Below are 57671 nucleotides of genomic sequence, written 5' to 3'. Positions count from 1 at the left end.
AGCTTGATCACGTTTCGTGAGCAAGCTTTTTTGTTTATCTGTTTTGATGCTCCTGTTCGTTATTCCCGGAAGCGTTGTTTTGAACCATGTAGGTCACAGGGCAGAAGCGCAAAATTCCCGAACCTGCTTTCAAGGCCCCCATAAAGATGTAAAAGAGGTGCATTCTGCACCAAGGCTTTTTTGTAAACTTTGCGCTGGCGGCTGACATAATCGTCAGTCCGCAGGCGATTCTGAAGACGGCATTAACGAGACTGATGTTTGGCTTCATGGAAATCCGCTCCTTTTCACTTAAAAAAATTTTTAAATTGAACCTTCAAAAATTTGTAACGTTTTAACCGTGCGTGATGAGGAAGGATGTGATAACATGAGTCTAATACATGTAAAGGAGAGTATGTGAATGTCCGAACGCACCTTTAACTGGAAAAACAAAGACATCAGGGCACAGGTTGATGTTGTAGACTCAAAGCTGCTTCCAACGCTCCTTTTACGGAATGCTCTCGTCTTAAATCCATATGTAAAACAATGGCTGAAAAAAAACATTTGGATTTATCAGGACCGCATTGTTTATGTGGGTCATGAACTTCCGAATAGAGCCGAAGAAATTCATACGATTGATTGTGAAGGAAAATACATTGTGCCAGGGTATATCGAACCGCACGCACATCCTTTTCAAATATATAATCCCCAAACGCTGGCGGAATATGTGTCTCAATACGGAACAACGACATTTGTGAATGATAACTTATTTTTGCTTTTACAAAGCGGAAAAAAGAAAGCGCTTACCATTTTAAATGAACTCAAAAAGCAGCCTGTTCAATATTTTTGGTGGTCACGCTATGACCTCCAGACCGAGGTTCTGAATGAGGATCACGTTCTTCCGTTTGATGTCAGAAAGCAGTGGATTGAACATCCGGATGTGATTCAAGGCGGAGAAATGACCGGATGGCCTCGTTTGGTAGATGGTGATGATTTAATGCTTCACTGCATGCAAGCTACAAAGAAGCAGAGGAAACGCATTGAAGGGCATTTTCCCGGCGCTTCAGATAAAACGCTTACAAAAATGAAGCTGTTCGGAGCGGATTGTGATCATGAAGCGATGACAGGTGATGAAGTGATGAGAAGGCTGGAACTAGGCTACTATGTTTCTCTTCGGAACTCTTCCATTCGCCCTGATGTAAGAAAAATCTTGCAGGAGCTGCATGAGAAGGGTTTCCGCTATTATGACCATTTCTTTTACACGACAGACGGCGCGACGCCGAATTTCTATAAAGGCGGCATGACAAACGAGCTGATCCGCATCGCGTTAGAAGAAGGAGTTCCGGCAATCGATGCCTACAATATGGCATCATTTAATATCGCAAAGTATTACCAAATGGATGATTATTTAGGAGTGGTCGGACCGGGAAGGCTGGCATCGCTAAATATACTTGAAGATCCGTTAAACCCGAATCCCGTGACCGTTCTGTCAAAAGGGACCATACTTCGTGAAGACGGCTGTGATTTGAAGGCGTTTACAAAGACGGGTTGGAGCAAAGGCGGTCTTGTCCCGCTTGAGCTTTCATATGATATGACGATGGATGATTTGCAGTTTTCCATGCCGATGGGCGTGAAAATGCGGAATGCGGTCATTATGGAGCCGTATATGATTGAGATCGACAATTCAATGGAACAGCTCTCATTTGACCATGATGAAAGTTATTTGACGATGCTTGACAGACATGGGAAATGGCGCGTCAATACGATGATAAAAGGCTTTGCCTCAAGCGTGCAGGGATTTGTGAGCTCCTTTACGACGACAGGCGATATTGTCGCGATCGGAAAAAATAAAGCGGATATGCTGCTCGCTTTCGCCCGCATGAAAGAGATCGGGGGAGGAATCGTACTTGCGGAAAACGGGAACATTCTGCATGAAATTCCGCTTGCGCTGTGCGGCTGCGCCTCTTCGGAAACGTTTGAAGATGTGCTTGAGAAGGAACAAAAGCTGAGAGATCTTTTGACTGAAAGAGGCTACGAGTATTGTGATCCCGTCTATACGCTGCTCTTTTTGCAAAGTACGCACCTTCCGTATATACGCATTACGCCGAGAGGAATCTTCGACGTCATGAAAAAAACTGTACTCTTTCCATCGATAATGCGTTAAAATATAAAAGAGCGGGGAGCCGACATATGAAAAAATGGATGACAGGTTGCGTGCTGTGTTTCGTGTTTTTTCTGCTGGTATCCTGCCAGCAGAAGGATGCTGTCCCGGATGCTGAAAAGAAGCTGAAAGCTCCTTTGACGGGACTGGAGACTGAACAGAAGGTGACTGAACGCCGGCCTGTTGCAGTTGTGGTGAACAATCACCCGAAGGCGAGGCCGCAATCAGGACTGTCTAAAGCCGACATTGTCATAGAAGCACTGGCCGAAGGGCAAATTACAAGATTTCTGGCCATTTTCCAAAGCCAGATGCCTGAAACTGTCGGACCTGTGCGAAGCGCGCGGGAATATTTCGTCACTCTCAGCAATGGCTTTGACAGCATATTTGTTCATCACGGCTGGAGTCCCGGCGCCAAAGAGCAGCTGGAATCCGGAGCTGCCGATTATATTAACGGATTGGATTTTGACGGAAGCTTATTTTGGAGAGCTGATTTTAGCAAACCGCCCCACAATTCCTACACGTCTTATGATTACATAAAAAAGGCGGCGGAACAAAAGGGATATGAGCTGAAGCGGGAAACAGATCCGCTGCTGTTTCAAACATCAGAAGCAAAACCTGCAAATGAATCTTACAATGTTCGGGTAGATTATGGAACAAAGAACGTTACAAATCTTGTCGAATACAAATATGATAAAAAAGCTGAAGCTTATACAAGAAGCTCTGATGGTGTCATAACGACAGACCGGGAAACCGGAAAGCCGGTTGCAATGCAAAATATTTTCATTGTTGAAGCCAGCCATCATACTATTGATCAAGATGGAAGGCGGGACATCGACCTGGAATCAGGGGGCAAAGGTCTGTTGTTTCAGCACGGAAACGTTATTGAAACAGACTGGAAACAAGTAAACGGTAGAATTGTGCCGGTAAAAGACGGCAAATGGCTGCCGTTTGTGCCAGGAAAGACTTGGATTAATATCGTGCCTGATCTCGATGCGGCTTCCATTAGTAAAGGAGAAGGTGTGTAACGATGCAAATCGATAAATTACGCGGCAAAGAGCTGGACCAGTTATTCAACTCGATCTTATCGCTGAAAGACCTGGAGGAATGTTACCGGTTCTTCGATGATCTTTGCACAATTAACGAAATTCAATCGCTGGCTCAGCGTCTTGAAGTGGCGCGCATGCTTCGCGAAGGAAACACGTATCATAAGATTGAAACAGAAACAGGTGCTTCCACGGCTACGATTTCCCGTGTGAAACGCTGTTTAAATTACGGAAATGACGCTTATGAAATGGCGCTTGACCGTGTGAAGGAAACTGAAACTGAGTCTTCTTCTAAATGACAGAGAACCGCCCTGCCGTTCGGCATGGGCGGTTTCTTTATGAAACAAATTGGTGGATCAGTTTGTCGATGTCGACGATGCTGCCATCCTCTTTTCGATAGACAACATGCTCCTTGGAAAAGCGGACCGGCGAATTGATGCCCGCTGCGGCTGCAAGGTTAAACAGCCCCTCGCGCAGCGAAATGACGTAATTGCAGACACGATGCTGTTTTTCCTCAACGCTCAGTGCTTTTTGCAGTTTTGGATCTGTTGTCGCCACACCTGCCGGACAAGTGTTGGTGTGGCAGACGAGAGCGCGGATGCAGCCGACTGAAAACATCATGCCCCGTGCAATGTTGACAAAGTCAGCGCCGAGGGCTAAAGCGACCGCGATTTTGTCAGGAGTCAGGAGTTTCCCGGAAGCAAAGATTTTCAGCTGGCCGCGCAAGCCATATTGTCTAAGGAGCGTATCAACAATAGGCAGCGCTGTCATAATCGGTAGGCCGACTGTGTCAGCGAGCTCATAAAAGGAAGCGCCGGTACCGCCTTCGCTCCCGTCGATCGTGATAAAGTCTGGATGCTGTCCGCTTTTCTGCATATGGGAGAAAAGCTCGTGCAATTCGTCAGGATGGCCTGCAACAATTTTGATTCCGACTGGCTTTTGCCCGACATCTCTAAGTTTCTCAATAAAGTCGAGCATTTCGGGAGCGCTTGAAAATTCATAAAAGCGGTTCGGGCTGTCAATCGATTTCCCCGGTTCGACATTCCGAATGTCTGCCACTTCTTCTGATACCTTGGCGCCATCCACATGGCCACCGCGGGTTTTCGCTCCTTGCGCCAGCTTCAGTTCAAAGGCTTTAATTTGGTCAAGCCTGCTTTTTCTTTTAAACTCCTCCCATGAAAATTCTCCGTTTCTTTTGCGCACGCCAAAAAGCCCCGGTCCGATTTGGCAAATGATATCGGCATTGCCCTTTAAGTGATACTCAGATAATCCTCCTTCACCGGTATTCATCCATGTGCCGCCTGCCTGATGAAGCCCTTTCGAGAGCGCCGTAATCGCCCGTTCTCCAAGGGAACCGTAGCTCATGGCAGACTGGCCGACTAATCCCTTCATATAAAAAGGCTTCTCGCATGTATGCTCACCGATCACCTGCACATCATCAGGGTGGAGAAAATACGGATCAGCCTTAATATGTTCGGGGTGTTCCTTGCGTTTGAATAGATTGTCAGCATCGATTTTATAGATTTGGGTTTCGATTTTAGGCGTTTGGTTTACATGCATTTCTTCTTTTTGTTTCGGAAAAAGAGCGTTACGGATATAAAAACCCGGTTTATCAAAATCTCTTACAGATCCAAAGCCCATCATTCTGCTTTTGTATTTGCCCGAGATGACGGTTTGTTCATATTCCTTTCGGGAAAAGGGCTGCTCCTCATTGTCATTGCTGTATAAATACTGCCTGAGCTCCGGACCGATTTTTTCAAAGATATATCGAAACCTTCCGATGACGGGATAGTTGCGGAGAATCGAATGCTCCTCCTGTTTTTCATCCTTTATGTAGATCCATACAAACAAAACGATGGGGATGGCAATAATCCCGATAATAAATGCGATGAGTGCAATAATGATGGATTCCATCTGTCACCCTCCCTTTTTATGTATCCATTTCCACAGTTGAACACTTTCCAAACAATAACAAAAGGGAATCTTTTGCCCAGACCTTGAAGCTATTGAAGGCTTTCTGGAGCTCTCTTTTTTATGGAAAAAGAATCAAAATACCTTTTTCAGTGAATAACGAGATTAACGGCTTTTTCCGTTTTTCCGCGCTAGGTGAATTTGTTATAATGTTTAAATGGTAACAAACGAATGGAGGAACGTATGACGTGTACGATGTAACGGAGTGGAAGCATGTCTTTAAACTCGATCCAAATAAAGATTTGCCTGATGAACAGCTGGAGATTCTTTGTGAATCAGGAACGGATGCGGTCATTATCGGAGGAAGCGATGGTGTGACAGAGGACAATGTCCTGCGGATGATGTCTAAGGTGAGACGGTTTTTGGTGCCGTGTGTCCTTGAGGTGTCAGCGATAGAAGCAATCGTTCCCGGCTTTGACTTATATTTTATTCCGAGCGTATTAAACAGCAAAAACACAGACTGGATTGTCGGAATGCACCAGAAAGCCATGAAGGAATACGGAGAACTGATGTCTATGGAAGAAATCGTGGCGGAAGGCTACTGCATCGCTAATCCTGATTGCAAAGCGGCGGCACTGACTGAAGCGGATGCTGATCTCAGTATTGACGATATTGTCGCCTATGCGCGTGTGTCTGAACTGTTGCGTCTTCCAATTTTTTATTTGGAATACAGCGGCGTGCTTGGAGACATAGAAGCAGTGAAGAAAACGAAGGCTGTATTGGAAACGTCCACCTTGTTTTACGGCGGCGGCATCAAGGATGCGGAAACGGCAAAGCAGTATGCTGAGCATGCTGACGTGATTGTAGTGGGCAATGCGGTGTATGAAGATTTTGACCGGGCTTTGAAAACAGTAGCGGCAGTGAAAGGCGAGTAGTAAATTGTACGGATTTGGTTTATGATAGAACATATGTTTTGTATAGGCGGGTGAACAAATTTTGAATTATATTAGCAATCAATTATTAAGCGGATTAAACCCCGTTCAGCAGGAAGCTGTCAAAACAACGGACGGGCCTCTCTTGCTGATGGCGGGAGCGGGAAGCGGAAAGACGCGTGTCCTGACACACAGAATCGCTTATTTAATGGCGGAAAAGCATGTGGCGCCGTGGAACATTCTGGCGATCACATTTACAAATAAAGCAGCACGCGAAATGAAAGAACGTGTGGAAAGCATTCTCGGACCGGGCGCGGACGATATCTGGATTTCCACATTCCACAGCATGTGCGTGCGGATCTTGCGCAGAGATATCGACCGGATCGGGATCAACCGCAATTTCTCCATCCTCGATACGGCAGACCAGCTTTCAGTCATCAAGGGGATTTTGAAGGAGCGCAATCTTGATCCGAAGAAGTTTGACCCAAGAAGCATTCTCGGCACAATCAGCAGTGCGAAAAACGAATTGACCGAACCGGAAGAATTCTCTAAAGTTGCAGGCGGCTACTATGATCAGGTCGTCAGCGATGTATACACTGATTATCAGAAGAAACTGCTGAAAAATCAATCGCTAGATTTCGACGACTTGATTATGACGACCATTAAATTGTTTGACCGTGTGCCGGAAGTGCTTGAATTTTATCAGCGCAAATTCCAGTACATCCACGTCGATGAGTATCAAGATACGAACAGAGCCCAATACATGCTTGTTAAGCAGCTTGCAGAGCGTTTCCAGAACCTTTGCGTTGTCGGGGACTCTGATCAGTCGATCTACAGATGGCGCGGCGCGGATATCGCCAACATCCTTTCTTTTGAAAAGGATTACCCGAACGCCAGCGTGATTTTGCTTGAACAAAATTACCGTTCAACGAAACGGATCTTGCGTGCGGCTAACGAGGTCATCAAAAACAACTCAAACCGCAAACCGAAAAATTTGTGGACGGAAAACGATGAAGGCATCAAAATTTCTTATTACCGCGGAGATAATGAGTTCGGCGAAGGACAGTTTGTGGCCGGTAAGATTCATCAGCTTCACAGCTCAGGCAAGCGGAAGCTGTCGGATATCGCCATTTTGTACCGGACAAACGCGCAGTCCCGTGTGATTGAGGAAACGCTTCTCAAAGCAGGCTTGAACTATAACATTGTCGGCGGCACAAAGTTCTATGACAGAAAAGAAATTAAAGACATTCTCGCGTACCTGCGCCTCGTATCCAATCCAGATGACGATATCAGTTTCACGCGCATTGTCAATGTGCCGAAACGCGGAGTCGGTGCGACATCACTTGAAAAAATCGCTTCGTATGCGGCGATGAACGGCTTATCATTCTTCCAAGCCATTCAGCAGGTTGATTTTATCGGCGTCAGCGCCAAGGCAGCCAACGCGCTTGACAGCTTCAGGCAGATGATTGAAAACCTGACCAATATGCAGGATTACTTATCCATTACAGAGCTGACAGAAGAAATTCTTGATAAGACGGAATACAGAGAAATGCTGAAGGCTGAGAAATCAATCGAAGCCCAAAGCCGTTTAGAAAACATCGACGAGTTCCTGTCTGTTACGAAAAACTTTGAACAGAAAAGTGAAGATAAGACACTTGTTGCGTTTCTGACAGACTTGGCGCTGATTGCAGATATTGATCAGCTCGACCAGAAAGAGGAAGAGTCAGGCGGCAAGGATGCAATCACCCTGATGACACTGCACGCCGCAAAAGGATTGGAGTTTCCGGTTGTTTTCTTGATGGGGCTTGAAGAAGGCGTCTTCCCGCATAGCCGTTCATTAATGGAGGAAGCGGAAATGGAAGAAGAACGCCGCCTTGCTTACGTTGGGATTACAAGGGCGGAGCAGGAGCTTTATCTGACCAATGCCAAAATGCGCACCTTGTTTGGCCGAACAAATATGAACCCGGAATCTCGCTTTATTGCTGAAATACCGGATGATTTATTGGAAAACCTAAATGAGAAAAAAGAAACGAGAGCGCCGTCTGCGAGAAAAATGCAGCCGAGACGCGGCCCTGTTTCACGTCCGGTATCCTACGCCAGCAAAACAGGCGGCGACACCTTAAACTGGGCAGTGGGAGATAAGGCCGGCCATAAAAAATGGGGAACAGGAACTGTCGTCAGCGTGAAAGGCGAAGGAGAAGGGACGGAGCTCGATATTGCCTTCCCAAGCCCAGTCGGCGTGAAACGCCTGTTAGCAGCATTTGCTCCTATTGAAAAGCAGTAATTGAAGAGGAAAGGAAGAAGCAGATGGACAAAGAAACAGCGAAGCAGCGGGCAGACGAACTGCGCCGCACCATCAACAAGTATAGCTATGAATATTACACCTTAGATGAACCGAGCGTCCCTGATGCTGAATACGACAGATTGATGCAGGAGCTGATTGCGATCGAGGAGGAGCATCCAGACCTCAGAACACCTGACTCTCCTACGCAGCGTGTCGGCGGAGCCGTGCTTGAAGCGTTTCAGAAAGTCACACACGGCACGCCGATGCTCAGTCTGGGCAACGCCTTTAATGCCGATGATCTTCGTGATTTCGACCGCCGGGTGCGCCAGGCCGTCGGCGACGATGTGGCGTATAATGTGGAGCTGAAAATAGACGGTCTTGCTGTTTCTCTCCGTTATGAAGACGGCTATTTTGTCAGAGGAGCCACAAGAGGTGACGGAACGACGGGAGAGGATATTACGGAGAATCTGAAGACGATCCGCAATATTCCGCTCAAAATGAAACGTGATCTGTCGATCGAAGTGCGCGGCGAGGCGTATATGCCGAAGCGTTCGTTTGAAGCGCTCAATGAGGAACGGATCAAAAACGAAGAAGAACCGTTCGCCAATCCGCGAAATGCCGCCGCGGGATCACTCAGACAGCTCGATCCGAAAATTGCAGCGAAACGAAACCTCGATATCTTCGTCTACAGTATAGCGGAGCTTGACGAGATGGGTGTGGAGACGCAAAGCCAGGGGCTTGATTTTCTCGACGAAATCGGATTTAAAACAAACCAGGAACGAAAAAAATGCGACAGCATAGAAGAAGTTATTGCACTGATCGATGAGTTTCAGGCTAAGCGCGCTGACCTCCCGTATGAAATTGACGGCATCGTGATTAAAGTTGATTCTCTTGATCAGCAGGAGGAGCTCGGTTTTACGGCGAAAAGCCCGCGCTGGGCCATCGCCTATAAATTCCCTGCTGAAGAGGTCGTGACAAAGCTTCTCGACATCGAATTAAATGTCGGCAGAACGGGTGTAATTACGCCGACCGCCATTCTTGAGCCGGTAAAAGTTGCCGGCACAACGGTCTCAAGAGCATCCCTTCATAACGAAGATTTAATTAAAGAGAAGGATATTCGGATATTAGATAAGGTCGTCATTAAAAAAGCGGGCGATATCATTCCGGAAGTCGTGAACGTCCTTGTTGAACAGCGCACAGGAGAAGAAAAGGAATTCAGCATGCCGACGGAATGTCCTGAATGCGGGAGCGAACTCGTCCGCATCGAAGGAGAAGTGGCGCTTCGCTGCATTAATCCTGAATGCCCAGCGCAAATCCGGGAAGGGCTGATCCATTTCGTTTCCCGCAATGCCATGAACATTGACGGGCTTGGCGAACGAGTTATCACACAGCTGTTTGATGAGAACCTTGTCCATAATGTGGCGGATTTGTATAAGCTGACGAAGGAACAGGTCATCCAGCTCGAACGCATGGGCGAAAAATCCACTGAAAACCTGATTAGCTCCATCCAAAAATCAAAAGAGAACTCGTTAGAGCGCTTGCTATTCGGACTCGGCATCCGCTTTATCGGTTCAAAGGCCGCAAAGACGCTTGCCATGCATTTTGAAAGCTTGGAGAACCTGAAAAAAGCTTCAAAAGAGGAGCTTCTCGCAATCGATGAAATCGGTGAAAAAATGGCTGATGCGGTCATCACTTATTTTCATAAAGAAGAAATGCTTGATCTCTTGAATGAACTTCAGGAGCTGGGCGTAAACACACTTTACAAAGGCCCGAAAAAAGTAAAAGCAGAGGACAGCGATTCTTACTTTGCCGGTAAAACAATTGTTCTGACAGGAAAGCTGGAAGAACTGTCAAGAAACGATGCCAAAGCGCAAATCGAAGCGCTAGGAGGCAAGCTGACTGGAAGCGTCAGCAAAAACACAGACTTGGTCATCGCCGGAGAAGCGGCGGGAAGCAAGCTCACAAAAGCACAAGAGCTGAACATTGAAGTGTGGAATGAAGAACAGTTAATGGGAGAGCTAAAGAAATAAGAGGAGTGTTTTCTATTGAAAAAGACGTTGGCAATGGCGGCAACGGCGGCAGTGTTAATGCTGTCTGCCTGTTCGTCAGGTTTTGGGGGGGATAAGGAGGAAGAGATCACGCAAAAGACGGCGAAATCGTCAGAAAAAGCGATTGTCCCGAAATATAATATCTCTGACTCCTATTACAAAATGGTGCTGCCGTTTAAGGCAGGAAAAGCGCGCGGCTTAACAACGGAACAGCTGAATACAAGACTGGACATTGATGAGTTTGAAACAGGGCTGATGCGTCTTGCCCAAGATTCTTTCTCGACTGACGATTATCTGTTCCAAGAAGGACAATATTTAGATGAAGATACAGTATTAAGCTGGCTGGCACGGAAAAAAACAGGCTCTGATCTGAAAAAAGCCCAAAAAGAAGATAAAAACTTCAAAAATGAAGGCTTGAACCCAGCGCTTCCGAACTCCGGTTCAACAGAAGAAAAGAACGAAAACAGCCCGGTTTATTTAGCGTCCATGCTGGAGCACGATTATTTAGTCAGAAAAGACAAGAATTCCATCCAGCTTGGCGGCGTGATGATCGGGCTGGCATTAAACTCCGTGTATTACTATCGTGAAAAAACAGGCGACCCTCAAAAAGAAGTGGAGATTAAGGACAGCACGCTTCGCGAGCAGGGAGAAAAAATCGCACAAGAGGTCATTAACCGCCTCCGTAAAAAAGATAACCTGAAGAATGTGCCGATCACAGTCGCGCTCTATAAGCAGGCTTCAAAAACATCGATTGTGCCGGGGAACTTCATCGCCAAAACAGAAGTCAAAGCTGGCTCCACGGATATCTCAAACTGGGATGACATAAACGAAAAATATGTATTTTATCCGGCGGATACAACGACAGCAGAAAAATACCCGGATGACACCGAGGTCTTTAAGCGGTTCAAAAACGCAATTGAAGAATATTTCCCGAACTACACAGGCGTTGTAGGTACAGCGTTATATGAAAATGATGAAATGTCGAAAATGAAGATTGACATTCCAATGCAATTCTACGGAAAAAGTGAAGTTGTCGCGTTTACCCAGTTTTTAACGGGTGAAGTGATGGATTACTACTCCAAGAGCTCAGTTGATGTCGAAGTCAATATCACATCCTCAGACGGACAGGAAGCGGTCATTATCCGCAATGCCGGAGATAAAGAGCCGACTGTTCACATTTATGACTGATAAACAAAGCAGAACCCTTGTGCCAATATGGCGCAAGGGTTTTTTTATGTTACAATTAGCAGGAAAAGGAAAAAAGATGCATTTTCGCTACTGCCGAAACACAAATTAGGGGGAGGTATGTTGATGCTGGAACTCGTGTGAAAACAATCAATATCAAATCAATAGCAAAGAAAGGGAGTTAGACGTGCATAAAGAAATCAAAAACATATTTCATGAAGATCAGGTTTTGGCAGAGGCTGCGATGAAATACGGTTTCTCAAACAGTCAGGTGCGTTTTCTGGCTGATGCGGAAAACTATGTATATGAATTTATGAAAGACAATCAATCTTATATTTTAAAGATCACCCATACAATTCGGAGATCTTCTGATTATATTATGGGAGAAATGGAATGGCTTCGTCACCTTGCGGAAGATGGGCTATCAGTTGCCAAACCGCTGCCGTCGCTGGGCGGAAAAGACGTTGAAGAAGTGCCGGACGGAAACGGCGGTTCATTTTTACTAAGAGTGTATGAGAAAGCGCCAGGGCAAAAAGTAGATGAATCAGACTGGAATGAAACGCTATTTTATGAGCTTGGCAGATACACAGGCGAGATGCACAGCCTGACAAAAAGCTATAAACTGAGCAATTCTGCTTTTAAAAGGCAGGAATGGGATGAAGAGGAGCAATTAAAGCTGAGAAAGTATGTGCCTGGAGAACAGACAAAAGTGTTTCAGCAAGCCGATTCTCTGATGAATGAACTGCGGCGGCTGCCGAAAAGCCGGGACAGCTACGGTTTGGTGCACGCGGATCTGCATCATGGCAATTTTCATTGGGATCATGGCAAAATCACAGCATTTGATTTTGATGATATCGGCTATAATTGGTTCATTAACGATATCAGCATTCTCCTCTACAATGTGCTGTGGTACCCGGTTGTGCCATATGAAGATAAAGCTGCGTTTACAGAAGAATTTATGACGCATTTCATGAAAGGGTACTGGGAGAAAAATGAACTTGATCCTGCATGGCTGGAAAGGATACCTGATTTCCTCCGCCTCCGCCATATGCTGATTTATGGACTGCTACATCAGATGTTTGACCTTAACGCAATAGGAGAAGAGGAAAAAGAAATGCTCGCCGGCTTCAGAAGAGATATAGAGAATGGCACACCGATCACAGCATTTGATTTTTCCGCACTGATGTAGATAGAAAAAAGCCAATGGGATTCAGTCCCATTGGCTTTTATAATGTATCACACTTTACGCCGACTACGCCTTCAATGTCTTTAATGTCATAGTAGACATCGGTCGTGTACCTGTTTTTATGGACGCGGACCTTCACTTCCATAATCGGAAATTCCTTTTCGCCCAGATCGTCGATCCGGACGGAGTGTGTTTTGATATCTCTTCTTTTCATTTCTTTTAAAATCTCTGTCATTTTGTCTTTATCAGAAAGCGACATTCTGATACGGATGTCTTTTTCCTGAAGGCGGTCTGGACCGATTTTTCTGACCACCCATGGGAGAAATTCCACGCTGATCAGGATGAACAGAAGACTGGCAAACGCTTCTTTATAAAATCCGGCTCCCGTTGCCAGCCCGAGCCCTGCTGCCCCCCAGATCATAGCTGATGTCGTCAGGCCGGAAATGACATCGTTGCTTTTCCGCAAGATGACACCGGCTCCGATAAACCCGACGCCGGAGATGATTTGTGCTGGCAGACGCAGCGGATCCATCATGATGCGGTAGTATTTAGGGAAATGATATGCCGCATTAATACTGACGATCGTCAGCATGCATGAGCTGACGGCGATAACGATACAGGTTTTTAATCCGAGCGGCTTATTTTTTAATTCGCGCTCAAGCCCGATGACCATGCCTATCAAAGTGGCAATGCCCAGTTTTAATAATATATCAGGATCAATATACCAGCTCAACAGCAACTTCCCCCTTCTCTAAGGTGTTTTTAAATAAATATGATTTTCTCACAGTATTTATAGCAAAACAAGAGCACAAAAGCCATCAAGCAGAGCTTGATGGCTTATTGCTTACTTTTTGCGTTTTAACAGCTTTTCCATGACACCGAATAAACGGTAAGAGGCTTTTGCAGGACGTTTTGTGATCAAGCTTCCGATAATACCTGCAATCATACTCAGGAAAAATCCTGGAATCATTTCATAGATGCCTGTAGAGTCAGCTAAACCAGTAGTAATCCAAATTAATACTGTCGCGGCTCCCACAACCATGGCTGAAAGGGCGCCCCATTCAGTCATCCGTTTCCAATACAGGCTCAGTAGAATGGCAGGCCCAAAAGCAGAACCGAATCCGGCCCACGCATAACCAACCAAATCAAGAATCGTGCTGCTTGGATTCAAGGACATGAGAATCGCAATGACCGCGATAATCAATACTGACAGCCGGCCGGTCATGACCAATTCTTTATCTGATGCTTCACGTCTGAAAAATGTCCGGTATAAATCTTCTGTCATTGCGCTCGCTGTTACCAGAAGCTGAGAAGAGATCGAACTCATAATCGCTGCTAAAATAGCAGACAGCAAAAATCCCGTAATTAATGGATGGAACAATATTTTAGAAAAAATAATGAAAATCGTTTCAGGATCAATTACAGCAACTCCGAATTTATGTGCGTAAGCCACACCGACTAAACCCGTTACGGTTGAACCAAGAATGGAGATAATCATCCAGCTCATACCGATTCTGCGCGCAGGTTTTAAATCCTTGATATGCTTAATCGCCATAAAACGGACGATGATATGAGGCTGGCCGTAGTAGCCTAAGCCCCAGGCCAAATAAGAAATAATGCTAATGACGCTCGCGCCTTTAAAAATATCCAATAGCTTTGGGTCTACAGCTGTAATCTCATGTAAAGCAGGAGAAACGCCGCCCAGCTGGGTAAAAGCAACGATCGGCACAAGCACTAGTGCTGCAAACATGATCGCACCCTGTACAAAGTCAGTCAGACTGACAGCAAGGAAACCGCCAAACAGTGTATATAACACGACAACGCCTGCAGTCAGCAGGAGTCCAAGTGTATAATCGGCTCCAAAAGCAGATTCAAATAATCTTCCGCCTGATACCATACCTGAAGAAGTATACAGTGTGAAAAAGATCATAATGATTAAAGCTGATACAATTTTCAGCACTGACGAAGAATGCTGGAATCGTTTATCAAAGAAATCGGGAATCGTAATCGCGTCATCCGCCGCTTCCGTATACGCTCTAAGACGCGGAGCCAAAAGAAGATAGTTCGAATACGCGCCGATTGTCAAACCGAGTGCAAGCCATAGTGTCGACAAGCCTGTCGCAAACATTGCTCCTGGAATTCCCATCAGCATCCATCCGCTCATATCCGCCGCACCGGCAGACAAAGCTGTGACAAACGGTCCGAGACCTCTTCCTCCAAGCATGTAATCGTTGATATCAGTTGTTTTCTTAAACGAGTACCAGCCGATTAACAGCATGGCAGTAAAATAAATTCCTAACGATATAATAATTTCAATACTCACATTTTACCCTCTCTTCATTTCTAATAATGTTGCATCACCTCTCAAATTGATGGTGCCAGTTAAGCAGCCTGGCGCAAGTGCAAACCCTAAAGTCATTCATTTGCAGGTGCACTTGTTAACTTAACCTAACAAAGTATTCCCGGCCATTCAAGCGATGAAACCTGGATCACCAGCTGAAAATACTATTGCAAACCTAGAAGGGAATAAAGAATGAAGCGTTTTCAAAAAATAATAAAAGTAAAAATATTCAGAAAAGTATTTCGTTTCTCCTTTGCCTCTTTTTAGTATAAAATATATAGGGTATTGTCTCGAAAACACAGGCCTGTCCCAAGGTGTTTTGTTGCTTTAGAGGGCTTGTTTTTGATATGATCAGTATTATATGACTTAACGGAGAAATATGTGGAGGTGGATCATATGTCACGAATTTCAATAGAAGAAGTAAAGCACGTTGCGCACCTTGCAAGACTTGCGATTACTGAAGAAGAAGCAAAAATGTTCACTGAACAGCTTGACAGCATCATTTCATTTGCCGAGGAGCTTAATGAGGTCAACACAGACAATGTGGAGCCTACAACTCACGTGCTGAAAATGAAAAATGTCATGAGAGAAGATGAAGCGGGTAAAGGTCTTCCGGTTGAGGACGTTATGAAAAATGCGCCTGACCATAAAGACGGCTATATTCGTGTGCCATCAATTTTGGACTAAAGGAGGGACACAAGAATGTCATTATTTGATCATAAAATCACAGAATTAAAACAGCTCATACATAAAAAAGAGATTAAGATTTCTGATCTGGTTGACGAATCTTATAAACGCATCCAAGCGGTTGATGATAAGGTACAAGCCTTTTTGGCATTAGATGAAGAAAGAGCGCGCGCGTACGCGAAGGAGCTTGACGAGGCGGTTGACGGCCGTTCTGAGCACGGTCTTCTTTTTGGTATGCCGATCGGCGTAAAAGATAATATCGTAACAAAAGGGCTGCGCACAACATGCTCCAGCAAAATTCTCGAAAACTTCGATCCGATCTACGATGCTACTGTTGTTCAGCGCCTTCAAGACGCTGAAGCGGTCACAATCGGGAAATTGAACATGGACGAATTCGCCATGGGGTCATCTACCGAAAACTCAGCTTACAAGCTGACGAAAAACCCTTGGAACTTAGATACAGTTCCCGGCGGTTCAAGCGGCGGTTCAGCGGCTGCGGTTGCTGCGGGAGAAGTTCCGTTTTCTCTTGGATCTGACACAGGCGGTTCCATCCGTCAGCCTGCATCTTTCTGCGGCGTAGTCGGATTAAAGCCTACATACGGACGTGTATCCCGTTACGGGCTCGTCGCATTTGCGTCTTCATTAGACCAAATCGGGCCGATTACTCGTACGGTTGAGGACAACGCATTCTTGCTTCAAGCGATTTCCGGCGTAGATAAAATGGACTCCACGAGTGCAAATGTGGACGTGCCTGATTTTCTTTCTTCATTAACTGGCGACATCAAAGGACTGAAAATCGCCGTTCCGAAAGAATACCTTGGTGAAGGTGTCGGCAAAGAAGCGAGAGAATCTGTACTTGCCGCGTTGAAAGTGCTTGAAGGCCTCGGCGCTACATGGGAAGAAGTGTCTCTTCCGCACAGCAAATACGCGCTTGCGACATATTACCTGCTGTCATCTTCTGAAGCGTCAGCCAACCTTGCACGCTTTGACGGCATCCGCTACGGCTACCGTACAGACAACGCGGACAACCTGATCGACCTTTACAAGCAAACGCGCGCTGAAGGTTTCGGAAATGAAGTCAAACGCCGCATCATGCTCGGAACGTTCGCTTTAAGCTCAGGCTACTACGATGCGTACTACAAAAAAGCGCAAAAAGTGCGTACCTTGATTAAGAAAGACTTCGAAGACGTATTTGAGAAATATGATGTTATTGTCGGACCGACGACACCGACACCAGCATTTAAAATCGGTGAAAATACGAAAGATCCGCTTACAATGTACGCAAACGATATCTTAACGATTCCGGTCAACCTTGCCGGCGTACCGGGAATCAGTGTGCCATGCGGATTAGCAGACGGACTTCCGCTCGGCCTGCAAATCATCGGAAAACACTTTGATGAAAGCACTGTATACCGCGTTGCTCATGCTTTTGAACAAGCGACAGACCATCATAAAGCAAAACCTGAACTGTAAGGGGTGAAAAAAATTGAACTTTGAAACGGTAATCGGACTTGAAGTCCACGTCGAGTTAAAAACAAAATCAAAAATTTTCTCAAGCTCTCCAACGCCATTCGGCGCGGAGGCGAATACGCAGACAAGTGTCATTGACCTCGGATACCCGGGCGTCCTGCCTGTTCTGAACAAAGAAGCCGTTGAATTCGCAATGAAAGCCGCTATGGCACTCAACTGTGAGATCGCAACGGATACGAAGTTTGACCGCAAAAACTATTTCTATCCGGACAACCCGAAAGCGTATCAGATTTCTCAATTTGATAAGCCAATCGGCGAAAACGGCTGGATCGAAATTGAAGTCGGCGGAAAAACAAAACGCATCGGCATCACACGCCTTCACCTTGAAGAAGATGCCGGAAAACTGACGCATACAGGCGACGGCTATTCTCTTGTTGACTTCAACCGCCAGGGAACGCCGCTTGTTGAGATCGTATCAGAGCCGGATATCCGCACGCCGGAAGAAGCATACGCGTATCTTGAAAAGCTGAAGTCCATCATCCAATATACTGGCGTTTCTGACTGTAAAATGGAAGAAGGCTCACTTCGCTGTGACGCTAATATCTCTCTTCGTCCGATCGGCCAAGAGGAATTCGGCACAAAAACAGAATTGAAAAACTTGAACTCCTTTGCGTTTGTTCAAAAAGGTCTTGAACACGAAGAAAAACGCCAGGAGCAGGTTCTTCTCTCCGGCGGCGTCATCCAGCAGGAAACACGCCGTTACGACGAAGCAACGAAGAAAACCATTCTCATGCGTGTCAAAGAGGGATCTGACGACTACCGTTACTTCCCAGAGCCAGACCTTGTCGAGCTCTACATTGATGACGAATGGAAGGAACGCGTAAAAGCAAGTATTCCTGAACTTCCGGATGAGCGCCGCAAGCGTTATATCGAAGAGCTTGGATTGCCTGCATATGACGCGATGGTTCTGACGCTGACAAAAGAAATGGCTGATTTCTTCGAAGAAACCGTTCAAAAAGGCGCTGAAGCCAAACAAGCGTCCAACTGGCTGATGGGTGAAGTGTCAGCTTATCTGAATGCTGAGCAAAAAGAGCTTGCTGACGTTGCGCTGACACCTGAAGGCCTTGCCGGCATGATCAAATTGATTGAAAAAGGAACCATTTCTTCTAAGATCGCGAAGAAAGTGTTTAAGGAATTGATTGAAAAAGGCGGCGACGCTGAGAAGATTGTGAAAGAGAAAGGCCTCGTTCAGATTTCTGACGAAGGCGTGCTTCTGAAGCTTGTCACAGAGGCGCTTGACAACAATCCTCAATCAATCGAAGACTTTAAAAACGGGAAAGACCGTGCGATCGGATTCCTTGTTGGACAGATTATGAAAGCGTCCAAAGGACAAGCCAACCCGCCGATGGTTAACAAAATCCTGCTTGAAGAAATTAAAAAACGTTAATAAAAAAAGCAGCCCGCAGAGGCTGCTTTTTTTATGGTCAAATCGAGATGAAAACAGAGATCAGAGTCCGAAGCTTTTCAATTTCTTTGTCGGTGGTTCCGGTTAAATTGGACAGCATGCCTTTAATAATTGGCTTGCGCGGTTTATCCTGAGACAGTTCTTCCTCGATGACCTCCAGCGATACAGTGATATCCTCGGGAAGCGTGCTGTTTTCTTTCACTTTCTGAATGTCCTCAAGGAGCTGGTCTTTCCCCGCCGGCATCGGTCTGAAAATGTCTTTTGGCACAATTGGATTGAGGGCTGAACGGCTCAGTCCCTGTACGAGGTCATCCAGTCTCTCGATGATAAAGGCTGAGATTTCCTCTGCATCGATATTGAGCTCTCCGTTAAATACCATCACATTCATATAGGAATGCACAATACCTCTTGCCATGATGGAGAGGTCCGCTACGTACCGCTCGATTCCTTCGCCATAAGACGTCAACAAGGCGTTCCGGTACAGTTTATCCGTTTCCGCGGTTATGTTGTAAAAGTATTGCTTGATTTCTTGATTCTCCGGAATGATATTTTCATTAAGCAAAAGAACGATAAAATCTTTATGATCGCGAAAATCTTCAAACTGAGCGCCAATTTGTTTTTTTAGCACTTCCTTAGGCGGTTTTCCGGCGAGATCCTCTTCTATATTTTTCATTTTTTTCATAGACATACCGATGTAATATTCACAGGCAGATAACAGCAGCGCTTCTTTCGATTTAAAGTGCAAATAAAAAGCGCCCTTCGAGATACCGCATTCACTAGCGATTTCCTGAATCGTCGTAGCTGCAAATCCTTTTTTCGCAAATAAATGAATGCTGGTTTTTATGATTCTCTCTTTTTTTTCATTCATGACGTGCTTCCCCTTAATCCTTGAAAAATTTAGTAAAATTTTCTGGTATATGAGTTGACGTTGTTGCGTTATAACGTTTAGTATTATATAGAATGACCAGTCAGTCAATAAAAAATGTAATGGAGGATATGATGAATCACGTTATTAATTTCGTTCTGAAAAACAAATTCGCCGTATGGCTGATGACGATTATTGTAACAGCAGCCGGCTTGTATGCGGGTATGAATATGAAGCAAGAATCCATTCCTGACGTGAACATGCCTTACTTGACGATCAGCACGACATATCCGGGCGCGACGCCTAGCCAAGTGGCTGATGAGGTGACCAAACCGGTTGAACAAGCGGTGCAGAATTTGGACGGGGTCAGTGTTGTGACTTCGACGTCCTATGAAAACGCATCGTCTGTCATGATTGAATATGACTATGAGAAAGATATGGACAAAGCGAAAACAGAAGCGGCTGAAGCATTAGAAAACGTCAGCCTGCCTGATGACGCGAAGGATCCGGAAATTTCACGCTACAGCTTGAACTCCTTCCCGATTCTGACGCTGAGCGTATCCAGTGATAAAGACAATCTGCAAGAGCTGACGAAAAAAGTGGAGGACAGCCTCGTTCCTAAGCTTGAAGGCATAGAAGGCGTTGCTTCCGTCCAAGTATCGGGCCAGCAGGTGGAAGAGGTTGAATTCTCTTTCAAAGAAGACAGACTGAAAGAATACGGCCTTGATGAAGATACAGTCAAACAAGTGATTCAAGGTTCAGATGTGACAACTCCGCTTGGATTGTACACATTCGGAAATAAAGAAAAATCTGTCGTTGTAAGCGGCGATATTGAAACAATAAAAGATTTGAAGAATATGAGAATCCCGATGGCATCTGCTTCAAGTGCAGGCAGCGGCGCAGCATCTCAAGCGGCGGCGCAGAGCGCACAAGCCGCAGCACAGGCGCAGCAAAGCGCAAGCACAGATGTGCCGACGGTTAAGCTTTCTGACATTGCGACAATGAAAGATGTGAAAAAAGCCGAATCTGTTTCACGCACAAATGGAAAAGACAGCATCGGCATCAACATTGTTAAAGCAAACGATGCGAATACAGTAGAGGTTGCCGACAATGTCAAAGATGAGCTGAAGCAGTTCAAAGAAGACCATAAAGGCTTCGACTACAGCGCAACACTCGATATGGCAGAGCCAATTACACAGTCAGTTGAAACGATGTTAAGCAAAGCCATTTTCGGTGCTATTTTTGCGATTGTGATTATTCTCTTATTCTTAAGAGATATCAAATCAACATTAATTTCGATTATTTCTATTCCATTATCATTGCTGATCGCACTTCTTGTGCTGCAGCAGCTTGATATCACACTGAATATCATGACGCTCGGTGCAATGACCGTGGCCATTGGACGTGTGGTCGATGACTCTATCGTTGTGATTGAGAACATTTACCGCCGCATGAGACTCAAAGATGAGCCGCTCCGCGGAAAAGCCTTGGTTCGAGAAGCGACGAAGGAAATGTTTAAACCGATCATGTCATCGACGATCGTGACAATCGCGGTATTCCTGCCGCTCGCACTTGTAGGCGGACAAATCGGTGAATTGTTTATTCCATTTGCCTTAACGATTGTATTTGCGCTTGCCGCATCCCTGGTGATTTCGATCACGCTTGTGCCGATGCTCGCGCACAGCCTGTTCAAAAAATCATTAACGGGCGGGCAGGTCAAAGCAAAAGAACATAAACCTGGCAGACTTGCAAACATCTATAAAAAAGTATTGAACTGGGCGCTGAGCCACAAATGGATCACGTCTATCATCGCCGTTCTGATGCTCCTTGGAAGCTTGTTCCTCGTGCCGTTAATCGGTGCCAGCTACCTGCCGTCCGAGGAAGAAAAAACGATGCAGCTCACATACAGCCCAGAACCGGGTGAAACGAAAAAAGAAGCCGAAGCTGAAGCTGAAAAAGCGGAAAAAATCCTGCTTGACCGCAAGCATGTGGATACGGTTCAGTATTCATTAGGATCTGGCAGCCCGCTTGCCGGGGGAGATTCAAACGGTGCGTTATTCTATATTAAATATGAAAGCGACACGCCTGATTTTGATAAAGAAAAAGACAACGTGCTGAAGGAAATCCAAAAGCAATCTGACCGCGGAGAATGGAAGTCGCAGGACTTCAGCTCTTCAGGCAATAACAATGAATTAACATACTATGTGTATGGCGATTCAGAAAATGACATTAAAGACACGGTCAAAGACATTGAAAAAGTCATGAAAGATGAAAAGGATCTGAAAAACGTAAGCTCAGGCCTTTCCAGCACATATGATGAGTACACTTTTGTCGCTGACCAAGAAAAATTAAGCAAACTCGGTTTAACTGCGTCTCAAATTTCTCAGGCCTTAATGACACAAACATCACAAGAACCGCTCACAACCGTGAAAAAAGACGGCAAAGAGCTTGATGTGAACATTAAGACAGAAAAAGACGAGTATAAGAGTGTGAAAGATTTAGAGAATAAAAAGATCACTTCTGCGACTGGCAAAGAAGTCAAAATCGGCGATGTCGCAAAAGTGAAAGAAGGATCAACATCTGATACTGTGTCAAAACGTGACGGAAAAGTCTATGCAGATGTCACAGGTGAGGTTACATCTGACAACGTTACAGCTGTATCAGCTGATGTCCAGAAGAAAATTGATAAGCTTGACATGCCTGATAACGTAACGATCGATACAGGCGGTGTTTCCGCAGATATCGCTGATTCCTTTACGAAGCTCGGTTTAGCGATGCTGGCAGCAATAGCGATCGTTTACCTTGTGCTCGTGATTACCTTCGGCGGGGCACTAGCGCCATTTGCGATTCTGTTCTCATTGCCGTTCACAGTCATCGGTGCCCTGGTCGGACTTTATGTATCAGGTGAAACGATCAGTCTGAACGCAATGATCGGTATGCTCATGCTGATTGGTATCGTTGTTACAAATGCCATTGTCTTAATTGACCGCGTCATCCACAAGGAAATGGAAGGACTGTCTACGAGAGAAGCGCTCCTAGAAGCCGGCTCTACACGACTCCGTCCGATCCTGATGACAGCCATCGCGACAATCGGCGCCTTGATTCCGTTAGCACTCGGCTTCGAAGGCGGAAGCCAGGTCATTTCAAAAGGACTCGGCGTCACGGTTATCGGCGGTTTGATCAGTTCAACGCTTCTGACACTCTTGATCGTGCCAATCGTATACGAAGTATTGGCGAAGTTCCGCAAGAAAAAACCGGGAACGGAAGAAGAGTAAAAAAACAAAAAGCCTCAGCTCTGCTGAGGCTTTTGTGCGTTTTCACCTGTAAGATTATGTACATTTTGTTGCGATTTTTTTAACTCATAGTATAATTAAAGGTTGTTAGTGTAAAAATGGATCGGATACTCTTAAGTAGGATGATGAGATAATGAAACGTGCACGCATAATATACAATCCGACTTCAGGACGGGAGATCTTTAAAAAGCATCTTGCCCAGGTCCTGCAAAAATTTGAACAAGCCGGCTATGAAACCTCCACCCATGCGACGACATGCGCAGGAGACGCTACACACGCTGCCAAGGAAGCGGCATTGCGTGAGTTTGACTTAATCGTTGCAGCAGGCGGAGACGGAACGATTAACGAGGTCGTCAACGGGCTTGCGCCTTTAGACAACCGTCCGACACTCGGTGTGATTCCTGTCGGCACAACGAACGACTTCGCCAGAGCGCTCAATATTCCGCGCGAGGATATTTTAAAAGCGGCAGATACGGTCATTAACGGTGTTGCCCGCCCGATTGATATCGGACAGGTGAACGGCCAGTATTTTATCAATATCGCCGGAGGAGGACGTCTGACAGAGCTGACGTACGACGTGCCAAGCAAACTCAAGACGATGCTAGGCCAGCTTGCTTATTATTTAAAGGGAATGGAAATGCTGCCTTCACTTCGTCCGACAGAAGTCGAGATTGAATATGACGGCAAGCTGTTTCAAGGTGAAATCATGCTGTTTTTGGTCACGCTGACAAATTCCGTTGGCGGGTTTGAAAAGCTCGCGCCGGATTCCAGCTTGAATGACGGCATGTTTGATTTGATGATACTAAAGAAAGCAAACCTTGCTGAATTTATCAGGGTCGCCACGATGGCACTCCGCGGCGAACACATCAACGACCAGCACATTATTTATACAAAAGCGAACCGCGTGAAAGTCAATGTATCAGAAAAGATGCAGCTGAACCTGGACGGCGAGTACGGCGGCATGCTGCCGGGCGAATTCGTGAATCTGTACCGACACATTCACGTCGTCATGCCGAAGGAGAAAGCGGAACAGCTGGATGACTAAAAACTTGGCTTGTACAGGCCAAGTTTTTCTTTCGCTTAAAACTAGAGGTGATTATAGATGAAAATGAAACCCCCAGTAGAAAAAAACGAATACTACGACGTGACATTTGAGGATTTGACTCATGAAGGAGCGGGTGTCGCAAAGGTGCAGGGCTTCCCGATCTTCGTGCCGAACGCTCTGCCGGAAGAAAAAGCCCAAATCAAAGTGACACGCGTCAAAAAAGGCTTTGCCTTCGGCCGCCTGATCGAACTGAAGGAAGAAAGCCCGCACAGAACTGACGCCCCATGTCCGATCTACAAGCAATGCGGAGGCTGCCAGCTTCAGCACATGACCTACGAAGGCCAGCTCTTGTTTAAACAGAAACAAGTCAAAGACGTCTTAGAACGGATCGGCAAGCTGGACCTGTCCAACGTCACCGTGCACCCGACACTCGGCATGCAAGACCCATGGAACTACAGAAACAAAGCGCAGGTGCCGGTAGGAGAACGGGAAGGAGGACTCGTCGCGGGATTCTATCAGCAAAGAAGCCATGACATCATCGACATGAGCGCCTGCCTGATCCAGCAATCCAAAAACGACGAAGCCGTCCAAGCCGTCAAAGACATTTGCGCAAACTACGGTGTCAAAGCCTACAACGAAGAACGCCACAAAGGCTGGCTCCGCCACATCATGGTCAGATACGGCGTCGTTACAGGCGAAATGATGATCGTCTTCATCACAAGAACAAACGACTTCCCGCACAAAGCGAAGATTATCGAAGACATCACAGCATCGTTCCCGCACGTCAAATCAATCGTGCAAAACATCAACCCGAACAAAACAAACGTCATCTTCGGAAACGAAACAAACGTCATCTGGGGCGAAGAATACATCTACGACCTCATCGGAGACGTCAAATTCGCCATCTCCGCCAGATCGTTCTACCAGGTCAACCCGGAGCAAACAAAAGTGCTCTACGACAAAGCGCTTGAGTATGCGGAGCTTCAAGGTGAAGAAACCGTCATTGACGCTTACTGCGGCATCGGAACGATTTCTCTCTTCCTGGCAAAGCAGGCGAAAAAAGTGTACGGCGTAGAAATCGTGCCCGAAGCGATTGAGGACGCCAAGCGAAACGCTGAATTAAACGGCATCACAAACGCTGAGTTCGCGGTCGGGGAAGCGGAAACCGTGATTCCAAAGTGGTATGAAGAAGGCATCACGGCCGATACACTAGTCGTCGACCCGCCAAGAAAAGGCTGCGACGAAGCCCTCCTGCGGACGATTGTGGAGATGCAACCGAAGCGGGTGGTGTACGTGTCCTGTAATCCGGGTACGCTTGCGAGGGATTTGCGGGTGCTTGAGGATGGCGGGTATACGACGCTCGAAGTGCAGCCTGTGGATATGTTTCCGCATACGAATCATGTGGAGTGCTGTGTGTTGCTCGTAAAAAAATAGAAGATATATAAGGGTCCGAGAATCGTTAGTGGATTCTCGGACTCCCATCTTCTATTATTTCAATTCTTTCTACGACTGACAAATTAGATCTTGGATTTTGAATTGTGGGTAATATTCCTCGCAGAATTTCTTGAATTCATTATACAGCTCTGTGTTCATTTTGACTCTTTTTTTCATACTTAGCTTCCTTATTGTAAATCCTCTCATCAAGCATCAACATTCTATTGGATTGGTACATTTAGAGTAAACCTTTTAAAGCATCAAAGTGTTCGGGTAATACTGGCTTGTCCGAATGGTGATAAAAATAATCACCCACTCTCATTTCTTTCGTGAAATTGCTGTATAGAATACCTACCATACCTGCTACTCTCTTCAAATCATACTTTTGTAATAGACGGTTCACTTCTTCTACACTTTTTGATGGTTTCGTTGTAAAGAATGTGTCTTTATCCATAGGCACAACCCCTTTCTTTTTGTGAAGGTATAGTATTATAGAAGTTAGAGCCTATGATATTCCATAAAATTTCAAAAATAACATGAGGGATTTGGCTGTTTACTTAACGGATTTGGAGGTGATTCGATATATTGAATAGGTAGAATATAGATGGTAAGTAATATTCGGCAAGTAATTGTCCCTTGTAAAACACCCTATTAGTAAATGCGTCATATGTAGTTTAACGTTAGTAATGAAATCTACTAAAAAATTTTGGTAAGTGGTTTGGTTATTCTGTTATAAAGACCAAAATAGCTGACGGCGAATAAATTTTGCAATCACACGGAAATTTATGGATAATCATATATAAAGTGGATTTCATTGGAAATCTAATTAAGGAGAAGGTAATAAATGATGAACCCACTAGACTCATCACTTTTTCTAAATAGTTATAGTGTTCCATACAATGGATTTGAAAATAACAATTTGGTTTTATCGATGCTATATTCCAAAGATACCATCATTTTGCATTATTTGGTTCTTAAACAAAAAAACAAAGAAAAATTTATGATATGCGGTTTTGATTTCATTAGCGGGTCAATTATTCCTGTAGAGATTAGGAATATAGGTAGCGTTCTTAGAAATCTTAGGGATTTCTTAAATAGTGAATATAACACTATGAATATAGTTATTGAGTCTATTGACGAAATTGTAGAACATTTTGAGAATGGGAAAATAAAAAAAGAAATTGATACATATAAATCTTTATCAATTCTGACATCAACACAGCGAAATATAATAAGTGGGAGCTGTGAGGTATACAGTAACGGTAAATTAATTAGACCTCATAAAACTTTACTTATATCGAGTAGAAGCGGTTTAGTTTACGGGGAATTTGAATTTGAAAGTAATCAAAATGTTGTTCAGGGTTTGAAAAATATACACCTTTCTGAGGATTGGGTTATCAGGTATTGGATAAATGATAATTCTATAGAATCTGCAGGGACAATATATGAAGTGAAAAAAGGTATAGATGGAATCACAATTTTTCTAAGCTCATTTATTCATGAATTAAGTAAGAAGAAGATGGATTTCCTTTCTTTTCAAGGTTCAGACCCAAATTCACCAGTACAGGCGATATTGAGGAGTTCCGGAATGTTAAAGGAACAAATTAATATAGAGGGTTTTGGAGTGAAATTTGTTCCTTACCTTGTGTTGCTTCCAATAGAAAATCTAATGTTAAATAATTTTGAATTTGGGTTGGGGGATGTAACCTTTTTAACTAAAAACCAAGCCGTTGATAGGTATAAGGGATTTGAGGAGAAATATAATCATAATTTACTTGGTCAGTTTGATACTTTTGCTCAAACAATTGTCGAATCAGATAACGCATATGATGCCTATTTATTAGGTAGACAAAAAGTTCAAGATGCAATTGATATGATAATTTTACTGTCCAAAAATGAAAGAGTGTTTAATTTATACAACTTAGGTAATGAGCTAAATGAATGGAACAGATTAAGATTATATCAAAATCCTAAATGCTCTTCACTCTATTATGTGGAAAATCTAATAGGCGTAGAAAACATTTTGGGTGATTCTAAAAACACCTGGGAAAATAATTCTTTAGGTGTCGATTCTCAATTTGAAAAAGTTTTTAGAGAATTGGATTGGTATGAAGAAAAACTGTACAAAAAACAGACCGGGCAGCAATCAACTTTAGACAAGCAGTTGTTTAATGCTTTAAAGTGGTTGAATAGAAGTTGGAAAGCAGAAGATATAGAAGATAAGGTTATTTATACAAACATAGCTATGGAATTTTTGGTTGATAAAATAGAAACCGACCCTTTTTTGCCTGATGAAATTATTAGGGAGTTCAAAAAATTGTTGAAGCAACTATTAAAAGAACAAAGTGATACTTTTACAGAAGAATATTCAAGGAAAATAAAAGAAAAGAGTTTAGGAAAACTGAAAGATCCTCCTTTGAAAATCAAAGTTCGAACCTTGATTCGGCAACTATCTATTCCAATAACTGATGAAGATTTTAGTAAGTTATGGAAAATTAAAAATAAACCCAGAAAACGTTTTGATTGCAAATATACTTTTAGGAGAGTTTATTGTTTATAGATTAAGAAGTATGGAAGAAGGTGATTGATATAAACACTTTATTAGCCGCCTATCATTTTGGAAATAAAATATTAAAATCCCCTTTTGGAAGGACACTCTTTCTAAGATTTAATGACATAAAGAGTAAATTATCACCGGAAGCATGGTCACTCTATCACGATGCGATTAAGACATGTTCATTTCAACACTATTATAGTTTTGGACTTGCCTATAAAAAAATTGAGGCTGTATGTTCAAAAAAAGGGGGATATCTTCAAAAAAGTTTTACTGAATTACAAGATTGTAGCGAGGTGCATTTATTAATTGAGGAGGGAGATCAACTCGGAAGAGATTTGGAAAATTCACTTTTTCAAATGTTTGCAAGGCTACCTTCAAAGAATATTTCTGTAACCTTTAATTCTTTTGATTTATATAGAGCTTGGATGAATGTTTTTTACCATTTGCAAAGCACCAAATTGCATTATGATAGAGCCCTCCCGCATTTAGAAATGGCGCTGGAGTTGGCAATGGATATTCAAAACGACCGATTTATCGCCATTTCTCTGTTGAACATCGCGAATAGTTATGACAGATCAGGAGACGATCAGATGGCTATACATCACTTTCAAAAAGCGGCGAAAGTAAGCAGGGAAACAGTCCCTGATCTGCTTCCGAAAGTCTTATTTGGGTTAAGCTGGACATTATGTAAAGCAGGCCAAACACAGAAGGCGTTTCAGTTCATAGAGGAAGGATTAGAACATATTGCAACCTATCCAAATGCGGGGCCCCACAAACTTTATAGAGAATTGTATCTGTTCTTGCAGGCAGTTTACAAAGAGGTTGTTGACGAACGCAAAATTCATGATCTTTTAAGCTATTTCGAAAAAAAGAACTTGCACGCTTACATTGAAGCATGTGCCCGAAGTGCTGCGGCTGTTTTTGAAAGCCGCTGTCATTTTGAACATGCTGCTGCGTTTTATCGGAAAGTGCTGAAAGCGCAAGAAGATATTCAAAATGGAGAGTGTTCATATGCTTATTAAGAAAAAAGTGATGATGTGCCTTGCTGTTACTCTAGTTTTCGGTAGCATTTCGTTTCCTTTCTTGACACAGTCTGGCGGATTTAAGGAATCAACAGATCGAAACACAACGTATATTGATCATTCCCCTCATCATCTCATAAGTGACCAGAAGAAGAAAGCCCTTAGCTAGGGCTTTTTTCTTGTTTTTCGGAAAACGGTTGGCCTTTAATACCTCGGCATTCCTTCTATTTCTAACGCAAGACACTCGAACCAACCAAACCATTTGAGGTATAATGGATAAAGTGAATAACAATATACAGATTGATATATATGAAAGAGAGTGGAGCATCATGGGCCGTAAGTGGAACAATATTAAAGAGAAGAAGGCGTCTAAAGACGCAAATACGAGTCGAATTTATGCGAAGTTTGGCCGTGAGATTTATGTGGCGGCGAAGCAGGGCGAGCCTGATCCGGAATCCAACCAGGCGCTGAAGGTTGTGCTTGAGCGCGCGAAGACTTACAGCGTGCCGAAAAATATCATTGAGCGTGCGATCGAGAAGGCGAAGGGCGGAGCAGAAGAGAATTTCGATGAGCTTCGCTATGAGGGCTTCGGTCCGAACGGATCAATGATCATCGTTGATGCGCTGACGAATAATGTAAACCGTACGGCGCCGGAAGTGCGTGCGGCGTTCGGGAAAAACGGCGGAAACATGGGTGTGAGCGGATCTGTTGCTTACATGTTTGATGCGACGGCTGTTATCGGTGTTGATGGCAAAACTGCTGACGAAGCGCTTGAAATCCTGATGGAAGCGGATGTCGATGTTCGTGACATTTTAGAAGAGGATGACAGTGTGATCGTATATGCCGAGCCGGATCAATTCCATGCGGTGCAGGAGGCATTTAAAAACGCGGGCGTTGAGGAATTTACAGTAGCAGAGCTGACCATGCTTGCACAAAGTGAAGTGACGCTTCCGGATGATGCGAAGGAACAGTTTGAAAAATTGATTGATGCGTTAGAGGATTTAGAAGATGTTCAGCAGGTGTACCATAACGTAGATCTTGGTGAATAAAAAAGGAGCAGACTGTCATGGTCTGCTTTTTTTATTATCCATGAAATTGTTTTATCTGTGTTTAGGCGGATGTCTATACGATCTGTGAGGCCTTCTCATACGCTGGACTGTAACCTATATGAAGGAGAGATTGGAATGACTGATTCAAGACACATCTGCTGCGGACCTGGTTTTGGCGCTTACCCAGGCTATGGTGCAGGCAGTTCGGGATTCGGCATGTACGGAGGCGCAGGCTATCCGGGCCATGGCATGTACACAGGGATGGGCTATCCAGGTTATGGAGGTTCAGGCTATCCTGGGTATGGCATGTCTGGTGGATTCGGCGGCGGCTTCCCAGGCGGTGGCTATGGAGGCTATCCGAGCCCAATGAGTTATCCAAGCTACGGAATGCACCACGTTAATGATAGCCATCACCATCACTATCATGATGAAAATGGCGGACACCATGATCACCACCATCATGATGGAAATTATGGGCATCATCATCACCACCATGATGGAAACTACGGGCACCACCACCAAATGGGGCACTGGGGAAAAGACGGCCATAAATAAAAGGCATGGAAGAACGGGCACTCTTGCTGATCAAGGGTGTTTTTTCTTCTTTCTTTTTCTTGACTGTTCAGTCTGGAAAAGGTAATATCTTCTTGTAGGAGGTGATATTCGTTTGGGAAGGAATAAAGAATTCGATACTGCACTTGTCCTGCATAGAGCGATAGAGGTTTTCGGAGAGTATGGCTACGAAGGCACTTCTCTTCAGGAGCTGCTCTCTCATTTAGGCATTGCGCGCCAAAGTTTGTATGATACGTATGGAACAAAGCGAGATTTGTTTCTGTCAGCTGTGAAGACATATCTTGAGGGGAAAAACGCTGCGGTTATCGAAAGACTTGAGGCGCCTGGATCTGTAAAGGAAGCCATTCGTGATATTTTTCAGGAAGGTGTCAATGTCCTCAAAGATCCGGAACGTGCGAAGGCGTGTTACATCATAAACAGCGCGATTGAGCAGATCCCGCATGATCCTGAGCTTGCCTCGTATTTTGAGGGACAATCAAAGCAGCTTGAGGACGCTTTTTATCAGGCGCTTTTAAGAGCGAAGGATCAAGGAGAATTGACTGGCGAAGATACTGATATATCGGCGCTTGCCCGATACTTGAATCAGAGCAGGCTGTCTCTGACGTTTGTCGCTAAAGTGACGGCTGATATGGACCGGCTTCAGGACCATGTTGACGTAAGTTTATCGGTACTTGATTAACATGTGGTAAAGGATTCTTTGCCCATGTATGCCCTTTTCGGACTGAATGGTCTAAAATAAAAATGAGGTGATGATGAATGCTGATGAATGAATTTGAAAAGGCATGTGAAACATTGAGAAAGTTTATGGCGTATATGCTAGAGAAGGACATGAAGAGCTGGACGGAGCTTTGGGATGAGAATGCCGTGTTTGAGTTTCCTTATGCGCCAGAGGGGTCACCAAAAAGAATAGAAGGAAAGTCGGCCATTTACGATTATATTAAAGATTATCCTAAGCAGATTTATCTTTCTTCGTTTACGGCTCCGACAGTGTACCGTTCAGCAGATACGAATACGATGATTGCGGAGTTTCAATGTGACGGCCATGTGATTAAGACTGGGCTGCCTTATCGTCAAAGCTATATCAGTGTCATCGAAACGAGAGACGGCCGCATTGTGCATTATAAGGATTACTGGAATCCGCTGGTTGTAAAAGAGGCGTTTGGAGGATCATTTTTGCAAACAGAGGAGAGTGGAAGATGATGAAACAGCAGCCGATTTTAATCACGGGCGGGACCGGCACAACGGGGAGCCGAATCGCCAACCGTTTAATAGAGCTCGGGTACAGGGTGCGGATTGCTAGCCGGAAAAAGGGCGAGCTTGCTGATGCTGAGTATGTGTATTTTGATTGGAAGGATGCCTCCAGTTTTACGTCTGCTCTGGAACAGGTAAAACAGATCTATCTTGTTGCTCCGGTCGGTGTGTTTGACCCGGCGCCTTATGTGCTCCCGTTTCTACAGGAGGCAAAGCGGCTCGGTGCGGAGCGTGTGGTGATGCTTAGTGCGTCGGTTGTCCCTGAAGATGGCCCTGTGTTTGGTGCGCTTCATCAGGCTGTGCGCGATTTTCCTGAATGGGCGGTGCTGCGGCCTTCATACTTTATGCAAAATTTCATCAATGTCCAGCATCGAATGTCTATTCAAACTGAGGGGAACATCATCACGGCTTCGGGTGAGGGAAAGCTAGGGTTCATCGACGCTAATGACATCGCAGAAACGGCCGTGCGTGCTTTGATAGATGATGTTCCTCATCAAACACATCATATTCTGACAGGACCTGAGGCGTTGAGCTATGCCGAAGCGGCGGAGATCATCGGAGCTGCGGCGGGACGCCGGGTGGAGCACGTCAGCATTTCTCGTTCCGAGCTGCATAATCGGATGGAGGCAGCTGGTTTGCCGGCGGATTATGCCCGTTTTATGGCGGGGCTGGATGAAGCGATCCGCCATGGTGCGGAACATCGGGTAACGGATACAGTGAAGCGTGTGACGGGAAAAGAACCCCGTTCGCTGACTGAGTTTGCGGCTGCTCATGCTGCATGCTGGAAACGTTGATCTCATTTTGGACTGATTGATCTAGAAAGACCTTCGGCTCTGCCGAAGGTCTTCTTTTTATCGATTGAATTGAAAAAGTTTAGCCGCGTTTTCAGTCATAATCACGCCTCCTGCCTCATACCTATTAAGGTCATTGTTTTTGAGAAAGGAGGAGCCTGAATGAAGGATATGCAGCCGTTTACGCCTGTCAAATCATATACGCCCTTTCACAGCCGTTTTGATCCCTGTCCGCCCATAGGGAAGAAATATTACAGAACGCCCCCTAACCTTTATATGACCTTTCAGCCTGAGCATATGGAGCAGTTTTCGCCAATGGAGGCTTTGAGGAAAGGCACCCTTTGGAAGGATCTCTATGATTTTTATGAAAACCCTTATCGAGGGGGAGACGTACATGGCAAAAAAGATTGATGCCGAATACTACCGTCAGCTTGAGCAAATTCAGGCCGCGGATTTTGTGCTTGTTGAGTTGAGCCTTTATTTAAATACACATCCTCATGATGAAGACGCGCTGAAGCAATTCAATCAATATTCCGGCTATTCAAGGCACTTAAAAAGGCAATTCGAATCCTCTTACGGACCGCTTTTGCAGTACGGCAACAGCCCCGCGGGTGAGGATTGGGATTGGGGAAAAGGGCCATGGCCGTGGCAAGTATAAGGAGGAATGCTTGAATGTGGGTGTATGAAAAGAAGCTGCAATACCCTGTCAAGGTCAGTACGTGCAACCCGACGCTGGCGAAGTATTTGATTGAGCAGTATGGCGGAGCGGACGGCGAGCTGGCCGCGGCTCTCCGGTATTTAAACCAGCGTTATACGATTCCTGATAAGGTCATCGGCCTTTTAACAGACATCGGCACGGAGGAGTTTGCCCATTTGGAAATGATTGCGACCATGGTCTATAAGCTGACAAAAGACGCCACACCGGAGCAACTTCGTGAAGCGGGGCTTGGAGATCATTACGCCAATCACGATGGCGCGCTTTTTTATCACAACGCGGCGGGCGTTCCGTTTACTGCGAGCTATATCCAGGCGAAGGGTGACCCGATTGCCGATTTATACGAAGACATTGCTGCAGAAGAAAAGGCGCGGGCGACGTATCAATGGCTGATTGATATTTCGGATGATCCTGATTTAAACGATTCCCTGCGTTTTTTGCGTGAACGTGAAATTGTACACTCCATGCGCTTCAGGGAAGCGGTTGAAATTTTAAAAGAAGAGCGGGATAAAAAGAAGATTTTCTAATGGGCAGATTGGCCTCTCTTTCATACACCCTTTTACATACAGAGAAAATGGTCTGTTTTTGCTGTTTGGTCTGCATTATAATCAAGGTGTGTGTGCAAGCTTACTTTTTGATTGGGAGGCCTTTATGTCAGCTTTTAAGATTAAGAACGAAACGATTGCAGATGGATTTTACGCGTGTCCGGCTGTCTATGAGGATGCAGAATCGATTACTGGATTGCTCGTCCGAACAGCTGAATGGCTCCGGGATCGGGGTTCTAACCAATGGAGCGGACTGTTGGAAGGGCAAGATACACATGATATCACAGGTTCCATTGAAAATGGACATGTGTTTGTGTTTAAAAAAGACGAAGAGCTTGCGGCTGTCGTGATGCTGCTGCCTGAACCGAGCGAGTGGGACCGGACGCTTTGGGGAGACGAAGGGCATGAGGAGTCCATTTATTTGCACCGCCTCGCAGTAAGTCGCCGGTTTGCGGGACAGGGGCTTGGAGCACGCGTCCTTCATTGGGCGGAGACGGGCATATACTTTCCGGGAAAAACACGGATCCGGCTTGATTGTGTCGCTGATAACGATGCCTTGCATTCCTTTTATCGGCGTATGGGATTTGAATTCATGGGTGCAGATGCATCTGGGTATCATTTGTTTGAGAAAGAGATTTCGGCAGAATAAGCGTCCTTTACAGGAGGCTTTTTTGTCTTGTACAAAAAGGAGGATAGAGCTGTGGTCATTTTTTATGTAATAGGGATTGTGACGGCTTGTATATTGGCCGGGCTGGTTGTCCATCTTTTTTGTCGGCGGGTGGGATGGCATGGTGCTCAAACTGCTTGGATTTCATGTCATTTGCGGGGCCATTGCCGGAAACGTTACAGAAAAAGTTCAGGACGTCTGCTGCCCTCTAATCATGTCGAATTTACATAGGACGGCAGGAATTTTCTTTCGAAAGGAGAAATACTTATTACTTCAAATGAAAGCGTTTTCTGAAGCGGGAAGGTGATGTTGATGATACACAGTGTGACGAATGGGATGAATCGCTTTTGTACGTGGGTGATGAGACTGGCCTATTTGAATGTGCTTTGGATTTTGTTTTCTCTTGCAGGTCTGGTTGTGTTTGGGGTGATGCCTGCTACTGCCGCGATGTTTTCAGTGACGAGAGAATGGGCGAAGGGGAACACGGATGCCCCAGTGTTTTCTGTCTTTTTTCGGGCGTTTAAAAAGGAATGGCGGGCTGCACAGATCCTCGGGCTCATTCTTGTGACGGCCGGCCTGTTTTTGTTTGCGGATATGCGGATTGCGGCTCAGATGAATCAGCCTGTGCTCGTCAATGTGTTCCTGAGCATCAGCTTGATTTTCGCATTTGTTGTGCTGTATGTGTTTCCGGTGTTTTCTCATTTTGACGTGAAAATCAGAGAAGTGCTGAGCATCAGCTTTTTGATCGCCTTCAGCCGTCCGGCGGTGACGCTCATGATGGCGGCGGGCGCTGTCGGTGCGCTGTTTCTCGTGTTGTTTCACGTCACGTTTCTGCTGTTTTTCAGCGGGAGTTTACTGAGCCTGATCTTAACGAAGCTATCCTTTAAAGCGTTTCGGTCAATGGATCAGCGTCAGGAGAAAGAAAAGGCGGCATGAAAAAAAGAGCTGCTGGCTGGTACAGGCGGATGAAGATTAGGGATAAGCTGTTTGTGTTCCTTTCACTGATTATGGCTGTTTCCTTTTTGTTTGTATACAGCGGGGTGCAGTACGCCTTTCATGTGTATGATGAGCAAATTTACCGCAAATCCTCGGAGGTACTGCGGATGTCTTCTGAAAGGATCGAAGACGAGCTGAAGAAGATAGAGGAGGTGTCATATGAAATCATTACAGACGAACAGATTCAGCGCATTCTGAGCATGCAAAACCGTGATGATACATACGATCAGTATCAAATGAAGCAGGAGCTGTGGGATCAGCTGGCGGAATATGCCGGTGATGAAAAGTACATCGATTCCATTCATTTGATTGATGCCCGCGGCTCAGAGTATTCAGCGGGAAGCAGTTCTTCAGATCTTTTGAAGCAGGAGCAGGAAGAGGTGTTTAAACGGGCCAAAGCGAAAAATGGAAGAAATCTTTGGATGACGCTCGGCGGTTCCGATCCTGTCCTGATTTCAGCGCGGCAGATCAGATCCTATCACCAGCTGAGCTTGAACGGCTTGGGCATGGTGCTGATCCAAGTCAATGTGAAACAGATGATTCGTGATGTGCCGAAGGATTGGGGCGATTCGGTCGGAGACATCATGATTGCCGACCAAGGCGGGAATTTGGTGTATTCGGCAGATGCATCAGTGCTTGTTCCTGAGGCGGCAAATGAGACGCTAAAGCACCCCGGTTATGACTTGATAAAAAAGAATGGCAAACGTTACTTTATTTCTTTCCTTCAATCATCCTATCAAAATTGGAGCTACTATAACGTCATCCCCTTTGATCAGATGTTCGAAAAAATTTCCTTTATGAAAACGGTGATCGGCACGTGTTTTCTTCTGTTTTTCTGTGTGGTTTTGCTTTTCGGAAGGAAAATCGCCAACAGTATCACGGAGCCGATCGAGCAGCTTGTGTCCGCGATGAAATCGGTGCAGGACGGCGGCATTGAGGCGGGCGTATCGCTTTCTCTGCCGGAACATACACAGGATGAGGCTGGCATGCTGAACCGCCATTTTACTGTCATGATGAAACGGATTAACGAGCTTATGGAAGAAAATGTGGAAAAACAGCTCATCATTAAAGAAACCGAATTGAAGGCACTGCAAGCCCAGATCAACCCGCATTTTTTATATAACACGCTCGAATCCATCAATTGGCTGGCAAAGGCGAATCAGCAAAAGCAAATCTCAAAAATGGTGGAATCGCTCGGTTTTCTTCTACGAAACAGTATTCATATGAAGAAAGATATAGTGACCATTCAGGAGGAGGCGGATATCGTTCTTCACTATATGACCATTCAGCGGTTTCGATTTGAAGAGCGCCTGAACTTCACTTTGGATATCGACGAAGAAGTGAAGCATTGCCTCATTCCGAAACTGACGCTCCAGCCGCTGGCGGAAAATGCGATTCAATACGCGCTTGAGCCCTTCACAAGGCCGTGCGCCATCCGCCTTCAGGCGAAAAAGATGAAGGACTGTGTCTGTATTACGGTCGAAGATAACGGGCCCGGCATGGATGAACGGATGCTTGAAACATCGGGCGGTAGAGGAATCGGACTTTGGAATATTCGTGAACGCATCCGGCTGACATTCGGAGAGCCGTACGGCTTGCGTATTCAGAGTGAGCAAGGAAAGGGAACGAGGATTGTGATCACTATACCGTGCCGAAATGAGGTGGCGTGATGTATAAGATATTGCTAGCTGATGATGAGAGGATTATTCTTGACGGAATGGCAGGAATCATTGAGTGGGAGGCGCTTGGAACTTCATTAATTGGCAAGGCGCAGAACGGGAATGAAGCGTACGAGAAGATCTTACATAGGCAGCCGCATATCGTCATTACAGATATCAAAATGCCCGGCATGGACGGGCTTGAGCTGATCAAAAAGGTGTCAGCCGTGAGTCCGTCGGTTCAATTTATCGTCCTGTCCGGGTTTGGGGAGTTTGAGTACGCGAAGGAAGCAATGAAATACGGAGTCAAGCATTATTTGCTGAAGCCCTGCAATGAACAGCAGATTATCAGTTCACTGGAGGAAATCATTGCCGAACTGAAGCAGCATGAGGTGCGGAAAAAGAAAACCGCTCATCTGAAACATGAGCTCGATCATATTCGTTCTTTTGCTGCCGATCAGTACTTGGAGGGGGTGATCGCCGGTGTGGCCCAGTTGTCTCCGCCGCCTTCACTTGCCGAAAAAAAGGTCCGCCTCTTGATTTTAAAAGGGGAACAATCTGTTGATGCCGCGGCTAGAGAAGCGCTCGGTTCGGCGCTGACAGCGGTTTGCAGCAGCGGAGAATGGACCGTGCTCGCCGTGGAGGAAAATGCCGCTGAAAAGGCGGCGGACGTTTTCGCGGACCGCCAGATGGCAATCAGTCAGGCGGGAGAACTCCGGCACGCTGGGCAGCTGTTTCGCGACACAGCCGAAGAATCTGGTGACCTGCACGGAAGCGCAGTGATTTCGAAAATGATCAGGCTTGTTGCCGACGAACTCGGAAATCCGAATCTCTCCTTAAAATGGGCGGCGAAGGATATGCTGTTTATGAATCCTGATTATCTCGGGAAATTATTTAAACAGGAAACAGGAGAGAAATTTTCCCAATACGTTACACGAGTACGTCTTGAGCATGCGATGAAGCAGATGAAAATAAGGCGGGACGCGAGTGTATCAGAAATTGCAGAAGAAATTGGATTTGGCGATAATCCGAAGTATTTCAGTCTCGTCTTTAAAAAATATACCGGTCTGACACCGTCAGATTTCAGAAGAAAACAGGGAGGCGCTTCCGCAGGATAGCCATCTCTGTTTTTTTTACTTTCGCCACTGTTTTTTGAGTGTTTCGCCCCATCCGAACACTTTAAAATAAAATGTAAGCACTTACATTAAAGGGGGGATTGGTTTGAAGAAGATTTGTTACGTGCTGTTAACACTTGTCTGCGTCTTATTTTTCAGCGGATGTTCTTCAGGCGAAGAGGCATCGGGGAAAAAAGAAGACATTACGCTCAGAATCGCATGGTGGGGCGGGCAGCCAAGGCATGATTATACAACGAAGGTGATTGAACTATATGAGAAAAAGAATCCGCACGTCCATATTGATGCGGAATTTGCGAACTGGGATGACTATTGGAAAAAGCTCGCGCAGATGTCTGCCGCCGGCCAGCTTCCTGATGTCATTCAAATGGATACCGCTTATTTGGCACAGTACGGAAAGAAGAACCAGCTGGAAGATTTAACGCCGTATACAAAGGATGGAACGATTGATGTCAGTTCAATCGACGAGAATATGCTGTCGGGCGGAAAAATTGACAATAAGCTCTATGGGTTTACGCTTGGCGTCAACGTGCTGTCTGCGATTGCGAATGATGATTTACTGAAGAAAGCCGGTGTGTCCATCAATCAGGAAAACTGGGCGTGGGAGGATTACGAGAAGCTGGCGTATGACCTTCAGGAAAAAGCCGGCGTCTACGGCTCCAATGGAATGCACCCGCCTGATATTTTCTTCCCTTATTATTTGCGCACGAAGGGTGAGCGTTTTTATAAAGAAGACGGCACAGGCCTCGCGTATCAGGATGATCAGCTGTTTGTCGATTATTTTGAACGGCAGCTGAGGCTGGTGAAAGCGAAAACATCCCCAACACCTGATGAAAGCGCACAGATTAAAGGGATGGAGGACGACTTTATCGTCAAAGGCAAGTCAGCAATTACATGGAACTACTCCAATCAATATTTGGGCTTTGCCCGATTGACAGACTCGCCGCTGTCTCTTTATCTGCCGCCGGAGCAAATGAAGGAAAAAGCGCTGACGCTGAAGCCGAGTATGCTGTTTTCGATCCCGAAAAGCTCTGAGCATAAAAAAGAGGCCGCAAAGTTTATTGATTTCTTCGTCAACAATAAAGAAGCCAACATGCTGATCAAAGGCGAACGGGGTGTACCGGTATCCGACAAGGTGGCGGACGCGATTAAACCGAAGCTGAATGAGGAAGAAGCCAACATCATGGAATATGTAGAAACCGCATCAAAAAACATCAGCAAAGCCGATCCGCCGGAGCCTGTGGGAAGCGCGGAGGTCATCAAGCTGCTGAAGGATACGTCTGATCAGATTCTGTATCAGAAGGTATCGCCGGAAAAAGCCGCCAAAACGTTCCGGAAGCAGGCCAATGAGATATTAGAGAGGAATAACTGACGGGAAATGGGGCTGATGCAATGAAAAAAAGCCGGAGTATGAGAAAAGACAATCTGGCGGGATATGCTTTTATTTCTCCGTTTATTATCGGATTCCTATGTTTTACGGTGATTCCGATGGGGGCGTCCTTGTTTCTGTCCTTCACAAGCTATGACTTGTTTACGGCGCCGAAATGGATCGGGCTCGATAACTACAAGGAAATGTTTACGGGTGACGAAAAGTATTGGCAGTCACTGAAGGTGACGTTTACGTATGTGCTTGCCGGGGTTCCGCTCCGCCTCGGCTTCGCGCTTTTTATCGCTGTCATTTTAAACAATGCATCAAAAGGAACGGCCATTTACAGAACGCTCTTTTATCTGCCTTCGATCATCGGAGGGAGCGTGGCCGTGGCGATTATGTGGCGCAATATTTTTGGCAATGACGGGGTCATCAATGCGCTGCTGTTTTTTGTCGGGATTGATCAAAAAATTCTTTGGTACCAGGACCCGACTAGCGCGTTGTGGACATTGATTCTGCTGTCCGTCTGGCAGTTCGGGTCATCGATGCTGATTTTTCTGGCCGGGCTGAAAAACATTCCGTCTTCGTATTTGGAAGCGGCAAGCGTGGATGGGGCAAATCGGGTGCAGCGTTTCTTTAAAATTACGCTTCCGATCCTCACGCCGATTATTTTCTTTAATCTTGTGATGCAGACGATTTCTGCTTTTATGACATTTACACCTGCCTATATCATCTCGAAGGGCGAGGGCGGGCCGCTTGACGGGACGCTTTTGTATTCGCTCTATTTGTTCCAGCGGGCGTTCAACTATTTTCAAATGGGTTACGCATCGGCGATGGCGTGGATCATGCTTATCATTGTCGGGCTGATTACGCTGATTTTGTTTAAAACATCGTCATATTGGGTTCATTACGAGTCAAAGGAGGAATGACGGATGGAGCCGGTCAACCAGCCTGTCAGAGAAGCCCCGGTTTTTGAGAGGAAAAAAGCCGGGCGCGTCAGGCCCAAACGCATACTGTTCCATGTTTTTACGGCATCGCTGGCAGTGTTATTGCTGTACCCGGTCATTTGGCTGTTTGTCAGCTCGTTTAAGGAAAGCTCCAGTATTTTTACAACCTCTCATTCTCTCATTCCCGATCCTTTTATTCTCAGCAACTATGCTGAAGGATGGAAGGGCATTGCGGGGCAGCCGTTTCTGACCTTTATTAAAAACTCGGCGATCATTGTCGGCCTGTCAACAATCGGCGCCGTCCTGTCATCGGCTGTCATTGCGTACGGATTTGCGCGCATCCCGTTTAAGGGGAAAGCGTTTTGGTTCGCCTGCATGATGGGGACGTTAATGCTGCCGCATGAAGTGCTGATGATTCCGCAGTACATTTTGTTTGCGAAATTAGACTGGCTGAATTCTTTTAAACCGATTGTCGTTCCGCAATTTTTCGGGCATGCGTTTTTTATTTTTCTGATGATCCAGTTTATCCGGACGATTCCCGTGGAGCTGGATGAAGCCGCGCGAATCGATGGCTGCGGGCGTTTTGCCTGCTTTTGGCGGATCATTCTTCCGTTGATTGCCCCAGCGCTTGCGACGTCTGCGATTTTCTCCTTCTATTGGAAGTGGGAGGAGCTGATTCAGCCGCTCCTGTATTTGAATAAGCCGGAGCTTTATCCAGTTTCGCTTGCGCTGAAGCTTTTCCTCGATACGGAATCGGCTTCGAACTGGGGCGCGATGTTTGCTATGTCGGCCGTCTCGTTATTGCCTGTGATTCTTGTATTCTTTTTGTTTCAGAAATATATCGTTCAGGGCATCAGTACGACCGGATTAAAATAAAAAAGGAGTGTTGCAGATGGCACAGCTTATCTTTGACGAAGAAAAGGTGACGTCCGTCATTGACCGGATCGTGAAACGGACATTTCAGATGGATTTTGCGTGGGATTGGCCGGGCGGCGTCGCGTTTTACGGCGTGGCGGAGGCTTATGAAGCGATGGAAAACGAGGAATATATCAATCTGTTAAAAACGTGGGTGGATGAACAGCTGGAGGATGGGCTGCCGCCGCTTTCGATCAACGGGGTTTCCATCGGACATACGCTTTTGTTCCTCCACAAGGTGACGGGTGATCACGTATATTTGGAAACAGCGGGCGAGATGGCGGAGTATGTGCTGCATAAAGCGCCGCGCTTTGGCGAGGGGATTCTTCAGCATACGGTTAATTCGACAGAGTACGTGTTTCCAGAACAGGCATGGGCGGATACGCTGATGATGGCGGGATTGTTTATGCTGAGAATCGGGCGGGTGATGGAGCGTGAGGATTATTTTGAAGACGGCCTGCGCCAGTTTCACGGACATGAAGACGTGCTTCAGGACCCTGTCACGAATTTGTACTACCACGCCTGGGACAATAAAGCGCAAAATCATCTGTCGGGGATTTATTGGGGCAGGGCGAACGGCTGGGCGGCACTTACGATGGCGAAGGCGCTCCCGCTCATTGAGGTGACGCATCCTTCCTTTATGATCATCGACGGATCGCTCAGAGATCAGCTAAGCGCGCTCGTCCGGCTTCAGGATGATACAGGGCTGTGGCATACCATTTTGGATGACCCGGATTCATATCTCGAAGTTTCGGCATCGGCTGGCATTGCCTCTGCTCTGCTGTCGAACGGAAAGCTGTATACGAAATATGTGCAGAAATCGCTTGCCGCCATTTTGGATGCGGTAGAAGAGGACGGACGGGTCAGCAAGGTATCGGCCGGAACAGCCGTCATGAAAAATGCAGAAGGATACAAACAGGTGCCTTACAAACGAATACAAGGATGGGGACAGGGACTTGCGCTGACGTTTCTTGCTGATGTGTTGAGAACGAAAAAACGCGTGTATCAGTAAAGATGGCGGCGGGGGGAAAGGGATGAAAAAACAGCCTCAACAGAAGGAACGGGTTTCACGCTGGAAGGGAACGTATTTCAAAAGAAACTTTGTCTTCATTTTGCTGATTGCCTGTATTCCCGGATTGCTGACTGGCGGCGCTATCTACTTTCTTTCGATCGATAAGGTAGAGAAAGAGCTGCAGAGATCACATGAAACACAGGTGGCGCGCGAAGTCAGCCGAATGGATGAGAAACTGGGAGTGCTGGAGCTGACTCTCACCCAGATGGCATATGATTCTTCGCTGATGAACGGATTGGCCGAGAGGGATTTGGAGAAAGACTTTACGTTCTCCTATCAATTAACGAAAAAACTGTTTCTTTTACGGGACCAGCAGCCGCTGATCGAGCAGGCTTCCATCTTTCTGAACAGCCCCCGGCCTCTTGTACTGAGCCCTGAATACAGCGCTTTGACAGAACAGGAGGCGCTTCGCAAGTATCGCTCGCTGCTTGCCTCAGACAACAGTATTTATTGGAACCGATCCGGAAATCAAGCGATGCTGATCCAGCTCATTCCGGGCGCAGCGGAGAAACCTTTCGGCGCGATCATGCTGGCGGTTGATCCGAAAGAAATGGAGTCCATCCTGCAAAGCTTGTCCCCTTATCCTGATGGCAGTGCGCTGCTTCTGGATCAAAATCAGGAGGTGCTTTTTCACGAGGGAGAAATAGATTTTGAAAAGACTTTACTTCAAGAGGTAAAAAAACAGCCGAAAGAGAAAGGCCATTTTCAGATGGAATGGGACGGCAAGGTGTATTCCGTCTCATTTGGAGAAATGAACCGCATGCATCAGCAGTGGACCTTTGTGTCAGCGGCGCCTCTTTCAGCCATTACAGCGCCGATGGTGTTTTTATCAAAAGTGATCATCGTGATGCTTGTCATTTGCATCTGCTTGGCGGTGTGCATGACGTGGTATGCATCAAAAAAAATCTATCGCCCCATTCAGCATTTGCTTGGCTTGTTTACCGGGGGAGAGAAGAAAACATGGCAGGCGTCCGGGCAGGATGAATTCAAGTGGATTGAAAAGCGATGGCATGATCTATCCCTTGAAAGCCAGAAACTTCAAAAGCAGCTCCTGCGGCAGACACCCCATATGAAAAAGAGTTTCTTTCAGCACCTCTTGCAGGGCGATTTTTACTATGACAACGAGAAAAGCCTCAGATCGCGGATGGAGGAGGCTGGATGGAGCATCGGAGAAAAAGTGTTTCAGGTGCTTGATCTTCAGGTAACAGGCCTCCGCTGTGAAAAAAGCATCTTTCGTGCCGGTGATGAACAGCTTGCTGTATTTACGCTGACAAATCTGGCCGAGGAGCTTGCGGCAAAACGCTGTTTTCAGACCTCTGTTCTTGATATCGGCCGGCTTTCCGTCACCTTGCTTGTGATGAAAACAAACAGCTCTGATCTGAAGGCGTATGTAACGGAGCTGGCACGCCAATTTGACGATGTTACCGGATTAAGCCTGACCGGAACGATGAGCAGGAAGACGGAGCGTGTCACGGAGATCCCTGCTTTATTTCAGGATGTAAAAAGCGGCAAATCCCGCAGGCAGTTTGTCAACCGGCATCAGGTGATTGATTTGCAGGCCGACTTCCCTCAGGGTGAGCAATCCGCCCCTTATTATCCTTTTGAACTGGAAAAACAAATTGTTCAGGCCATCCGGCTGGAAAGAAAACAGGAGGCCGAGGAATTGATACATGTATGCATGGAGGACCTGGCGGAAAAGGCGGCCATAGACAGGCATGTGCACTCCGCCCTGATTCAGCTGTTTTCCCGCATTCAGGAGGATATTTTGCATTCCGGGCTCAATCCGAGTGACCTATTTCAGCATCGGGAGCTGCTTCTTGACATTTCAGAATTGCGCGAACCTAATGAAGCAACGGCCTGGCTGATGGATGCTGTGGTGACGCCTTACCTTTCCAAGCTTGAGGGCAGAAAAAACAGACAGCAAAAGCAGCTGGCGGATCGTGTCATCGCCATGATTCACGAACAGTATATGGCGGATATTTCCCTGGAAAGCTGTGCCGATGCGCTCGGCATGAATTCATATACGTTAAGCAAGGCATTTAAGCAAGTGACCGGCATTAATTTTATAGATTATGTGACCCAAATCAGAATCGAAAAGGCGAAAGAGCTGCTGGTGAATACGAATAAAAAAATTCATGACGTGTCGGAAGAAGTCGGCTACCGCCACAATTACTTCAATCGGATTTTTAAAAAACAGGTCGGCATGCCGCCTGGTGTCTTCAGGCAAATGTATCAGGAAACGCCGTGAAAGGAGAGAACATGTGATGGAGAAACCGATTCAAGTGTTTTTAGCGGGGGATTCCACCGTGAGTGACTGCCCGCCTCATGAAGCGCCGATGGCGGGGTGGGGGCAGGTATTCGGGCAATTGTTTTCTGAAGATGTGAAGGTGCACAATCACGCCAAAGGAGGGGCAAGCACCAATTCTTTTGTGGAGGAAGGAAGGCTTCAGGCGATTGCCGAGCGCATCAGACAGGGCGATTATTTGTTTATTCAATTCGGCCACAATGACCAGAAACCGCGCGGGACGAAGCCGTACTCTACGTTTCAGCAATTTCTCACCCTGTTTGCAGATACGGCACGCGAAAAGGGAGCGCATCCTGTCTTTGTCACATCGGTGCAGCGCCGCCGTTTTGATGAAAACGGACGGATCGAGCATACACTTGGCGAGTACCCTGATGCGATGAAAGCACTGGCGAAGGAGCTTGATGTGCCTGTGATTGATCTGTTGGCAAAAACAAAAGAGCTCTATGAAGCATACGGACCGGAGGAGTCGAAAAGATTGTTCGTTTGGTTTCAGCCGAATGAACATCCGAATTATCCGGACGGCATTGAGGACAATACGCATTTTTCAGAAAAAGGGGCAATGGAGGTTGCGAAGCTTGTGGCAGAAGGCATTGAAGAACTCGGTCTTCCGCTGAAGGATCATCTCGTGAGCCGGGAGGGAAAAGAATATGTATAAGGAAGGCGCGTGCCTGTACCGCAATCCGCTCCGGTCAGCAAGCGATGTGAAGGACTGGCGGATGGAGGGAGGCGGACAGATCACATTTGACGATCACCGCTTGCATCTGTCGCATGTTCAGGACGAAGCACACTTTGTCTATTGGTGCCCTGAAACGTTTCCGGATGGCATCATTGTGACGTGGGACTTCTCTCCGATTGAGCAGCCTGGGTTGTGTATGCTGTTTTTTGCCGCTGCGGGGATTGGAGGCGAAGATTTGTTTGATCCAAGTCTCAAGAAAAGAACGGGAAAATACCCTGAATATCATTCGGGGGATATCAATGCGCTCCACCTGTCGTATTTCCGCAGAAAATACGCGGAGGAAAGAGCGTTCCGCACCTGCAATTTAAGAAAAAGCCGCGGTTTCCATCTCGCCACGATGGGAGCCGATCCGCTCCCATCTCCAGACAACGCTGATTCCCCGTATCATATGAAGCTCATTAAAGACAAAGGCTATGTGCACTTTTCAATCAATGATTTGCCTATTCTTGAATGGATGGACGACGGCAGCACCTACGGGCCTATATTAACAAAAGGGAAAATCGGGTTCCGGCAGATGGCGCCCATGAAAGCCGCTTATCGAGATTTTGCTGTGCATCAAGCGGTGAGAAGATGAGGACGACGGTAACGGATGCGCTTTATGCAGGCTGTGAAGCGGTGGTGAAAATTGCGTGGCTCAACGGGCTGTGGCTGTTGTTTACGCTTTTGGGCGGCGTTCTTTTCGGATGGGCGCCGAGCACTGCCGCGATGTGTGCCGTCATACGGAAATGGCTGATGGGGCAAAAGGATATCCCGGTGTTTCCGTTATTTCTCGATACCTACAAAAAAGAGTTTCTCAAGGTCAATGCAATTGGACTGGCGTTTGCGGCTCTTTTGCTCATATTGTCCGCGAATTATCATTATTTTTCTGCAAGTACGGATTGGCTGTCCTTTACCGTAACAAGCTGCACGTTGCTTGCGGGGCTTTTGTATATCATTGCGCTGATGTATGTATTTCCCCTTTATGTGCATTACCAGCTCCCGCTTCGCAAATATATTCCGCAAGCGCTGCTGTTTGGCGCCATGCGGCCGCTGACGACCGGATGTATGCTGATCGGGTGCGGGTTTGTCCTTTACCTGCTGTATACGCTCCCGGGCTTGATCCCATTTTACGGCCCATGTTTATTTGGGCTAGTGTCGATGTTTTTTGCTCTCAGAGGATTTCAAAAGACGGAGGCCCAGCACCACCAAGCCGGGTAACAAAAAAATGACAATCGCGCAAAAAAGTGCAGTGTCCGAAAAAGGCAGATGCAAAAAAGTGTAATTGAAGACAGCTCACAAAGCGCATAAAATCCAATTTAAGTAAGCGCTTACAGAAAAATGAGAAGGAGCTGTCTGATGATTAAACGAAGGAAACGCATATTTACCGCTGTTACGTTGCTGGTCTTGTTGGTGATGGGAGCCTCTGTATGTCCTGTGAAAGCAGAAGGAGCAGCGCGGCAGATGGAAGCGCTGAACCGGGGGCTTGTGGCGGTCAAGACGGACGGCGGCATTTTTGTCAGCTGGCGGTTTCTTGGCACTGAAAACGCATCTGTTTCGTTCAATGTGTACAGAGACGGACAAAAGCTGAATGCTGCGCCTGTCAAAACCACGAACTATGTGGATAAAAACGGATCGGCGGGCTCAACGTATACGGTTCGGGCTGTCGTAAACGGTACCGAACAGGCGGCTTCTGAAAAAGCCTCCGTATGGGCGCAGCCGTATCATTCCGTCCCGCTGGATAAACCGGCTGGCGGCACGACGCCAAAGGGTGAAGCTTACACCTACAGCGCCAATGACGCAAGTGTTGGCGATGTGGATGGTGACGGGCAATACGAGCTGATCCTGAAATGGGACCCGTCTAATTCAAAGGACAACTCACAGGATGGCTATACGGGTGACGTACTGATTGATGCCTATAAACTTGACGGAACGAAGCTATGGCGGATCAATCTCGGCAAAAACATCAGAGCGGGAGCGCACTACACCCAGTTTATGGTGTATGACCTTGATGGTGACGGAAAAGCGGAAGTGGCGATGAAAACGGCAGACGGGACAAAAGACGGCACAGGCAAAGTGATTGGAAATGCCAATGCTGATTACAGAAATGAACAGGGGCGTGTGCTTTCAGGGCCGGAATACCTTACTGTGTTTCAAGGTGCAACCGGGAAAGAGCTTGTCACAACAAACTTTGAACCGGCCCGCGGCAATGTGTCAGATTGGGGAGACAGTTACGGCAACCGGGTTGACCGTTTTCTCGCCGGCATTGCCTACCTCGACGGACAGCGGCCGAGCCTGATCATGACCAGAGGGTATTATGCCAAAACCGCGCTTGTCGCCTATAACTTCAGAGACGGAAAGCTGTCAAAGCTTTGGACGTTCGATTCTTCGAAGTCTGGAAATGAGGCGTTTGCCGGACAGGGGAATCACAGCCTGAGCATTGCGGATGTTGACGGAGACGGAAAAGATGAGATTATTTTCGGCTCAATGGCTGTTGATCATGATGGAAAAGGCATGTATTCAACTGGCTTAGGCCACGGGGATGCCCTCCATACCGGGGATCTTGATCCGAGCCGGCCGGGTCTTGAGGTGTTTCAAGTTCATGAGGACAAAAATGCAAAATACGGCTTATCCTTCCGTGATGCGGCAACCGGAAAAATCCTTTGGGGCGTTCATGCAGGCAAGGATGTAGGCCGGGGGATGGCTGCTGATATTGACCCGCGTTATCCGGGACAGGAAGTGTGGGCAAACGGTTCTCTTTACACAGCGAAAGGCGTCAAAATCGGAAGCAGTGTTCCGTCATCGACCAACTTCGGCATCTGGTGGGACGGCGACTTACTGCGGGAACAGCTGGACAGCAACCGAATCGATAAGTGGGATTATCAAAACGGCGTATCGAAAAATATGCTGACTGCATCAGGCGCGGCCGCCAACAACGGCACAAAAGCAACGCCGACGCTTCAGGCTGATCTGCTTGGGGACTGGCGCGAGGAAGTCGTGTGGAGAACGGAGGACAGCAGTGCGCTCCGCATTTACACGACAACCATTCCGACTGAGCATAGGCTCTACACGCTGATGCACGATCCTGTGTACCGGCTTGGCATCGCCTGGCAAAATGTCGCGTATAACCAGCCGCCGCACACAAGCTTCTTTTTAGGAGAGGGCATGGCGGAACAGCCAAAACCGAATATGTATACACCTTAATAGAAAGGGGGAAGGAACGGGCTGCACGCAGCCCGTTCCCATTAAAATGAAGCCAAAAAAGAGGCAGATGGAATACTTGACCAGAGGCTTAATTGCGGTCAAGACGGAGCAGGGCGTGTTTGTCAGCTGGCGTTTTCTCGGAACGGATCATGAGACGACGGCTTTTCACCTTTATCGGGATGGAAGGCGGATCACCCGCGAGCCTATCGCGGACAGCACCAATTTTCTCGATCAAAACGGAACGGCGGACTCTGTTTACCAGGTGGCGGCCGTCAATAAGGGACGGGAAGAAAAGCTGTCCAAAGAAGCTCCCGTCTGGCGGGAAAATGCCCTAGAGGTTCCGCTTAACAAACCGGAGGGCGGTATCACGCCGGACGGAAAGCCGTACACCTACAGCGCCAATGATGCCAGTGTCGGGGATGTGGATGGGGATGGGGAATATGAAATCATCCTGAAGTGGGACCCGTCCAATTCAAAAGACAACGCCCATGACGGATATACCGGGGAGGTTCTCATAGATGCCTATAAACTGGACGGCACCTTTTTGTGGCGCATCAACCTCGGCAAAAACATCAGAGCAGGCGCGCATTATACCCAGTTTATGGTCTATGACCTGGACGGTGACGGAAAAGCAGAAATCGCCATGAAAACAGCCGACGGCACAACAGACGGGAAAGGACACATCATTGGCGATGAGCATGCCGATTTTAGGAACGAACAGGGCAGAATCCTGTCCGGTCCAGAATATTTGACTGTGTTTAAAGGAGAAACCGGTGAAGCGCTCACGACCGTGGAATATGAACCGCCCCGCGGCAAGCTGGAAGATTGGGGAGATGGCTACGGAAACCGCATGGACCGTTTTCTCGCCGGGATCGCTTATTTGGATGGGGAGCGGCCGAGCCTCGTGATGGCGCGCGGCTACTATACGAGAGCTGTACTCGTGGCATACGATTTCAGAAACGGAAGGCTCAAAAAACGCTGGATATTTGATTCCAATCAGCCGGGCCATGAAGCGTATGCAGGGCAGGGCAACCACAGCTTGAGTGTGGCAGATGTTGACGGAGACGGGAAGGATGAAATCATTTACGGCGCCATGGCGGTTGATCATGACGGCACAGGCTTGTACACAACGGGGCTCGGACACGGAGACGCGATGCATGTAGGGGATCTGGATCCGTCCCGAAAAGGGCTTGAAGTGTTTCAGGTGCATGAGGATGCCTCGAAGCCGTACGGACTGTCGCTGCGTGATGCCGGAACCGGCGAGATTTTGTGGGGCGTTCATGCCGGAACTGACGTCGGCAGGGGCATGGCGGCTCATATAGACCCAAACTACAAAGGATCGCTCGTCTGGGGAATCGATCCGCCGGGCAATGACGGAATGTCATACGGCCTTTTTACCAGTAAAGGAGAAAAAATCAGTGACAAAGCGCCCATCTCAGCCAATTTCGCCATCTGGTGGGACGGCGACTTGGTCAGGGAGCTGCTTGATCATGACTGGGACGGAACGGCCGGCCGGCCGAAGATTGAAAAGTGGGATGCTGAAAACCGCTGTCTGAAGACGATTTTTCAGCCGGCCGGCGTGCTGTCCAACAACGGCACAAAAGGAAATCCTGTTCTTCAGGCCAACCTGTTCGGAGACTGGCGGGAAGAAGTGATATGGAGAACGGAAGACAGCAGTGCGCTCCGCATCTATACAACGACACATCTCACCCGCCATCGCTTTTACACGCTTATGCACGATCCGGTTTACAGGCTCGGCATCGCCTGGCAGAACACCGCCTACAACCAGCCGCCGCACACGGGCTTTTACCTCGGAACGGGAATGAAAAAACCGCCGAAGCCCGCCCTGTACATAGCGGGCAGCAAAGCGGAGGCGCCGCTATAGGAGGAACTACGAAGCAAAGGCCGAACAGTACGACAAGATGACTTATCAAAGGGCAGGACGACCAATGTTCAGGCGCTGAACTCACCGGTTTTTCAAGGAAAGAGCTGTCCATGTTTTGATGCCATATGAAACGAAAAAACGAGGAGGAATGAGAAATGGCAAATCACATTTATCTTGCTGGCGATTCGACTGTTCAAACGTATGGAGACAGCACAAATCAAGGGGGCTGGGGGCAGTTTCTCGGCTCGCATCTGCCGGAGCATATCCAAGTGATCAACAGAGCAATCGGGGGAAGAAGCTCGAAAACATTTGTGGAAGAGGGCAGGCTTCAGGCGATTCTTGATGTGATTGAGCCGGAAGACTGGCTGTTTGTGCAGATGGGCCATAATGACGCGTCGAAAAATAAGCCGGAGCGCTACACCGAGCCCTATACCACCTATAAACAATATTTAAAGCAATATATCGCAGGCGCGCGGGAAAAAGGCGCCCATCCGCTTCTCATTACCCCTGTAGCCCGCTTTCATTATGAAAACGGCGTGTTTTTGAACGACTTTCCTGATTATTGCATTGCCATGAAGCAGACGGCTGCTGAGGAGAATGTCCAGCTCATTGATCTGATGGAGAAAAGCCTTGCTTTCTTTACCGAGAAGGGCGAGGAAAAAGTGTACACCTATTTTATGGTGTCAGAAGGAATGAACGATTACACGCACTTTACAAAAAAAGGCGCAAATGAAATGGCGAAACTTGTGGCAAAAGGCATAAAGGAGCTCGGCCTGCCATTGACAGAATCGATCATCAAAGAAGGGTGAAAAATGTGAGGAGAAAACTGTATCACGGTGCTTGCTATTATCCAGAACTATGGGATGAAGAGACGATTCAGCAGGACATTGACATCATGCGTGAAGTTGGCGTGAATGTTGTGCGGATCGGCGAATTTGCCTGGTCTGTCATGGAACCGGAAGAAGGAAAAATTGACGTCAGTTTTTTCAAAGAGATCATCACCCGGCTGTATGATAACGGCATCGAAACGATCATGTGCACGCCGACGCCTACACCGCCGATTTGGCTGTCGCACGGCCGGCCGGAGCGTATGCATGTAAACGAAAAAAGAGAGGTCATGGGGCATGGCTCCCGTCAGCATGCTTGTACGAACAACCCGTATTTCCGAAAAAAAGCCGCCATCATTACCACAAGCATCGCCAAGGAGCTTGGCCAGCTCCCGGGACTGATCGGCTGGCAGCTAGACAATGAGTTTAAATGCCATGTTGCAGAATGCATGTGTGAGACGTGCTTGCACTTATGGCATGACTGGCTCAGAAACCGCTATGGCGTGATTGAGCGGTTAAACGAGGCATGGGGAACCAATGTGTGGAGCGAAACCTACCAGACGTTTGAGCAAGTGCCGCAGCCGGGGCCAGCCCCGTTTCTGCATCACGCCTCTCTAAGCACAATGTATCAGCTGTTTTCGATGGAGATGATCGCTTCATTTGCGGATGAACAGGCCAAAATCATCCGCTGCTATTCGGATGCGCCGATCACGCATAACGGCTCTGTCATGTTCAGCGTGGACAATGAGCGGATGTTTCGGAATCTCGATTTTGCCTCCTATGATACGTACGCTTCGCAGGAAAACGCTTCTGCTTTTTTATTGAACTGTGATTTGTGGAGGAACTTGAAACAAGGGCGCCCGTTTTGGATTTTGGAAACGAGTCCGTCGTATGCCGCCTCGCTCGAAAGCTCCGCGTTTCCGCATGCCGATGGGTATTTACAGGCCGAAGCCGTATCTTCCTACGCCTTAGGAAGCGAGGGTTTTTGCTATTGGCTGTGGCGCCAGCAGCGTTCGGGCAGCGAGATTTCACACGGTTCGGTTCTCAGTGCCTGGGGCGGGCCGACCGTGGGCTATCAGAACGTGCTGGCAGTCGAGCGGGCAAGAAAGGACATCGAACAGGTGATTTTATCGACTGTGCCCGTTCAAGCCGAGGCAGCGATGACGTACTCCGACAGAGCAAAAGCATTTATCAAAACGGAGCCTCACCGGGGACTCCAGCACCGTACGCTTGTGACCCATTTTTATGAGCGTATTCTTAACACGGGGATACACCGTGACCTCATTCCGGAAGGCGTTCCACTGGACGGCTACCGCTTGCTGTTTACGCCATTTGTGCCGTATCTGTCTTCGGATTTTATCCAAAAAGCTTCGGCATTCGCTGAAGCTGGCGGCATTTGGATTGTTGGACCGCTGACAGGGGGACGCTCAAGCGAGCATACAATTCATACCGATTGCGGGCTTGGCGAACTTGAGAAAACAGCCGGGATCAAAACGCTGTTTACCTTTCCAATGAACGAGGATGCGAATACAGGAAAAGCGTTTGGCATCACGGCGCCACTGGGGCTGTGGAGCGCGGTGTTTGATACAGAGAACGGAAACACCCTAGGCACGGTTGAGTCAGGACCGGCAGCAGGCCATGCTTTTCTGACAGAACGGAAGCACGGCAAGGGAAAAATCGTCATGCTCGGCTCGCTTCCATCCGGGAAAAAAGGGGATGCGATGCTGGAAGCGCTCGTCAGGCATTATACCGCTGAAGCAGCCATTTCCGTTCGGTCGGATGTGACACCCGGCACGATCGTTGCCCCTCGCAAAGGCGATAACGGCCTTGTGTGGGTCATCGTGAATATGGATGGAAAAGGCGGAAGCGTAACATTGCCGGAAGCGGGAACGGATTTGTTGACGAACCGTTCGGAAAAAGCGGGGAGGCTGGCGGTCGGACCGCATGAATACCGTGTGATTCAGTTTGACAATCACAGCTGATTCTTTGCATCGAATCAGCTTTTTTCTATGGAGGGAGAGAACTGATGAAAAAGATGAAATGGTTATCAGAACAGCCAAAGGTGACAAGCGGTGTGACGTGGGGCGTGCCATGGAAAAAAGGAGAATTGAAAAAGGGTGACCGTCTGGCGCTTGTGAATGAAAACGCGGAAAGCCAATTTGTGCAAAGCGAACCGTCGGCCTATTGGCCGGACGGGAGCATCAAGTGGACGAAGCACGCGGCAGTGTTCAGCGGACAGGACCATCAAAGCTTTGCAGTGCAAAAAGGAGAAGCCCTGAAGCCAGGTGAAACGCTCAGCATCAAAGAGTCAAAGCATGACATCCAAGTGGATACAGGAACGCTCGTCTGTGCCATCCATAAAACAGGCTCCGATCTTATTCAATCATTGCAGATTAACGGAAAGCCGATCGCCGCAGGCGGGAGGCTCGTTGCCATAAGAGAAACGAGAAAAGAGACGGCGGCGGAAACGGTTCTTTTTCGTGAAACGTCTGTCAGCCTCATCAAACGTGCGGCGCTTGAGATGCAAGGACCTGTCAAAACAGTGATCAAAATAGAGGGCGTGCATATCCTCAAAAAAACAAATGAAGAATGGCTGCCGTTTGTGGTCAGATTGATATTTTATGCCGGGCTGTCTGAAATCGGCATCGTACATACGCAGCTGATTGACAGGAATGGTAAACAAGAATTCATTAAGGGGCTCGGTATCGAATTTGACCTTTTTTTGGAAGGGGAGCCGTACAACCGCCATTTCCGTTTTGCGGGAGAGAAAGGGATGTACAAAGAACCCGCCCAGCTGTTTGGCACACGTAAATTCAATGAACGGTATCCTCTTTATCAAAAACAAATCAATGGTGAAACGCTGTTTCCAAGTGAAGAGCACAAGGAATGGTTTGCGCACGGCACACAGAACGCGGTTTGGAATGATGTCAAGCTCGTGCAGGATTCTAGTGATCATTACAGCCTGTCAAAACGGACCGGAAAAGATTATGCGTGGGTAGGCATGCTGCATGGCAGCCGGGCGAAGGGGCTTTGCTATGCGGGCGGCGAAAATGGCGGCATAGCCCTCGGTCTGCGGTACTTTTTTGAGAAATACCCGTCAGCACTGGAAATCACAGGCCTTGCCGGCAGCCACCCAAAAATGACCGTCTGGTTTTGGCCTCCGGATGGAGGGGCGATGGATTTGCGGCATTATACAGGAAACACCCATGTGGCCAGCGCGTATGAAGGCTTTGATGAAATGCGTTCTGATCCGACCGGTATTGCCAACACAAATGAAATCAGCCTGTCGTGCTTTTCGCATATGCCATCTGATGATGTCCTTCATACGCTCGCTGACAAATGGCAGGCGCCGCCGCTGCTTGTTTGTGAGCCGGACGTCTATTACGAATCAAAGGCGCTCGGGGTTTGGAGTGTCATTGACACATCTCATCCGCTCAAAAAAGAGCTGGAAGAACAGCTCGACGCTGCATTTCTATTTTACAAAAAGGAAGTAGAGCAGCGCAGATGGTACGGGTTTTGGCATTATGGCGATGTCATGCATACGTATGACCCGATCCGGCATATGTGGCGGTATGATCTCGGCGGGTATGCATGGCAAAATAATGAGCTCGTTCCGACCTTATGGCTGTGGCAGGCGTTTTTCCGCTCTGGCAGAGAGGATATCTTCCGCATGGCAGAAGCCATGACCCGCCACACGAGCGAAACGGACAGCTTTCACCTTGGGGAATACGCAGGGCTTGGCTCACGGCATAATGTTGTTCATTGGGGATGCGGCTGCAAGGAAGCGAGGATCAGCATGGCCGGGCTTTATAAATTCTATTATTATCTGACGGGAGATGAGCGGACGGGAGATCTTTTGACAGAAGTGAAGGACGCCGATTACGCTCTCGTCAAAACCGATCCGATGCGCGCTTTTTATGAGAAAGGCGAGCACCCGACCCACACCAGAACGGGACCGGACTGGGCGGCGTTTTGCTCGAACTGGCTGGCGGAATGGGAGCGGACCGAAAATCCGGCATATCTCAAAAAAATCGAAACGGGCATCAGCTGTCTGAAGCAGCTGCCGCTCCGCTTATTATCCGGTCCGACATTTGAATATGACCCGGAGACCTCGATGCTTCATCACATGGGAGATGGCATAGCGGGCGGATATCATATGATCATTGCCTTCGGCGCGCCGCAAGTGTGGATGGAGCTGGCTGAGCTTCTTGATGACCGGGAATGGGAGGAAATGCTGAGTGAATTCGGCGAATTTTACACACTCAGTGATGAAGAAAAACGGAAAAAAAGCGGAGGCGCTCTTCATGACAGGCATTTTCACTGGCCGATGTTTGCCGCTGCCATGACCGCCTACGCCGCAAGAAAAAAACAAGACCAGAAGCTCGCCGCCAAAGCGTGGAATCTTTTGCTCGACGATAAGCTGAGCCATACGCCGCTACCGATCAAACCAGAGCGCATTGAGACATGGACGCAGCTGGAGGAGCTCCCGTGGGTGACAACGAACACCGTCTCTCAATGGTGTTTGAACGTCATAGCAGCGCTGGAACTGATTGGAGATTCCCTTCCGGCAAAAAAAGATACATCCGGCAAAAAAGGATAACAGACGGAATTTCATAGGAGAAATGGTGCAAAAAATGAAGATTGCAAGAATTTATGTAAGCGCTTTATATTAGGAGGGGCAAAGGGGAAATGCAAATTGAAAAAAGGGGGACTTACGCATCATGAAAAATAGAATGCGAAAAAAATGGCTGGCCTTGCCGCTCGCTGCCATGATGATCGCCGGATGCAGCCATTCGGAAACATCCAGTTCAGCAGGCGGTTCGAAAGACACGATTAAAATTATGGCGCCGCTCTTATCGCCGGAAAGCCCGAGTGAAAAGAGCCCTTCATTAAAAGCGCTCGAAAAATACACAGGCAAAGAGATTAAGGTCACATGGGTGCCTGATTCATCCTACAACGACAAATTCAACATCGTCATGGCTTCCGGAGAGATGCCTCATGCGATTGTGATTAAAGATAAATCAGCCGGCTTTATCAAGTCTGTCAAAGCAGGGGCATTTTGGGAGCTGTCTCCTTATTTAAAAGACTACAAGAATTTAAGCCAGGCAGATGAAAAGATTTTGAAGAACAGCTCGGTGAACGGCGAGGTGTACGGAATCTACAGAACGAGGGACCTGATCAGAGCGTGTATGATCATCAGAACCGACTGGCTTAAAAACGTCGGTCTAGATATGCCGGAAACGATTGATGATTTCTATGAAGTGCTGAAAGCCTTTAAGGAAAAAGATCCTGACGGAAACGGCAAGGATGATACGTACGGCATGGTCGTGCCGAAATGGATGGGGCTTGGCAACGGAAGCCCGTGGGATGTTCTGCAAATCTGGTTCGGCGCTCCGAACCGCTACGGCGTTGAAAACGGAAAGCTGATTCCTGATTTCACAACGAAGGAATACATGGATGCGCTCAAGTTTTTTAAAAAGCTTTATGATGAGGGCTTGATCAATAAGGACTTTGCGGTCATGGATTCAGCGAAGTGGAATGATCCGGTTGTGAAAGGAAAAGCGGGGGTCATCGTTGATACCGGCTCCAGAGCGTCTCAAATCCAAAGCGCGATGGAGGAGGCGGATGAGTCGAACAAGGATGTGATTGATATCGTCGGCTCGCTTGAGGGGCCGAATGGCAAGCGCACCTTCCCGACATCCGGTTATTCAGGCATGATCGCGATACCAAAATCAAGCGTCAAAACCGAAAAAGAGCTGAAAGAGGTGCTGTCCTTCCTCGATAAGATGAATGATAAGGAAGCGCAGATTCTCACGAACAACGGAGTGGAGGGCCGCAATTACGAGCTCAAGGACGGCGTATTCACTTCGCTTGAAAAAAACAACAAGTCTCTCCTGTATGAGCATGAAGGCTTGGCGCAGTTCAGCATGTCGATTCCGAAAAGCGAGTATTACATCGAAGACCAGAAAACAAAGCTCTTTCAGCATCGCAAAGACATCATAACTGAAGGAGAAAAAATAGCCGTCTTTAACCCGGCTGAGTCGCTTGTATCAGATGTCTATACCCAAAAAGGAGCCCAGCTTGACAACATTATTCTCGACGCGAGAACACAATTTATCATTGGAGAAATTGATGAAAAAGGGTTCGAGGAT

The 57671-nt window shown here is 47.0% G+C and carries 48 protein-coding genes and 3 pseudogenes (2 of these 51 cut by a window edge); 45 read left to right on the top strand and 6 right to left on the bottom strand.

The window, feature by feature from the left end:
* Positions 1–20 carry the end of an APC family permease gene (locus tag AC0C66_RS20265; protein ID WP_090558440.1) on the top strand. 1255 nt of this gene lie to the left of the window's left edge, so 20 of the gene's 1275 nt are visible here — the last part of the coding sequence; its start codon lies beyond the left edge, outside the window; the stop codon is at positions 18–20.
* Positions 21–34: 14 nt separating this feature from the next.
* Here the strand turns inward: AC0C66_RS20265 and AC0C66_RS20260 are convergent, their stop codons facing one another.
* Entirely contained in the window at positions 35–268 is a 234-nt protein-coding gene (locus tag AC0C66_RS20260; protein ID WP_090558442.1) for a YgaP family membrane protein, read from the bottom strand.
* A gap of 129 nt (positions 269–397) precedes the next feature.
* Here AC0C66_RS20260 and AC0C66_RS20255 point away from each other — a divergent pair, with 129 nt between their 5' ends.
* The 3 genes from AC0C66_RS20255 to AC0C66_RS20245 are packed head-to-tail and all read left to right on the top strand — an operon-like array spanning position 398 to position 3479.
* Positions 398–2140, top strand: a complete 1743-nt coding sequence (locus AC0C66_RS20255; RefSeq protein ID WP_061186137.1) for an adenine deaminase — start codon at positions 398–400, stop codon at positions 2138–2140.
* A 26-nt stretch (positions 2141–2166) separates the two neighbouring features.
* Positions 2167–3162: a DUF3048 domain-containing protein gene (locus AC0C66_RS20250; protein ID WP_014112928.1), complete on the top strand. Its 996-nt coding sequence runs from the start codon at positions 2167–2169 to the stop codon at positions 3160–3162.
* 2 nt (positions 3163–3164) lie between these two features.
* A complete protein-coding gene (locus AC0C66_RS20245) occupies positions 3165–3479 on the top strand; it encodes a YerC/YecD family TrpR-related protein (protein WP_003219429.1) in 315 nt (104 codons plus the stop codon).
* Between the two features lie 37 nt (positions 3480–3516).
* Here the strand turns inward: AC0C66_RS20245 and AC0C66_RS20240 are convergent, their stop codons facing one another.
* Positions 3517–5094, bottom strand: a complete 1578-nt coding sequence (locus AC0C66_RS20240) for an FMN-binding glutamate synthase family protein (protein ID WP_461845904.1) — start codon at positions 5092–5094, stop codon at positions 3517–3519.
* A gap of 245 nt (positions 5095–5339) precedes the next feature.
* On the opposite strand from AC0C66_RS20240, the gene pcrB reads away from it, so the two are divergent.
* The 5 genes from pcrB to AC0C66_RS20215 all read left to right on the top strand — a co-directional run bounded on the left by pcrB (position 5340) and on the right by AC0C66_RS20215 (position 12729).
* A complete protein-coding gene (gene pcrB, locus AC0C66_RS20235) occupies positions 5340–6026 on the top strand; it encodes a heptaprenylglyceryl phosphate synthase (RefSeq protein WP_014112931.1) in 687 nt (228 codons plus the stop codon).
* A gap of 61 nt (positions 6027–6087) precedes the next feature.
* Positions 6088–8307 carry a DNA helicase PcrA gene (gene pcrA, locus AC0C66_RS20230; protein WP_014112932.1) on the top strand — a complete coding sequence of 740 codons (2220 nt, stop codon included), beginning with the start codon at positions 6088–6090 and terminating at the stop codon, positions 8305–8307.
* A 23-nt stretch (positions 8308–8330) separates the two neighbouring features.
* The gene (gene ligA, locus AC0C66_RS20225) at positions 8331–10337 is read left to right on the top strand and encodes an NAD-dependent DNA ligase LigA (protein ID WP_461719730.1); all 2007 of its coding nucleotides are present in this window, start codon (positions 8331–8333) and stop codon (positions 10335–10337) included.
* A gap of 15 nt (positions 10338–10352) precedes the next feature.
* Positions 10353–11543 carry a CamS family sex pheromone protein gene (locus tag AC0C66_RS20220; protein WP_014112934.1) on the top strand — a complete coding sequence of 397 codons (1191 nt, stop codon included), beginning with the start codon at positions 10353–10355 and terminating at the stop codon, positions 11541–11543.
* Positions 11544–11727: 184 nt separating this feature from the next.
* Positions 11728–12729 carry a phosphotransferase enzyme family protein gene (locus AC0C66_RS20215; RefSeq protein ID WP_472973690.1) on the top strand — a complete coding sequence of 334 codons (1002 nt, stop codon included), beginning with the start codon at positions 11728–11730 and terminating at the stop codon, positions 12727–12729.
* A 37-nt stretch (positions 12730–12766) separates the two neighbouring features.
* Here the strand turns inward: AC0C66_RS20215 and AC0C66_RS20210 are convergent, their stop codons facing one another.
* Positions 12767–13465 carry an MgtC/SapB family protein gene (locus AC0C66_RS20210; protein WP_072181537.1) on the bottom strand — a complete coding sequence of 233 codons (699 nt, stop codon included), beginning with the start codon at positions 13463–13465 and terminating at the stop codon, positions 12767–12769.
* Positions 13466–13570: 105 nt separating this feature from the next.
* A complete protein-coding gene (gene putP / locus AC0C66_RS20205) occupies positions 13571–15049 on the bottom strand; it encodes a sodium/proline symporter PutP (protein ID WP_472973689.1) in 1479 nt (492 codons plus the stop codon).
* A 414-nt stretch (positions 15050–15463) separates the two neighbouring features.
* Between putP and gatC the strand changes: the two genes are divergently transcribed.
* Genes gatC through gatB form a run of 3 tightly spaced genes read left to right on the top strand, consistent with a single transcriptional unit; the run spans position 15464 to position 18671 of the window.
* Positions 15464–15754: an Asp-tRNA(Asn)/Glu-tRNA(Gln) amidotransferase subunit GatC gene (gene gatC / locus AC0C66_RS20200; RefSeq protein WP_003219442.1), complete on the top strand. Its 291-nt coding sequence runs from the start codon at positions 15464–15466 to the stop codon at positions 15752–15754.
* A gap of 15 nt (positions 15755–15769) precedes the next feature.
* Complete coding sequence (gene gatA / locus AC0C66_RS20195) at positions 15770–17227, top strand: Asp-tRNA(Asn)/Glu-tRNA(Gln) amidotransferase subunit GatA (protein ID WP_003242878.1); 1458 nt, start codon at positions 15770–15772, stop codon at positions 17225–17227.
* A gap of 13 nt (positions 17228–17240) precedes the next feature.
* The gene (gatB, locus tag AC0C66_RS20190; protein ID WP_003219444.1) at positions 17241–18671 is read left to right on the top strand and encodes an Asp-tRNA(Asn)/Glu-tRNA(Gln) amidotransferase subunit GatB; all 1431 of its coding nucleotides are present in this window, start codon (positions 17241–17243) and stop codon (positions 18669–18671) included.
* 18 nt (positions 18672–18689) lie between these two features.
* On the opposite strand, the pseudogene AC0C66_RS20185 reads toward gatB, so the two are convergent.
* Positions 18690–19557: pseudogene (locus AC0C66_RS20185) on the bottom strand (TetR/AcrR family transcriptional regulator); the annotation flags it as partial.
* A gap of 131 nt (positions 19558–19688) precedes the next feature.
* Here AC0C66_RS20185 and srfP point away from each other — a divergent pair.
* The 3 genes from srfP (at position 19689) to rlmD (ending at position 25326) form a co-directional block, all read left to right on the top strand.
* Positions 19689–22829, top strand: coding sequence for a surfactin resistance protein SrfP (gene srfP, locus AC0C66_RS20180; protein WP_461845944.1), 3141 nt, complete (start codon positions 19689–19691; stop codon positions 22827–22829).
* A gap of 151 nt (positions 22830–22980) precedes the next feature.
* Positions 22981–23892, top strand: coding sequence for a diacylglycerol kinase (locus tag AC0C66_RS20175; protein WP_003219448.1), 912 nt, complete (start codon positions 22981–22983; stop codon positions 23890–23892).
* Positions 23893–23949: 57 nt separating this feature from the next.
* Entirely contained in the window at positions 23950–25326 is a 1377-nt protein-coding gene (gene rlmD / locus AC0C66_RS20170; protein ID WP_461845939.1) for a 23S rRNA (uracil(1939)-C(5))-methyltransferase RlmD, read from the top strand.
* 238 nt (positions 25327–25564) lie between these two features.
* On the opposite strand, the gene AC0C66_RS20165 is transcribed toward rlmD, so the two are convergent.
* Entirely contained in the window at positions 25565–25780 is a 216-nt protein-coding gene (locus tag AC0C66_RS20165; protein ID WP_268313241.1) for a hypothetical protein, read from the bottom strand.
* Positions 25781–26170: 390 nt separating this feature from the next.
* Here AC0C66_RS20165 and AC0C66_RS20160 point away from each other — a divergent pair, with 390 nt between their 5' ends.
* The 30 genes and pseudogenes from AC0C66_RS20160 to AC0C66_RS20015 form a co-directional block, all read left to right on the top strand.
* Complete coding sequence (locus tag AC0C66_RS20160; protein ID WP_472973688.1) at positions 26171–27886, top strand: hypothetical protein; 1716 nt, start codon at positions 26171–26173, stop codon at positions 27884–27886.
* Positions 27887–28344: 458 nt separating this feature from the next.
* Positions 28345–28905: pseudogene (rapH, locus tag AC0C66_RS20155) on the top strand (response regulator aspartate phosphatase RapH); the annotation flags it as partial.
* Entirely contained in the window at positions 28895–29074 is a 180-nt protein-coding gene (gene phrH, locus AC0C66_RS20150; protein WP_461845933.1) for a phosphatase RapH inhibitor PhrH, read from the top strand. The pseudogene rapH and the gene phrH, both read left to right, overlap by 11 nt.
* Positions 29075–29234: 160 nt before the next feature.
* On the top strand, positions 29235–29954 hold the full coding sequence (locus AC0C66_RS20145; protein ID WP_041520879.1) for a YebC/PmpR family DNA-binding transcriptional regulator: 720 nt from the start codon (positions 29235–29237) through the stop codon (positions 29952–29954).
* 135 nt (positions 29955–30089) lie between these two features.
* Positions 30090–30509 (top strand): spore coat protein, encoded by a 420-nt coding sequence (locus AC0C66_RS20140; protein WP_326198650.1) that lies wholly within the window; start codon positions 30090–30092, stop codon positions 30507–30509.
* A 112-nt stretch (positions 30510–30621) separates the two neighbouring features.
* The gene (locus AC0C66_RS20135; RefSeq protein WP_014112950.1) at positions 30622–31206 is read left to right on the top strand and encodes a TetR/AcrR family transcriptional regulator; all 585 of its coding nucleotides are present in this window, start codon (positions 30622–30624) and stop codon (positions 31204–31206) included.
* Positions 31207–31283: 77 nt separating this feature from the next.
* Positions 31284–31727: a nuclear transport factor 2 family protein gene (locus tag AC0C66_RS20130; RefSeq protein WP_072182261.1), complete on the top strand. Its 444-nt coding sequence runs from the start codon at positions 31284–31286 to the stop codon at positions 31725–31727.
* Positions 31724–32592, top strand: a pseudogene (locus tag AC0C66_RS20125) (NmrA family NAD(P)-binding protein). The gene AC0C66_RS20130 and the pseudogene AC0C66_RS20125 overlap by 4 nt, the downstream one beginning before the upstream one ends.
* 139 nt (positions 32593–32731) lie before the next feature.
* Positions 32732–32980 (top strand): spore coat-associated protein CotJA, encoded by a 249-nt coding sequence (gene cotJA / locus AC0C66_RS20120; RefSeq protein ID WP_014112953.1) that lies wholly within the window; start codon positions 32732–32734, stop codon positions 32978–32980.
* Positions 32964–33227: a spore coat protein CotJB gene (gene cotJB, locus AC0C66_RS20115; protein WP_041520881.1), complete on the top strand. Its 264-nt coding sequence runs from the start codon at positions 32964–32966 to the stop codon at positions 33225–33227. Before cotJA ends, cotJB begins: the two co-directional genes overlap by 17 nt.
* A 14-nt stretch (positions 33228–33241) precedes the next feature.
* The gene (cotJC, locus tag AC0C66_RS20110; RefSeq protein ID WP_003219494.1) at positions 33242–33811 is read left to right on the top strand and encodes a spore coat protein CotJC; all 570 of its coding nucleotides are present in this window, start codon (positions 33242–33244) and stop codon (positions 33809–33811) included.
* 124 nt (positions 33812–33935) lie between these two features.
* Complete coding sequence (locus AC0C66_RS20105; RefSeq protein WP_088679847.1) at positions 33936–34478, top strand: GNAT family N-acetyltransferase; 543 nt, start codon at positions 33936–33938, stop codon at positions 34476–34478.
* A gap of 139 nt (positions 34479–34617) precedes the next feature.
* The gene (locus AC0C66_RS20100) at positions 34618–34803 is read left to right on the top strand and encodes a hypothetical protein (RefSeq protein WP_080376105.1); all 186 of its coding nucleotides are present in this window, start codon (positions 34618–34620) and stop codon (positions 34801–34803) included.
* Entirely contained in the window at positions 34803–35432 is a 630-nt protein-coding gene (locus AC0C66_RS20095) for a YesL family protein (RefSeq protein WP_087987773.1), read from the top strand. Before AC0C66_RS20100 ends, AC0C66_RS20095 begins: the two co-directional genes overlap by 1 nt.
* Positions 35429–37162 (top strand): two-component system sensor histidine kinase YesM, encoded by a 1734-nt coding sequence (gene yesM, locus AC0C66_RS20090; protein WP_088679846.1) that lies wholly within the window; start codon positions 35429–35431, stop codon positions 37160–37162. Before AC0C66_RS20095 ends, yesM begins: the two co-directional genes overlap by 4 nt.
* Positions 37162–38268 (top strand): two-component system response regulator YesN, encoded by a 1107-nt coding sequence (gene yesN / locus AC0C66_RS20085; RefSeq protein WP_088679845.1) that lies wholly within the window; start codon positions 37162–37164, stop codon positions 38266–38268. The genes yesM and yesN overlap by 1 nt, the downstream gene beginning before the upstream one ends.
* A gap of 103 nt (positions 38269–38371) precedes the next feature.
* Entirely contained in the window at positions 38372–39655 is a 1284-nt protein-coding gene (locus AC0C66_RS20080; RefSeq protein WP_472973687.1) for an ABC transporter substrate-binding protein, read from the top strand.
* Complete coding sequence (locus AC0C66_RS20075) at positions 39652–40581, top strand: carbohydrate ABC transporter permease (RefSeq protein WP_072182254.1); 930 nt, start codon at positions 39652–39654, stop codon at positions 40579–40581. The genes AC0C66_RS20080 and AC0C66_RS20075 overlap by 4 nt, the downstream gene beginning before the upstream one ends.
* Before the next feature lie 3 nt (positions 40582–40584).
* Positions 40585–41475, top strand: a complete 891-nt coding sequence (locus tag AC0C66_RS20070; protein WP_014112961.1) for a carbohydrate ABC transporter permease — start codon at positions 40585–40587, stop codon at positions 41473–41475.
* A 16-nt stretch (positions 41476–41491) separates the two neighbouring features.
* Complete coding sequence (gene yesR, locus AC0C66_RS20065) at positions 41492–42526, top strand: rhamnogalacturonyl hydrolase YesR (RefSeq protein WP_461845931.1); 1035 nt, start codon at positions 41492–41494, stop codon at positions 42524–42526.
* A gap of 22 nt (positions 42527–42548) precedes the next feature.
* Positions 42549–44834 (top strand): transcriptional regulator YesS, encoded by a 2286-nt coding sequence (yesS, locus tag AC0C66_RS20060; RefSeq protein WP_461845930.1) that lies wholly within the window; start codon positions 42549–42551, stop codon positions 44832–44834.
* A gap of 13 nt (positions 44835–44847) precedes the next feature.
* Positions 44848–45546, top strand: coding sequence for a rhamnogalacturonan acetylesterase (gene rhgT / locus AC0C66_RS20055; protein WP_080010058.1), 699 nt, complete (start codon positions 44848–44850; stop codon positions 45544–45546).
* Complete coding sequence (locus AC0C66_RS20050; RefSeq protein ID WP_326198656.1) at positions 45539–46201, top strand: YesU family protein; 663 nt, start codon at positions 45539–45541, stop codon at positions 46199–46201. The genes rhgT and AC0C66_RS20050 overlap by 8 nt, the downstream gene beginning before the upstream one ends.
* Positions 46198–46824, top strand: coding sequence for a YesL family protein (locus AC0C66_RS20045; RefSeq protein ID WP_072182251.1), 627 nt, complete (start codon positions 46198–46200; stop codon positions 46822–46824). The genes AC0C66_RS20050 and AC0C66_RS20045 overlap by 4 nt, the downstream gene beginning before the upstream one ends.
* 138 nt (positions 46825–46962) lie before the next feature.
* Complete coding sequence (gene rhgW, locus AC0C66_RS20040) at positions 46963–48807, top strand: rhamnogalacturonan lyase (protein WP_461845929.1); 1845 nt, start codon at positions 46963–46965, stop codon at positions 48805–48807.
* A 46-nt stretch (positions 48808–48853) separates the two neighbouring features.
* Positions 48854–50692 carry a rhamnogalacturonan exolyase gene (gene rhgX, locus AC0C66_RS20035; RefSeq protein ID WP_472973686.1) on the top strand — a complete coding sequence of 613 codons (1839 nt, stop codon included), beginning with the start codon at positions 48854–48856 and terminating at the stop codon, positions 50690–50692.
* Positions 50693–50847: 155 nt separating this feature from the next.
* Positions 50848–51501, top strand: coding sequence for a rhamnogalacturonan acetylesterase (locus AC0C66_RS20030; protein WP_072182248.1), 654 nt, complete (start codon positions 50848–50850; stop codon positions 51499–51501).
* A 5-nt stretch (positions 51502–51506) separates the two neighbouring features.
* A complete protein-coding gene (locus AC0C66_RS20025; protein WP_072182247.1) occupies positions 51507–53501 on the top strand; it encodes a beta-galactosidase in 1995 nt (664 codons plus the stop codon).
* Positions 53502–53545: 44 nt separating this feature from the next.
* On the top strand, positions 53546–56119 hold the full coding sequence (locus tag AC0C66_RS20020; RefSeq protein WP_461845926.1) for an exo-rhamnogalacturonan lyase family protein: 2574 nt from the start codon (positions 53546–53548) through the stop codon (positions 56117–56119).
* A gap of 121 nt (positions 56120–56240) precedes the next feature.
* Positions 56241–57671 carry the 5' portion of an extracellular solute-binding protein gene (locus tag AC0C66_RS20015; protein ID WP_461845925.1) on the top strand. The gene runs 78 nt beyond the window's last position, so the window shows 1431 of its 1509 coding nt (coding positions 1–1431); the start codon lies at positions 56241–56243; its stop codon lies off the right edge, out of view.

This window comes from Bacillus sp. VA13 (assembly GCF_055710085.1).
Note: the sequence above shows the minus strand (reverse complement) of the source record. Positions and strands in the feature narration are given on the sequence as shown.

Bases quoted from the DNA above. Each gene is read 5' to 3' on its own strand.
- AC0C66_RS20260 (WP_090558442.1), bottom strand. From the start codon at position 268: ATGAAGCCAAACATCAGTCTCGTTAATGCCGTCTTCAGAATCGCCTGC.
- AC0C66_RS20255 (WP_061186137.1), top strand. From the start codon at position 398: ATGTCCGAACGCACCTTTAACTGGAAAAACAAAGACATCAGGGCACAG.
- AC0C66_RS20250 (WP_014112928.1), top strand. From the start codon at position 2,167: ATGAAAAAATGGATGACAGGTTGCGTGCTGTGTTTCGTGTTTTTTCTG.
- AC0C66_RS20245 (WP_003219429.1), top strand. From the start codon at position 3,165: ATGCAAATCGATAAATTACGCGGCAAAGAGCTGGACCAGTTATTCAAC.
- AC0C66_RS20240 (WP_461845904.1), bottom strand. From the start codon at position 5,094: ATGGAATCCATCATTATTGCACTCATCGCATTTATTATCGGGATTATT.
- ligA (WP_461719730.1), top strand. From the start codon at position 8,331: ATGGACAAAGAAACAGCGAAGCAGCGGGCAGACGAACTGCGCCGCACC.
- gatC (WP_003219442.1), top strand. From the start codon at position 15,464: ATGTCACGAATTTCAATAGAAGAAGTAAAGCACGTTGCGCACCTTGCA.
- gatA (WP_003242878.1), top strand. From the start codon at position 15,770: ATGTCATTATTTGATCATAAAATCACAGAATTAAAACAGCTCATACAT.
- srfP (WP_461845944.1), top strand. From the start codon at position 19,689: ATGAATCACGTTATTAATTTCGTTCTGAAAAACAAATTCGCCGTATGG.
- AC0C66_RS20175 (WP_003219448.1), top strand. From the start codon at position 22,981: ATGAAACGTGCACGCATAATATACAATCCGACTTCAGGACGGGAGATC.
- rlmD (WP_461845939.1), top strand. From the start codon at position 23,950: ATGAAAATGAAACCCCCAGTAGAAAAAAACGAATACTACGACGTGACA.
- AC0C66_RS20165 (WP_268313241.1), bottom strand. From the start codon at position 25,780: ATGGATAAAGACACATTCTTTACAACGAAACCATCAAAAAGTGTAGAA.
- AC0C66_RS20160 (WP_472973688.1), top strand. From the start codon at position 26,171: ATGATGAACCCACTAGACTCATCACTTTTTCTAAATAGTTATAGTGTT.
- phrH (WP_461845933.1), top strand. From the start codon at position 28,895: ATGCTTATTAAGAAAAAAGTGATGATGTGCCTTGCTGTTACTCTAGTT.
- AC0C66_RS20145 (WP_041520879.1), top strand. From the start codon at position 29,235: ATGGGCCGTAAGTGGAACAATATTAAAGAGAAGAAGGCGTCTAAAGAC.
- AC0C66_RS20140 (WP_326198650.1), top strand. From the start codon at position 30,090: ATGACTGATTCAAGACACATCTGCTGCGGACCTGGTTTTGGCGCTTAC.
- AC0C66_RS20130 (WP_072182261.1), top strand. From the start codon at position 31,284: ATGCTGATGAATGAATTTGAAAAGGCATGTGAAACATTGAGAAAGTTT.
- cotJA (WP_014112953.1), top strand. From the start codon at position 32,732: ATGAAGGATATGCAGCCGTTTACGCCTGTCAAATCATATACGCCCTTT.
- cotJB (WP_041520881.1), top strand. From the start codon at position 32,964: ATGGCAAAAAAGATTGATGCCGAATACTACCGTCAGCTTGAGCAAATT.
- cotJC (WP_003219494.1), top strand. From the start codon at position 33,242: ATGTGGGTGTATGAAAAGAAGCTGCAATACCCTGTCAAGGTCAGTACG.
- AC0C66_RS20105 (WP_088679847.1), top strand. From the start codon at position 33,936: ATGTCAGCTTTTAAGATTAAGAACGAAACGATTGCAGATGGATTTTAC.
- AC0C66_RS20100 (WP_080376105.1), top strand. From the start codon at position 34,618: ATGGTGCTCAAACTGCTTGGATTTCATGTCATTTGCGGGGCCATTGCC.
- AC0C66_RS20095 (WP_087987773.1), top strand. From the start codon at position 34,803: ATGTTGATGATACACAGTGTGACGAATGGGATGAATCGCTTTTGTACG.
- yesM (WP_088679846.1), top strand. From the start codon at position 35,429: ATGAAAAAAAGAGCTGCTGGCTGGTACAGGCGGATGAAGATTAGGGAT.
- yesN (WP_088679845.1), top strand. From the start codon at position 37,162: ATGTATAAGATATTGCTAGCTGATGATGAGAGGATTATTCTTGACGGA.
- AC0C66_RS20070 (WP_014112961.1), top strand. From the start codon at position 40,585: ATGGAGCCGGTCAACCAGCCTGTCAGAGAAGCCCCGGTTTTTGAGAGG.
- yesR (WP_461845931.1), top strand. From the start codon at position 41,492: ATGGCACAGCTTATCTTTGACGAAGAAAAGGTGACGTCCGTCATTGAC.
- yesS (WP_461845930.1), top strand. From the start codon at position 42,549: ATGAAAAAACAGCCTCAACAGAAGGAACGGGTTTCACGCTGGAAGGGA.
- AC0C66_RS20050 (WP_326198656.1), top strand. From the start codon at position 45,539: ATGTATAAGGAAGGCGCGTGCCTGTACCGCAATCCGCTCCGGTCAGCA.
- AC0C66_RS20045 (WP_072182251.1), top strand. From the start codon at position 46,198: ATGAGGACGACGGTAACGGATGCGCTTTATGCAGGCTGTGAAGCGGTG.
- rhgW (WP_461845929.1), top strand. From the start codon at position 46,963: ATGATTAAACGAAGGAAACGCATATTTACCGCTGTTACGTTGCTGGTC.
- rhgX (WP_472973686.1), top strand. From the start codon at position 48,854: ATGAAGCCAAAAAAGAGGCAGATGGAATACTTGACCAGAGGCTTAATT.
- AC0C66_RS20030 (WP_072182248.1), top strand. From the start codon at position 50,848: ATGGCAAATCACATTTATCTTGCTGGCGATTCGACTGTTCAAACGTAT.
- AC0C66_RS20020 (WP_461845926.1), top strand. From the start codon at position 53,546: ATGAAAAAGATGAAATGGTTATCAGAACAGCCAAAGGTGACAAGCGGT.